55 protein-coding genes and 1 riboswitch (2 of these 56 cut by a window edge) are annotated in these 55,981 nt (G+C 62.4%); of the genes, 21 read left to right on the top strand and 34 right to left on the bottom strand.

Annotated elements, in window-relative coordinates:
* Together ptsP and AC1DD7_RS14090 are read left to right on the top strand one after the other, a co-directional pair.
* Window positions 1–364, top strand: the end of a protein-coding gene (gene ptsP / locus AC1DD7_RS14095; protein ID WP_477515469.1) for a phosphoenolpyruvate--protein phosphotransferase. 1,337 nt of this gene lie to the left of the window's left edge; 364 of the gene's 1,701 nt are visible here — the last part of the coding sequence; its start codon lies off the left edge, out of view; its stop codon occupies window positions 362–364.
* Window positions 365–393: 29 nt separating this feature from the next.
* Complete coding sequence (locus tag AC1DD7_RS14090; protein WP_216926282.1) at window positions 394–672, top strand: HPr family phosphocarrier protein; 279 nt, start codon at window positions 394–396, stop codon at window positions 670–672.
* A gap of 137 nt (window positions 673–809) precedes the next feature.
* Here AC1DD7_RS14090 and AC1DD7_RS14085 read toward each other — a convergent pair whose 3' ends face one another.
* From AC1DD7_RS14085 to AC1DD7_RS14050, 8 genes are all read right to left on the bottom strand, one after another.
* The gene (locus AC1DD7_RS14085) at window positions 810–4,487 is read right to left on the bottom strand and encodes a glycoside hydrolase family 32 protein (RefSeq protein ID WP_477515468.1); all 3,678 of its coding nucleotides are present in this window, start codon (window positions 4,485–4,487) and stop codon (window positions 810–812) included.
* 127 nt (window positions 4,488–4,614) lie between these two features.
* Window positions 4,615–6,162, bottom strand: coding sequence for a glycoside hydrolase family 32 protein (locus AC1DD7_RS14080; protein WP_477515467.1), 1,548 nt, complete (start codon window positions 6,160–6,162; stop codon window positions 4,615–4,617).
* Complete coding sequence (locus AC1DD7_RS14075; RefSeq protein WP_477515466.1) at window positions 6,159–7,319, bottom strand: ATP-binding cassette domain-containing protein; 1,161 nt, start codon at window positions 7,317–7,319, stop codon at window positions 6,159–6,161. Before AC1DD7_RS14075 ends, AC1DD7_RS14080 begins: the two co-directional genes overlap by 4 nt.
* Entirely contained in the window at window positions 7,316–8,296 is a 981-nt protein-coding gene (locus tag AC1DD7_RS14070) for an ABC transporter ATP-binding protein (RefSeq protein ID WP_477515465.1), read from the bottom strand. The genes AC1DD7_RS14075 and AC1DD7_RS14070 overlap by 4 nt, the downstream gene beginning before the upstream one ends.
* Window positions 8,293–9,228, bottom strand: a complete 936-nt coding sequence (locus AC1DD7_RS14065) for an ABC transporter permease (protein WP_477515464.1) — start codon at window positions 9,226–9,228, stop codon at window positions 8,293–8,295. The genes AC1DD7_RS14070 and AC1DD7_RS14065 overlap by 4 nt, the downstream gene beginning before the upstream one ends.
* Window positions 9,229–9,238: 10 nt before the next feature.
* The gene (locus AC1DD7_RS14060) at window positions 9,239–10,216 is read right to left on the bottom strand and encodes an ABC transporter permease (protein ID WP_224165690.1); all 978 of its coding nucleotides are present in this window, start codon (window positions 10,214–10,216) and stop codon (window positions 9,239–9,241) included.
* Between the two features lie 133 nt (window positions 10,217–10,349).
* The gene (locus AC1DD7_RS14055; protein WP_442019148.1) at window positions 10,350–12,026 is read right to left on the bottom strand and encodes an ABC transporter substrate-binding protein; all 1,677 of its coding nucleotides are present in this window, start codon (window positions 12,024–12,026) and stop codon (window positions 10,350–10,352) included.
* A gap of 80 nt (window positions 12,027–12,106) precedes the next feature.
* Window positions 12,107–13,177, bottom strand: coding sequence for a LacI family DNA-binding transcriptional regulator (locus AC1DD7_RS14050; RefSeq protein ID WP_477515463.1), 1,071 nt, complete (start codon window positions 13,175–13,177; stop codon window positions 12,107–12,109).
* 272 nt (window positions 13,178–13,449) lie between these two features.
* Between AC1DD7_RS14050 and AC1DD7_RS14045 the strand changes: the two genes are divergently transcribed.
* The 4 genes from AC1DD7_RS14045 to AC1DD7_RS14030 all read left to right on the top strand — a co-directional run bounded on the left by AC1DD7_RS14045 (window position 13,450) and on the right by AC1DD7_RS14030 (window position 15,767).
* Window positions 13,450–13,857, top strand: a complete 408-nt coding sequence (locus AC1DD7_RS14045; RefSeq protein ID WP_477515462.1) for a helix-turn-helix domain-containing protein — start codon at window positions 13,450–13,452, stop codon at window positions 13,855–13,857.
* Between the two features lie 80 nt (window positions 13,858–13,937).
* Window positions 13,938–14,189 (top strand): hypothetical protein, encoded by a 252-nt coding sequence (locus AC1DD7_RS14040; RefSeq protein ID WP_442004468.1) that lies wholly within the window; start codon window positions 13,938–13,940, stop codon window positions 14,187–14,189.
* A 353-nt stretch (window positions 14,190–14,542) separates the two neighbouring features.
* The gene (locus AC1DD7_RS14035) at window positions 14,543–15,361 is read left to right on the top strand and encodes an alpha/beta fold hydrolase (protein WP_477515560.1); all 819 of its coding nucleotides are present in this window, start codon (window positions 14,543–14,545) and stop codon (window positions 15,359–15,361) included.
* A gap of 130 nt (window positions 15,362–15,491) precedes the next feature.
* Entirely contained in the window at window positions 15,492–15,767 is a 276-nt protein-coding gene (locus tag AC1DD7_RS14030; RefSeq protein ID WP_477515461.1) for a DUF6480 family protein, read from the top strand.
* 124 nt (window positions 15,768–15,891) lie between these two features.
* Here the strand turns inward: AC1DD7_RS14030 and AC1DD7_RS14025 are convergent, their stop codons facing one another.
* Entirely contained in the window at window positions 15,892–16,959 is a 1,068-nt protein-coding gene (locus AC1DD7_RS14025) for an ATP-dependent DNA ligase (RefSeq protein WP_477515460.1), read from the bottom strand.
* A gap of 47 nt (window positions 16,960–17,006) precedes the next feature.
* On the opposite strand from AC1DD7_RS14025, the gene AC1DD7_RS14020 reads away from it, so the two are divergent.
* Together AC1DD7_RS14020 and AC1DD7_RS14015 are read left to right on the top strand one after the other, a co-directional pair.
* Window positions 17,007–17,240: a hypothetical protein gene (locus AC1DD7_RS14020; RefSeq protein WP_477515459.1), complete on the top strand. Its 234-nt coding sequence runs from the start codon at window positions 17,007–17,009 to the stop codon at window positions 17,238–17,240.
* Window positions 17,241–17,369: 129 nt separating this feature from the next.
* A riboswitch (cyclic di-AMP (ydaO/yuaA leader) is annotated at window positions 17,370–17,520 on the top strand.
* A gap of 2 nt (window positions 17,521–17,522) precedes the next feature.
* A complete protein-coding gene (locus AC1DD7_RS14015) occupies window positions 17,523–18,851 on the top strand; it encodes a hypothetical protein (protein ID WP_477515458.1) in 1,329 nt (442 codons plus the stop codon).
* Between the two features lie 244 nt (window positions 18,852–19,095).
* Here AC1DD7_RS14015 and AC1DD7_RS14010 read toward each other — a convergent pair whose 3' ends face one another.
* Together AC1DD7_RS14010 and AC1DD7_RS14005 are read right to left on the bottom strand one after the other, a co-directional pair.
* Window positions 19,096–20,016 carry an AEC family transporter gene (locus AC1DD7_RS14010; RefSeq protein ID WP_477515457.1) on the bottom strand — a complete coding sequence of 307 codons (921 nt, stop codon included), beginning with the start codon at window positions 20,014–20,016 and terminating at the stop codon, window positions 19,096–19,098.
* Between the two features lie 123 nt (window positions 20,017–20,139).
* Window positions 20,140–21,354: a PucR family transcriptional regulator gene (locus tag AC1DD7_RS14005; protein WP_431117066.1), complete on the bottom strand. Its 1,215-nt coding sequence runs from the start codon at window positions 21,352–21,354 to the stop codon at window positions 20,140–20,142.
* Window positions 21,355–21,562: 208 nt separating this feature from the next.
* Here AC1DD7_RS14005 and ald point away from each other — a divergent pair, with 208 nt between their 5' ends.
* On the top strand, window positions 21,563–22,681 hold the full coding sequence (gene ald / locus AC1DD7_RS14000) for an alanine dehydrogenase (RefSeq protein WP_431117067.1): 1,119 nt from the start codon (window positions 21,563–21,565) through the stop codon (window positions 22,679–22,681).
* 101 nt (window positions 22,682–22,782) lie between these two features.
* On the opposite strand, the gene AC1DD7_RS13995 is transcribed toward ald, so the two are convergent.
* The 3 genes from AC1DD7_RS13995 to AC1DD7_RS13985 all read right to left on the bottom strand — a co-directional run bounded on the left by AC1DD7_RS13995 (window position 22,783) and on the right by AC1DD7_RS13985 (window position 25,116).
* Entirely contained in the window at window positions 22,783–23,685 is a 903-nt protein-coding gene (locus tag AC1DD7_RS13995; RefSeq protein ID WP_477515456.1) for a hypothetical protein, read from the bottom strand.
* Window positions 23,682–24,230 (bottom strand): RNA polymerase sigma factor, encoded by a 549-nt coding sequence (locus AC1DD7_RS13990; RefSeq protein ID WP_477515455.1) that lies wholly within the window; start codon window positions 24,228–24,230, stop codon window positions 23,682–23,684. The genes AC1DD7_RS13995 and AC1DD7_RS13990 overlap by 4 nt, the downstream gene beginning before the upstream one ends.
* 181 nt (window positions 24,231–24,411) lie before the next feature.
* Entirely contained in the window at window positions 24,412–25,116 is a 705-nt protein-coding gene (locus AC1DD7_RS13985; RefSeq protein WP_477515454.1) for a hypothetical protein, read from the bottom strand.
* Window positions 25,117–25,391: 275 nt separating this feature from the next.
* Here AC1DD7_RS13985 and AC1DD7_RS13980 point away from each other — a divergent pair, with 275 nt between their 5' ends.
* Window positions 25,392–26,603 (top strand): WXG100 family type VII secretion target, encoded by a 1,212-nt coding sequence (locus AC1DD7_RS13980; protein WP_477515453.1) that lies wholly within the window; start codon window positions 25,392–25,394, stop codon window positions 26,601–26,603.
* A gap of 51 nt (window positions 26,604–26,654) precedes the next feature.
* The gene (locus tag AC1DD7_RS13975) at window positions 26,655–27,140 is read left to right on the top strand and encodes a hypothetical protein (RefSeq protein WP_431117072.1); all 486 of its coding nucleotides are present in this window, start codon (window positions 26,655–26,657) and stop codon (window positions 27,138–27,140) included.
* A 12-nt stretch (window positions 27,141–27,152) separates the two neighbouring features.
* On the opposite strand, the gene AC1DD7_RS13970 is transcribed toward AC1DD7_RS13975, so the two are convergent.
* The 8 genes from AC1DD7_RS13970 to AC1DD7_RS13935 all read right to left on the bottom strand — a co-directional run bounded on the left by AC1DD7_RS13970 (window position 27,153) and on the right by AC1DD7_RS13935 (window position 35,806).
* Entirely contained in the window at window positions 27,153–28,202 is a 1,050-nt protein-coding gene (locus tag AC1DD7_RS13970; RefSeq protein WP_477515452.1) for a Gfo/Idh/MocA family protein, read from the bottom strand.
* Window positions 28,203–28,216: 14 nt separating this feature from the next.
* Window positions 28,217–28,306, bottom strand: coding sequence for a type II toxin-antitoxin system RelE family toxin (locus AC1DD7_RS13965; RefSeq protein WP_477515559.1), 90 nt, complete (start codon window positions 28,304–28,306; stop codon window positions 28,217–28,219).
* Window positions 28,307–28,470: 164 nt separating this feature from the next.
* Window positions 28,471–28,740, bottom strand: coding sequence for a type II toxin-antitoxin system Phd/YefM family antitoxin (locus tag AC1DD7_RS13960; protein ID WP_477515451.1), 270 nt, complete (start codon window positions 28,738–28,740; stop codon window positions 28,471–28,473).
* A 227-nt stretch (window positions 28,741–28,967) separates the two neighbouring features.
* Entirely contained in the window at window positions 28,968–30,695 is a 1,728-nt protein-coding gene (locus AC1DD7_RS13955) for an ABC transporter family substrate-binding protein (RefSeq protein WP_477515450.1), read from the bottom strand.
* A 74-nt stretch (window positions 30,696–30,769) separates the two neighbouring features.
* Entirely contained in the window at window positions 30,770–32,917 is a 2,148-nt protein-coding gene (locus tag AC1DD7_RS13950) for an ABC transporter ATP-binding protein (RefSeq protein ID WP_477515449.1), read from the bottom strand.
* Window positions 32,914–33,876 carry an ABC transporter permease gene (locus AC1DD7_RS13945; RefSeq protein ID WP_477515448.1) on the bottom strand — a complete coding sequence of 321 codons (963 nt, stop codon included), beginning with the start codon at window positions 33,874–33,876 and terminating at the stop codon, window positions 32,914–32,916. Before AC1DD7_RS13945 ends, AC1DD7_RS13950 begins: the two co-directional genes overlap by 4 nt.
* Window positions 33,876–34,859 (bottom strand): ABC transporter permease, encoded by a 984-nt coding sequence (locus tag AC1DD7_RS13940; RefSeq protein WP_477515447.1) that lies wholly within the window; start codon window positions 34,857–34,859, stop codon window positions 33,876–33,878. Before AC1DD7_RS13940 ends, AC1DD7_RS13945 begins: the two co-directional genes overlap by 1 nt.
* Window positions 34,860–35,200: 341 nt before the next feature.
* Complete coding sequence (locus tag AC1DD7_RS13935) at window positions 35,201–35,806, bottom strand: TetR/AcrR family transcriptional regulator (protein ID WP_477515446.1); 606 nt, start codon at window positions 35,804–35,806, stop codon at window positions 35,201–35,203.
* A gap of 86 nt (window positions 35,807–35,892) precedes the next feature.
* Here AC1DD7_RS13935 and AC1DD7_RS13930 point away from each other — a divergent pair, with 86 nt between their 5' ends.
* Both AC1DD7_RS13930 and AC1DD7_RS13925 read left to right on the top strand, forming a co-directional pair.
* Window positions 35,893–36,459, top strand: a complete 567-nt coding sequence (locus tag AC1DD7_RS13930; RefSeq protein WP_477515445.1) for an NAD(P)H-dependent oxidoreductase — start codon at window positions 35,893–35,895, stop codon at window positions 36,457–36,459.
* A 532-nt stretch (window positions 36,460–36,991) separates the two neighbouring features.
* Window positions 36,992–37,510, top strand: a complete 519-nt coding sequence (locus AC1DD7_RS13925) for a GerMN domain-containing protein (RefSeq protein ID WP_477515444.1) — start codon at window positions 36,992–36,994, stop codon at window positions 37,508–37,510.
* Between the two features lie 105 nt (window positions 37,511–37,615).
* Here the strand turns inward: AC1DD7_RS13925 and AC1DD7_RS13920 are convergent, their stop codons facing one another.
* The 3 genes from AC1DD7_RS13920 to AC1DD7_RS13910 form a co-directional block, all read right to left on the bottom strand.
* Window positions 37,616–38,155, bottom strand: coding sequence for a hypothetical protein (locus tag AC1DD7_RS13920; RefSeq protein WP_431117083.1), 540 nt, complete (start codon window positions 38,153–38,155; stop codon window positions 37,616–37,618).
* Entirely contained in the window at window positions 38,136–39,206 is a 1,071-nt protein-coding gene (locus AC1DD7_RS13915) for a hypothetical protein (RefSeq protein WP_477515443.1), read from the bottom strand. The genes AC1DD7_RS13920 and AC1DD7_RS13915 overlap by 20 nt, the downstream gene beginning before the upstream one ends.
* 130 nt (window positions 39,207–39,336) lie before the next feature.
* Entirely contained in the window at window positions 39,337–40,185 is an 849-nt protein-coding gene (locus AC1DD7_RS13910; RefSeq protein ID WP_477515442.1) for an isocitrate lyase/PEP mutase family protein, read from the bottom strand.
* Between the two features lie 110 nt (window positions 40,186–40,295).
* Here AC1DD7_RS13910 and AC1DD7_RS13905 point away from each other — a divergent pair, with 110 nt between their 5' ends.
* From AC1DD7_RS13905 to AC1DD7_RS13895, 3 genes are all read left to right on the top strand, one after another.
* The gene (locus AC1DD7_RS13905) at window positions 40,296–41,606 is read left to right on the top strand and encodes an aminotransferase-like domain-containing protein (RefSeq protein WP_477515441.1); all 1,311 of its coding nucleotides are present in this window, start codon (window positions 40,296–40,298) and stop codon (window positions 41,604–41,606) included.
* Window positions 41,603–42,031, top strand: a complete 429-nt coding sequence (locus tag AC1DD7_RS13900; protein ID WP_431117086.1) for a universal stress protein — start codon at window positions 41,603–41,605, stop codon at window positions 42,029–42,031. Before AC1DD7_RS13905 ends, AC1DD7_RS13900 begins: the two co-directional genes overlap by 4 nt.
* Window positions 42,032–42,202: 171 nt before the next feature.
* Complete coding sequence (locus AC1DD7_RS13895; RefSeq protein ID WP_477515558.1) at window positions 42,203–42,514, top strand: hypothetical protein; 312 nt, start codon at window positions 42,203–42,205, stop codon at window positions 42,512–42,514.
* Between the two features lie 58 nt (window positions 42,515–42,572).
* On the opposite strand, the gene AC1DD7_RS13890 is transcribed toward AC1DD7_RS13895, so the two are convergent.
* From AC1DD7_RS13890 to AC1DD7_RS13870, 5 genes are all read right to left on the bottom strand, one after another.
* Entirely contained in the window at window positions 42,573–43,169 is a 597-nt protein-coding gene (locus tag AC1DD7_RS13890) for a phosphatase PAP2 family protein (RefSeq protein WP_477515557.1), read from the bottom strand.
* Between the two features lie 100 nt (window positions 43,170–43,269).
* On the bottom strand, window positions 43,270–44,871 hold the full coding sequence (locus AC1DD7_RS13885; RefSeq protein ID WP_477515440.1) for a dihydrolipoamide acetyltransferase family protein: 1,602 nt from the start codon (window positions 44,869–44,871) through the stop codon (window positions 43,270–43,272).
* 55 nt (window positions 44,872–44,926) lie between these two features.
* Window positions 44,927–45,907 (bottom strand): alpha-ketoacid dehydrogenase subunit beta, encoded by a 981-nt coding sequence (locus tag AC1DD7_RS13880; RefSeq protein WP_477515439.1) that lies wholly within the window; start codon window positions 45,905–45,907, stop codon window positions 44,927–44,929.
* Complete coding sequence (gene pdhA / locus AC1DD7_RS13875) at window positions 45,907–47,100, bottom strand: pyruvate dehydrogenase (acetyl-transferring) E1 component subunit alpha (RefSeq protein ID WP_477515438.1); 1,194 nt, start codon at window positions 47,098–47,100, stop codon at window positions 45,907–45,909. Before pdhA ends, AC1DD7_RS13880 begins: the two co-directional genes overlap by 1 nt.
* Before the next feature lie 149 nt (window positions 47,101–47,249).
* On the bottom strand, window positions 47,250–48,368 hold the full coding sequence (locus AC1DD7_RS13870) for a histidinol-phosphate transaminase (protein ID WP_477515437.1): 1,119 nt from the start codon (window positions 48,366–48,368) through the stop codon (window positions 47,250–47,252).
* 126 nt (window positions 48,369–48,494) lie between these two features.
* On the opposite strand from AC1DD7_RS13870, the gene AC1DD7_RS13865 reads away from it, so the two are divergent.
* Window positions 48,495–48,923: a phage holin family protein gene (locus AC1DD7_RS13865; protein WP_431117092.1), complete on the top strand. Its 429-nt coding sequence runs from the start codon at window positions 48,495–48,497 to the stop codon at window positions 48,921–48,923.
* A gap of 63 nt (window positions 48,924–48,986) precedes the next feature.
* On the opposite strand, the gene AC1DD7_RS13860 is transcribed toward AC1DD7_RS13865, so the two are convergent.
* Both AC1DD7_RS13860 and AC1DD7_RS13855 read right to left on the bottom strand, forming a co-directional pair.
* Complete coding sequence (locus AC1DD7_RS13860; RefSeq protein WP_477515436.1) at window positions 48,987–50,327, bottom strand: hypothetical protein; 1,341 nt, start codon at window positions 50,325–50,327, stop codon at window positions 48,987–48,989.
* Window positions 50,327–50,638, bottom strand: a complete 312-nt coding sequence (locus tag AC1DD7_RS13855; RefSeq protein WP_431117094.1) for a hypothetical protein — start codon at window positions 50,636–50,638, stop codon at window positions 50,327–50,329. The genes AC1DD7_RS13860 and AC1DD7_RS13855 overlap by 1 nt, the downstream gene beginning before the upstream one ends.
* Window positions 50,639–50,804: 166 nt before the next feature.
* Here AC1DD7_RS13855 and purB point away from each other — a divergent pair, with 166 nt between their 5' ends.
* The 4 genes from purB (at window position 50,805) to AC1DD7_RS13835 (ending at window position 54,274) form a co-directional block, all read left to right on the top strand.
* Entirely contained in the window at window positions 50,805–52,211 is a 1,407-nt protein-coding gene (purB, locus tag AC1DD7_RS13850; protein ID WP_477515435.1) for an adenylosuccinate lyase, read from the top strand.
* Window positions 52,212–52,433: 222 nt separating this feature from the next.
* Entirely contained in the window at window positions 52,434–53,090 is a 657-nt protein-coding gene (locus tag AC1DD7_RS13845) for a histidine phosphatase family protein (protein ID WP_477515434.1), read from the top strand.
* A 170-nt stretch (window positions 53,091–53,260) separates the two neighbouring features.
* Entirely contained in the window at window positions 53,261–53,764 is a 504-nt protein-coding gene (locus AC1DD7_RS13840) for a GNAT family N-acetyltransferase (RefSeq protein ID WP_431117097.1), read from the top strand.
* Window positions 53,765–53,839: 75 nt separating this feature from the next.
* Window positions 53,840–54,274: an acyl-CoA thioesterase gene (locus tag AC1DD7_RS13835; RefSeq protein WP_224093181.1), complete on the top strand. Its 435-nt coding sequence runs from the start codon at window positions 53,840–53,842 to the stop codon at window positions 54,272–54,274.
* 113 nt (window positions 54,275–54,387) lie between these two features.
* Here the strand turns inward: AC1DD7_RS13835 and AC1DD7_RS13830 are convergent, their stop codons facing one another.
* Together AC1DD7_RS13830 and AC1DD7_RS13825 are read right to left on the bottom strand one after the other, a co-directional pair.
* Window positions 54,388–55,137 carry an SDR family oxidoreductase gene (locus AC1DD7_RS13830; protein WP_477515433.1) on the bottom strand — a complete coding sequence of 250 codons (750 nt, stop codon included), beginning with the start codon at window positions 55,135–55,137 and terminating at the stop codon, window positions 54,388–54,390.
* A gap of 78 nt (window positions 55,138–55,215) precedes the next feature.
* Window positions 55,216–55,981, bottom strand: the 3' portion of a protein-coding gene (locus tag AC1DD7_RS13825; RefSeq protein WP_477515432.1) for an MFS transporter. Its footprint extends 575 nt past the window's final position; the window shows 766 of its 1,341 coding nt (coding positions 576–1,341); its start codon lies off the right edge, out of view; it ends in the stop codon at window positions 55,216–55,218.

The raw sequence follows: 55,981 nt of genomic DNA, 5'->3' as shown, positions 1-55,981 counted from the left end.
CCGCCAACTCGGGCCCCTCGCGGAACTGAACACTCCGTGGCAGCCCGCCGTCCTGAGGCTGGTGCAGCTCACAGTGGAAGGTGCAGGGCAGGAAGCGTCCGGCCGGGAAGGCGACAGCAAACCCGTGGGCGTCTGTGGCGAGGCAGCCGCGGACCCGGCCCTCGCCGTCGTACTTACCGGACTCGGCGTCAGCACACTGTCCATGACCGCGCGCTCGCTGGCCGCCGTCGGGACTGTGCTGAAGACCGTCACCCTGGAGCAGGCACAGGAACTCGCCCGGCTGGCCCTCACTGCGCCGAGCGCCACCGAGGCCCGCGAATGGGTCCGGGCCAAGCTCCCTGTGCTCGAAGAGCTCGGCCTTTAATTTTCACTTCCGACCTTTAGGAGAAACCCATGCCCGAACGCACAGCCACCATCGCCAGCCGCTCCGGCCTGCACGCCCGGCCCGCCGCCTTGTTCGCCGAAGCGGCAGGTGAGCAGCCGGTGGAAGTCACCATTGCCATGCAGGGCGAACCCGCCGACGAAGCCCTCGACGCCGCCAGCATCCTTTCGCTCATGACGCTCGGTGCCGCTAAGGGCGACGTCGTCGTGCTGCGGGCCGAGGGCGACGGCGCCGACGCTGCCCTGGACGCGCTGGTGGCGTTGCTGGAGACGGATCTGGACGCGGTGTAGTTCTTCGTTGGCGGGCCTGGCTGGGCGGCTTGCCTGCCCTGGTTGCCCGATTCGATGACGCGCTGCGGACCATGCCGTGCGCACGGCACGGTCTGCAGCGAGTCATCGAATCGGACTCGCCGGTCTGAGCGCCAGGCCTACGGCAGCGCTGTCAGCAGCACGTCCTGGTAGGCAGCACGTCCATCGAACACGTTGACCCCCACCCTGCCGGAGGCCAGCGCGGAGTCCGTCACGTCAATCAGCTCGGCCCCATCCACGGACACCGTGATCCTGTTGCCAACAGCTGACGTGTCCAGGGCATAGCTCACCCCGTGGCTCAAGGCCGCCGGAACGCTCGCGAGCACCGTAAACAGGCCGTTGTTCAGCGAGAACACCCGCGCCACACGGAGATTCGGGTCCAGATTCACGTAATAGGCGCTGGACCAATCGGCAGAGGATCTCAGCAACACCGAGCCCGCGCCGCCATAGCCCTTTTCCGGAGCAAGGTCCCGGTTCAGCATCCCGCCTGCAAAGGCCTCACCGCCGAATCGCACCGTTGCTTGCACCCGCACATTGGTGAACGCGGCTGCGCTCATGGCCGTCGAATCTCTGTCGAACGTACCTGCCAGGCCTGCGCCTGTGCCCTCCCACTTGCCGCCCGGGACCACTGAATATGTGCCGAGGTTGTGGCGAGCCGTCCCGCCCGCAGCGGACAAAACGTTCGACGGCGGCGCAGTAGTCAGGCGGGCCGTGTCGCTGAGCTGGTGTACTTTGACGGACACCAGCCGGGCATTCCCTCCGGTGGCTGTGAAGGACAGGCCTGTGGAGGAAGGGTCAGGAAAGATCAGCGAAGTGATGGCCGCTGTACCGTCCCCACCGAAGACTTCCACCGAGGATGCGTCCACCAGAATTCGGAGCTTCACGCGTCGCTCGGATCCCACCAGTATGGAACTCCACGGTGCTGTCGAATTGTCGGTCGCCGAGGACGCGAAGTACCGGGTGAAGTCCTCCCGTCCGGCAGTACCGCGGTCCACGGTGAGTGCGGCAGCGCCGGCGTCGAACTTTACTGTTGTCTCTTGGGCGGGTGCCTCCTGAGCGCCAGTTGATCCGGTCCCTTTCCGCAGCCCGAACGCGAAGGAAGTGGCACCTCCGGAAGAAGGAATCCCAACCTCCGCCTCGAGCTCGAAAGATCCGCCCGAAGCATCAGCGAGCGCGTTCGCGGAGCTCGTCGTCACAGTGACGTCGGAGGCCTGCCAGGTTGACGTCCGCAGGGACTCTTCCTCCACAACCGGAGCCTGCGTCAGCCGGAGCCCGGTGCCGGGAATGTCAGCGAGTTTGAGCTCGCGCGGGATGGACAATTGCCCGTTCCAGCGGCCTGTGGGCGGGCTGAACGCGTAGTCCCAGTTGCTCATCCAACCCATCATGATGCGTCGGCCATCGGGCGCGCCGAAGAAGCTCATCGCTGCGTAGTAGTCCCTGCCGTGGTCAGCCTGCAATACCTGCGAAGCGGGAGTGTCGGGGGTAAATGCAGTACCGTTCCACGTGCCACTCACGTATTGCGCCGCGGAGCCGTTGGTAGAGCGGACCGCTCCAGTACTCCACCACAGCACCCAGCGCTTAACGCCGGACTGTCCCTCCACAGGCATTTCGAAGAAGTCCGGGCATTCCCACACTCCCCCGCGGACCCACTCGCCGTAGCCGAAGGTGCTGGAGAACGTCCAATGGATGAGATCTGTGGAGGAGTAGAAGCGGATGTGGTCGCCCGCCGCCACCACCATCACCCATTTACTGGAGGCCGCATCCCAGGTGACCTTCGGATCCCTGAAGTCCCACCCGCCGTCGGGTCCTCCCGGGTTTTCCACCACCGGAGCGGCTTGCACTGTCTGCCAGGTGCGCCCTTTGTCCTTGCTATAGGCGGCGCGGACGGACTGGTTTCCATTCCACGCATCGTGGTTGAAGCTGGTGTAGTAGGCGATGAGCCCGGATCCGCCGTCGAACAGGCCGCTGGAATCGGAGGCGTCCACCACCGCCGAGCCAGACCACGACTCCCCCGCCGCCATGTGCGGCAGGGCGATGGGCAGTTGCTTCCAGTGCATCAGGTCTGTGCTGACGGCATGCGCCCAGCGTCCTCGGTCTTGGTGGAAGAGATGAAATTCGCCATCAAAAAAGACCAGTCCGTTGGGGTCGGAGCTGTTCCCGGAGTTCTGACTGTAGTGGTAGCCGGGCTGGTAGAGGCCGTTCATATACTGATCTACATCGTCTGCACGGACGTTCTGGAACCAAGCCGTTCCGGTGGTCAGCAGGGCGAAACCTTCCCCGGATGAGGTAGGAACCGCTCCATTTAGCACGGGCGTGCCATTAATCACCACAGACGCTTCGCTGCCCTGGACAGTGAGCTGGACGCGGTTGAGTTGACCGGCTTTGAAGCTTGTGGAGGGAAGGTTGCCAGAATGCAGCAACGCCGAGGGTGCCCGGTTGTACAGCTTCGCCGTTCCCGCCCCGGGATCGATCCGGAGTTCGATGCCGCCGGTGCCGTCGGCAGCGCTGCGGACCACCACTGACGCGGTGGCCGGGGAGGTGACAGTCAGGTCCAACGAGGCAACGACGTCGGACGCCACCGCCGGGATGAACCGCGCAGCGGTGCCGCTCGCCGCGAAACCGCGGAGTCCCTTGGCATCGGGCTCCCACGAGCCGGAGCCAACGCGCCAACCCTGCAATGAAGTCTCAAGTCCTCGAAGCGTCATGCTCTGGAACACCGCGGTGCCATTGAAGGAACCCAGCCCGACATGACCGGAAGCGTGGGCGGAATCCGTGGCGGTAATAGCCGGGTTGGCGCCGTTCGGGTCCAGGAAGTCGGTCTGCCAGTAGACGGCCAACTGGTTACCGAGCGCGGTGACCCGAAGACGATAGACCTGGCCGACTGTGATGGTAGTGGTGAACGTCCCCAGCGTGGCGTTGTCCGAGACCCTGTAGAGGCGCAAACGTCCGGCGTTCGGGTCCACCTCGGCCGCGTAACCCGATGAGCCCGAGGCGTTGGTGCGGAACAGTGCCGTCCCCACGCCGTATTGTGAGGCGACCTGAATGTCTGTGGAAAAGTCGACGTCGGTTGGTGACTGCCCCGTCGCGATGGCCCGGATGTTGCTGTTCGACGGCGCGACACCGCGGAAGCCGGTGGCCGAGGCCTGCCAGCCCGTGCCCGTTACGGCCCAGCCGCTGACGTTGGTATCAATCGTCCGCACGCCGGGAGTGCCGAAAGATACAGTCCCGTTGAACGCGTGCAGGCCCACCCGGCCCGACTCGTAGCGGTAGTCCGTGGCGTCAATCCTGCTGATGCCATCGATCGCCACATAGATTCGCGGGCCGTCCACATGGACATCCACCGTGTAGGCCTGCCCTGAATTCAGTGGCAGGGACACCGGCGCAACCACGTCCTGTCCGGTTGCGAGGTCGAACAACCTCACGCGGTCCAGGTTGGGGTCGATCGCCGCGGCGTAACCCGCACCGGCGTCGGGAGTTGCGCGGAAGACAAGCGCCCCCACACCGTAGGGACTCCCGGCGTCGACCTTCACCGAGGCCGTATACCGGGCGGTTCCTGCAACCACTTGCTCGCTGGTGGCCGCCGCATTCTGGCCGGAAGGCGCGACGGCGGTGTACCCGCCCTGCACTGTCCGGGTCCACGAACCGCTGACTCCGACGACATCCGGAATGGGGCTCGTGGTGCTGTTGAGGGTGACCGGCGCGGGGTCGAGGGCCACCGCCGGAGCAGTGACCCCCGTCCCGGCCAAGCCAACACCAAGGACCGCGGCCGTGAGGCCGGCAACTATTCTCTTATTCATTCAGATCGCCTTTGATCTCAGGGGTGAGAGAGCGTTCGCCAAAACCTCCCATGACGTGAGAGAAGATCGGCGGAAAACGCTCGGGATGTGAGAGAGGGATGGTTGGGCGGCGGTGCTAGGGGAAGAGTTACGGGAACAGCGGGCGCGGGCCTCCCCAGGAGTCGGCCATGGTCCAGGCGTCGAAGCTCGCCAAGTTGACGGTGCCCTCTGCGGCTGTCAGGGTCACGCGTTCGCCGCCCAGAGTCGGATATACCCGGGCCGTGAGCGGCTTGCCATTCGCGAAAATCTCGACGGCGGAGCGGTCCACCAGGACGCGAAGGCGCACGCGTCCGTCGGGCATCGGGACGGGGCCGGACTTGTCCTCCACATCCACCTCCGAGTCAAGGCTGCTCCGGGTGCGATCGAGTCGGAGGGTGCCGTTTTCGCCCTCAAGAGAGCGGCTGAGTTCGATGACCGTCTCCTCAGCACCATCCACCGACCCCAGGACGCCCAGTCGCAACGCCGCTCCCGGAGCCAGCTGCACGTCCAACTCAAGGTCCAGCTGGTTCCCGGACACCCCGGTATCCACAAGCGCACCGCCCCCGACGAGCACCTTGCCCGCTACGCTCACGTGGTTCCGCCGGAGCTTCTCAACCTCAGGAACCGGCGCAAAGTCCAGGGTTCCGTCATCGGCCAAAGTGGCAACGCGCGGTAGGCTCATCACGCCCGACCACCCTGCCTCCACCATGGCGGCATCGCTGCGGCCTTCCTGCATCCAACCGAACATGATGCGGCAGCCGGATTCATCCTCGAACGATTGAGGGGCGTAGAAGAACCGCCCCCCGTAGTCGAGCCGGTGCAGGGCAGCGGGCTCGAAGGTGTCCCCTGAGTAGCGCCCAGTCCAGTACAACGGGTGGCGGGTCTCGCCGTCGTCCCAGGCAGAGAAAACCAGCACATCAGGATGGGTTCCCTCAGCAAGGCCGGTAACAGAACCCAAAGCACCCTCACCCGCCCTGAACAGGTCCACGCATTCCCACATGGTCCCGGTCCAGTCGGTATCTGCGGGATCGCCCTGGGATGCGTCGCCAATGAACAAAGGACCCACATAGGTCCACGAACGAAGATCCGAGGATTCATACAAGAACGCCGTCCCACCGCGCCCCCGAATGCCCGAGCCAACCAGCTGCCGCCAGGTGGTGCCCTCGCGCCACACGCAGTGATCCCGGTAGGCAGTAATATCAACACCGGCCGGAGGGGCGGCGATCACCGGGTTTTCGGGCACTTTAGTCCACGTCATGAGGTCAGCAGAGCCCACGGCAACGCAGGCCAGCTCACGCTCGTCAGCTCGTCCGGAGTACACCAACGTGGGAGTACCGCCGTCGTTCACCAACACACCTGACCAGCAACCGTCCGCATCCGGACCGGCCGACGGCTCCAAAGCAATTGGCTGGTCCGTCCACGTGACGAGGTCCGTGCTGGTGGCGTGGCCCCACTGGATGCGGTTGTGGAAGGCGCCCTCCGGGTTGTACTGATAGAAGAGGTGGTAGACGCCGTTCCACTGGCTCACGCCGTTGGGGTCGTTGAGCCAGCCCGCCGGGGAAACGAAGTGGAATCGCGGCCGCAGGGGATCGGCTTCCGCGCGGGCAACCAGCTCGTCACGCGGAACGGTGGCGAGCGGGTGGGTCAGTTCAGTCATGCGGAAGCCTTCTTGTCAGTCTTTTCAATCGTCAGGGGTTCAGTCGCCAGGGGTTCAGTCGTTGCAGCCGATACAGCCTCGGCCGGTTCAGTAGCCAGCGCGTGTCCGCCCGCTCCTGCCCGCGGCCGGTAGAGGTGGCAGCGCACCCAGTGGCGGTTTTCGGGATCGCCCACCTGATGGCGTACAGGTTCCTCCGCGGAGCAGGCCTGGTGGGGATCGCCGTCGAAAGCGCAAACCGTGGAAGCCATGACGGCCTGCCGCAGTTCAGCGCGACGGACAGGATCGTAGGAGCCTGCGCGCGCCGGGTCCGGAACGGCTGACACCAGGAGTTGCGTGTAGGGGTGGGCCGGGTTGGCCAGCAGGTCCAGGGACTCCCCTTCCTCCACGAGCTCCCCGGCAAACATCACAGCGGTGCGGTCGGCCAGGTAGCGTGCCGAGGCGAGGTCGTGGGTGATGTAGAGCATGGAGATGCCTTGCTCGTCGCGGAGTTTGCGCATCAAATTCAGCACGCCGATCCGCACTGACACATCCAACATGGAGGTGGGCTCGTCAGCCAGGATGACCTCCGGCTCCACGGCGAGCGCACGGGCGATCGCGACGCGCTGCCGCTGCCCACCCGAGAGTTCATGTGGGTAGGAGTTGAGCATGTCGGCCTGCAGGCCAACGGTGGTCATGAGTTCCTCAAGGCGGCGCTGGGTGTCAGACTCCGAACCGCCCTTCCCGTGGATGGCCAGCGACCTCCGCAGGAAGTGCTCGATCCTGTGGGCCGGATTCAGCGACCCGAAGGGGTCTTGGAAGACCATCTGCAGTTGGGACCGGAAGGCACGGGACGCTTGGAATCGGTCGCGCTTGAGGACGTCGACGCCGTCAACCAGGATCGCGCCGGAGCTCGGCTTCTCGAGCCGGGCAACACAGCGGGCCAGGGTGCTCTTGCCGGAACCGGACTCTCCCACGAGTGCCACGATTTCGCCGCGGCCAATGGTGAGGTCTACGCCGTGCAAGGCCCGGACTGATTGCCGGGAGAACAGGCCGCCGATGGGGAACGATTTGCCCAAACCGCGGACTTCGAGGGCGGGTGTTTCGGAAGCAGCGGCCTGGCGGGCCAAACCTTCGATCGCAGGGGACAGCGACGTAGGGGACAGTGCAGAGTGGCTCATCGCGCGACTCCTTCCAGGATTGCGGGATCAACCGTTGAAGCGCCGGGCACCGTCAAGGCGTCCGTACTAAAAGGTGCCACCAGATGGCCGGGCGCCACCTCCGTGAGGTCCGGGATGTTCCGGAACTTCACGCCGTCGGGCAGTCCTGTGAGCGGAACGCGAGGACCGGTGAGTGGCGGGAACGCGCCCATGAGCGCCTGTGTATAGGGGTGACGCGGGTTGGCGTAGACGTCCTGCGCCTTGGCAGTTTCCACGATCCGGCCGCCGTACATGACGGCCATGCGGTGGGAGAGCTCCACCATGAGGGACATGTCGTGCGTAATGAAGAGGACGGAGAACCCGAGTTCGCGCTGGAGTTCCTTGATTTGGGCCATGATCTCCTGCTGCACCACAACGTCCAGTGCAGTAGTTGGTTCGTCCAGGATCAGCAGGGACGGCTTGAGGGCAACGGCCATGGCTATCACTGCGCGCTGCCGCATGCCGCCCGAGAGCTGGTGCGGGTAGGACTTAAGGCGCGCGGGGTCGATCCTCACGAGCTCCAGCAGATCGCCCGCCCGGCGGAGGGACTCCTTGCGCGAGTAGCCGGCGTGGGTGGTGAAGATGTCCACGATCTGCTCGCCGATGGTCAGCACCGGGTTGAGCGAATTCATGGCCGACTGGAACACCATGGCCACGTCCTGCCACCGGAAGCGCCGCAGTTCCTCCGGGCTCATGGCCAGGACGTCCTTGCCGCCAAAGGAGATGCTGCCCCCGGCGATCTTCGCGGGATCCTTCAGGAGCCGCATGATCGAGTTGGCGATGGTCGACTTCCCACAACCCGATTCACCAGCCAGCCCGAACACCTCACCGGTGCCGATGCTGAAGGAAACGCGATCGACGGCGGTGGTTGAGCGGGTATCGCCCACGTACTTTACGGTGAGGTTCTTGACGTCCAGGACGGGCTCGTGGGAGCCGAAGGAGACTTGGGAGACAGTCACTTGGCGGCGCTCCTTTCGGTGGTTGCGGGGGTCTTGGGTGTTTTGATCTTCCGCAGCCGGGGGTTCGTAACCTCGTCCACGGCGTAGTTGATAAGTGCCAGCGCGAAGGCGACCAAAGCGATGCAGACACCTGAGGGAACGAACACCCACCAGCTACCGGTCAGCAAGGCGCCCTCATTGCCGGCCCAGAAGAGGTTGTTGCCCCAGGAGACCGTGCTGACGTCGCCCAGGCCGAGGAACTCCAGACCGGCCTGGGCACCGATGCCGTAAATGACGCAAGCCAGCAGCGTGCCCATGACGATCGAGGCCATGTTCGGCAGGATTTCGCGGAACATGATCCGGCCCGCCCGTTCGCCGGACACCACCGCCGCAGCCACGAAGTCCTTGGAACGGATGGACAGTGCCTGCGAGCGCAGCACGCGTGCCGAACCGGCCCATCCCGTGACCACGAGGACCAGGATCACTGTGCCAAGGCCCGGTGGCAGGAATGCGGCCAGGATGACCAGCAACGGCAGGCCGGGAAGGAGGAGGAAGACGTTGGTCACCAAAGAGAGTGCTTCGTCGATGAACTTGCCGAAGTACGCCGAAGCAAGGCCCACCAGGATGCCGACGAACGTGGACGCGAAGCCTACGGTCAGGCCGACGAAGAGGGAACTCCGCGAGCCGTGGACGGTCAGCGCGAGCACGTCCTGTCCCTTGGCGGTGGTGCCCAGCCAGTGCTCTGGGGAGGGTTCCAGGGAGGCCATCCCGGTGATGCGCGAGGGGTCACCAGGGAACAGCACGGGCGCCAGCAACGCAAGTGCGATGAACACGAACATCACGGCCATGCCCAGCATGGCCTTCTTGTTGGTGAGGAGTCCGTGGACGAAGCTGCGGTTGGGCTTGCGGACAGCTGCGGTTGGAGTTGGCTGCTTCAGAAGTGCGGTTGTCATGATCAGTCCTCTAGTTGCTGCGCACGCGCGGGTCGAGGCGGACGTAGAGGATGTCCACCAGGAAGTTTGCCAGCAGCACGGCGGCGGTGATGGTCAGGAACAGGCCCTGCATGAGGGGGTAGTCCAGGCCTTGGACGGCGTTGAGGAGTTGGTAGCCCACACCGGGATACGCGAACACCACCTCGGTGAGCAGCGCACCTCCCACCACGAAACCCAGACCCATGCCGAAGCTCGTGACGGACGGCAGCATCGCATTCCGGGCTGCGTACCTGAGCATGATGCGGCCCGGACGCAGCCCCTTGGCCTCGGCCATGGTGATGTAGTCCTCCGAGTTCGTGGCGATCATGGTGTTACGCATGCCCAACATCCAGCCACCAATGGAAACCAGCACGATCGTCAGCGCCGGCAGCACCAGGTGCGCACCGACGTCGCCGATGAACTCCCACGTAAACCCGGGTTCCAGACCATCCGTGAACGCATGGCGGATCGGGAACCAACCCAGCACCACGCCAAACAGGTACAGCGCACCCATCGCGAGCCAGAAGTACGGGAACGAGCCGATGAACACAAGCACTGGCGGCAGTGCCGAGTCGATCGCGCCGCCACGCCGCCAAGCGGCCAGGATGCCCAGCAGGTTACCCACGACGGCGGCAATCACCAGCGCGGTTCCGCCCAGCAGGAGGGTCCAACCGATCTGGGAGGAGATAACCTCTGTGACCGGTGTTGGAAAACGGGAGATGGAGACGCCCATCTGGCCCGTGAAGATGTTGTGCATGTAATCGACGTATTGCTCCCAAATGGGCCGATCGTCCACGCCAAGAAGCTTGCGCAGGGCCTCGATCTGTTCGGGCTGCATTCTGTCCTGGGAGCGGGCAAACATGCGGGAGACGGGGTCGCCGGGCATGAAGCGCGGGAGCAGGAAATTCAGGGTGATGGATGCCCAGAAGGCGATCAGGTAGAAACCCAGGCGGCGCAGGATAAAGCGCACGGTTTCCCTCCATTCGGGAATTACGGAAAGTTTGGGGCACGCCCGGCGGGGCTTTCAAGTGGCGGTTGCCGGTTGGCGGCTCGCCGCCGGGCGTGCGGTGTCAGGCCCGTTGGGGCCTACATTCAGGCGAAGGTCACTTACGCGGTTCCAGCGTGGTCAGCACCAGGACTGTGGTGGGTGACCGCACCGAGAGGGTTGCGTACGGGTTGCCCTCGGTGGGCCAGCCGGTGAAGCGGGTGTCATTGAAGGCACCCCATTCCGGGCCCGAGAACAGCGGCACCAGCGGTGCGACGTCGTTGTACTCTTCCTGTAGCTTGTTGGCGATGTCCTTCTGCTTGGACTCGTCGGCCTCTGCTGCGAAGTCGGCCAGCAGGGCATCAGCCTTGGTGTCACCGAAGCGGTGGTAGTTATCGAACGTCTTGGTTCCCACCGGCTTCACAGTTGCCGTGCCCATGGAGGTGTTGAAGTACTTGTACGGGCTGGGGTCGTTGGCGCTCCACACGATGCCGGAATCGAAATCGCCCGTCTCGTAACCCGCAACCACGGCAGCCCAGTCCGGGGAGTCAACCTTTGCCGTGACGCCAACCTCGGCGAGGTTCTGCGAAATCACGTTGGCTACCGAAAGCCAGTCGGAAGACGATGCGCCCACGGAGATCTTGAACTCGAACGGCGAGCCGTCCTTCAGCTTGCGCTTGCCATCAGCACCCTTGGCGTAGCCGGCCTTGTCCAGCAGCTCGTTGGCCTTCTGTACATCCAGCTTGGTCCAGGTGCAGTTGTCCTTGACCTCGGAGTTCTTCCACTTCTCGTAGTTGCCGGAAAGGCCGGTGCAGTCCGCGGGCTTGGCGTAGCCGCTCATGCCGATCTTAGTGACTTGGTCGCGGTCAACGGCCATGCTCAGTGCCTTGCGAACATCAACATCGTTGAAGGGAGCCTTGGCGGTGTTGAGCTGCCAGTTGATCATGGCGCCCGTTGCCGGGAACCAGTACTGGCGGTGTTCCTTGTCCTTGGAAACGAACGTCTTTTCGATGTTCGGGATGTACTGCGGGGCCCAGTCCACGTCCCCGTTCGCAGCGGCGAGGTTGGCGCCGTCGTTCCCTGCAAAAGCGAGCATCTTGATGCCGGCGATCTTCTGCTTTTCCGGCTGCCAGTAGTTGGGGTTCTTCTTGAGCACGAAGGACTGGGCCTGGAAGCTGTCCACTTCCGTGTAGGGGCCCGTGCCCACGGGCTTGGCGTTGGCGTCCTTCTCCGGGTCGGCCAACGCGGACCAGATGTGCTTGGGCAGGATGCTGAGCTGTCCGACGTCGTAAAGCGCCGGCGACCATGGCTTGTTGAAGTTGAACGTGACCTTGTTGGTTCCCTCGGCGGTCACGGAATCCAGGTACTCATAGCCACCCTTGATCTTCTTCTGAAGCTCGAACGTGTAAGCCACATCGTCAGCCACGAAGGGCTGGCCGTCGGACCACTTCACGCCGTCACGCAACGTGAAAGTGATCGATTTGCCGTCGTCGGCTGCCTTCCACTCAGTTGCCAGCCACGGCACCGTGTCGCCCTTTGCCGGGTTGAAGATCAGCAATGACTCGTAAATGGACTGCTGGACCATCGGGTTGACGGTGGGCGCGAACGGGTTGAAGTTCTGCACGAACGTTCCCATGTCCTCACGCGGGATCGTGAGGAACGCGCTCGCGTTTGCTGCGGCGTCGGTGCCGGCGGTCTTGTTGACGGTGGCGGCACAGCCGGTCAGCAGCATCGCGCCCACCGCCAGTCCGGCCGCCGTGATGCGGGCAGACCTCAGGAATCGGGGTTGTGTCATGATGGTTATCTCTTTCCTATCTTCATCGTCCAAGGTGAAGGGGTGGGTAAGGGGTTTGCTCTTCGAGGTTGATTTCGCGGTCAGACCGAAGAGCGTTCTAGCAGCGGACAGTCGACCAATTGCTGGTCGGCAATGATCGGCTGTCCTGCTGTAAGAGCGGCGAGCGTCTGGACTCCCAGGGCTCCCATTTTTTGGAACGGCAAGGCAACGGTGGTCAGTTTTGGCCTCAGGTAGGCCGCAATCAGTTCCTGGTTGTCGAAGCCGATCACAGCGATGTCTCCGGGGATGGTCAGCCCCCGTTCTTTGATGGCGTCGTACGCGCCCATCGCCATGCGGTCGTTGAGGCAGAACAGCGCGGTTGGCCTGTCTTTTTCCGGATAGCGGTCCAGGATTTCGCAGGCAGCTTCGTAACCGCCGTCGGCCGTTGCGTATCCGGACACCACCAGTTCCGGGTCCAACTCCAGTCCGGCGACGGCCAGTGCTTCGCGGGCACCGGCCAATCGTCCGACTGCTGCAGGAATGACCGGGTCAAGGTTGATGATTCCGATCCGGGTGTGGCCGGCTTGAAGCAAACGCTCGACGGCGACCCTGCCACCCGCACGCTCGTCAGGGACGATCGAGGGCAGCTTTCCGTCCGCATCGAAGCAGTTGATCAAGACGGTTGGTACTTCGTTGGCACTCTGCGGAACGTGCACGCCCCGGTGAAAGGTGGCTGCGTAGAGAAGTCCTTCCACTCGTTGTTCCAGCAGCTTGTCGATGGCGGCATCTTCCAAGCCCTTGTTGGGTCCTACGGCATCGGCCTGGTCGGAGGGCGCGATGAGCAGGAACCGACGGTCAAGCCAGGCTTGGTCCTGCGCACCTTTGATGATGTCGACGGCGAACGGTGCCGTCACGATCTCGGTGACAAGCCCGTACCAATCGCTGCGCTGGGATGCCAGGGCCCGTGCTCCGGCGTTCGGGCGGTAGCCCAGTGCCTGCACGGCATCGTTGATACGGGTGCGGGTTTCCTCGGAGATGCTGGCATTTTCGCGGTTGCTCAGCACGAACGAGACTGCGGTCCGGGAGACGCCGGCGTGCTTGGCGACGTCATTCATGGTGACTCCCCGCTGCCGCACAGCCGCGGCGTTGTTGGGGGTGGTGCTTTTCGCCATTGAATGCTCCGGGTGTTGGTTCGGGTTGGTTCTGGTTGGTAATGCATTGGTTTGGTAACGCGCGTTACTTGGAACGTGTGATTTAGGTTACGCGCGTTACCTGTTTCCTGTCAACGTATTCTTTTCGCCTAACCCCGCCCGCCCGCGCCCCGACTCGACGACGCGCTGCGCACAAGACGACTCCTACCGTCTTGCACGCAGCGAACCATCGAACCGGGCCATCTCCCCTTGTCCAGCGCAGACACCAGCCACCACCGCGCTAGGCTTCTGCCATGGCATTGATAGCTCCCCGCGTTACAGCCGGCCTCCCCGCCGACGACGCCCGGAATCTGGCGCGCTCCCTCCAGGACAGCGACGACATCACCGTGTTCGTCGATGGCACGGTCCACCGCCTGCCCGATCAGGCGAGGGACGCCGTCGTCGATCTTCTCGAAAGGCTGAGCCGCGGCGAAACCATCACGGTCAGCAGCGTGGAGGAAATGCTCACGACGTCCCAGGCCGCGGAGCTCGCAGGCATCTCACACACCTACCTGCGCAATATGACCGACCGCGGAGAAATCCCCGTGGAGTACCGCGGCACGCATCGGCGAATCCGCCAAGCGGCGATCATGGAGTGGCTGGAAACCCAGAAGCGGAAGCAGGCCGAGACCTCCGTGGGAAATGACGCTCGCAACGACTAAAAGCGTCGGAGTGATAAGGATCAAGCAACGATCCCAGCCAACGGGCCAGCACCTGATTAGCCCGGGGTTACGCTTGTTCGGTGGGCAATTTCAAAGGGTGGCATATCGTGGCCGGGGTGGCCGCAATGGCCCTTGCCGCACCCTTGGGATCGGCCATGGGATTGAACTTCGTAGCTACCTTCATGTTTGCTTGCGTCGTGTTCGTCGCGGTCGCCATGTGGACAGAATCCAAGATCGCCCGACGCCGGGACGCGGCTGATGCTGCGGCCGCCCCAGACGCTTCGCGCGCGGCCGGCGACCCCGCCGAATCCGACGACGCCACCCGGGACTAGGTTCCGGGGCGGGTGGACAGCGGCAAATCGTTGGCCAAGTCCTCATGCTCCTTGCTAGGCTGAGTGCGAAGTCCCCGGACCCGCCTCTCTGGACCAGAGCCATGATGCGGCCGGGGTTATTTCTTTGAATTGCCAGTCTAAGCACGTGATTTGCCTGGCCTTCCTCAGATCCGGGTTTATCCACAGGAGGGCTACCGCGGCGCTGTGTATGATCTGCAACCGCGCCGCGAATTTGCCATCTGCCAGCTCCTCCCTTACAGGAAGCCTCGGACGCTATTCTCAACAAACAGGCACGAAGAGCTATGGAGTCGCAGGGCTATCCAAAGCACAATTGAGAACCGGAGGTTCGGGAGCTGACGACGCTACTATCTGCCGACGTCGAGGCCTGCGGGCTGACCGGCCGGATTCTTTGGACGGATGGAACGGCACCGCCGCGGCCGGGCAGCCATGCCAACCCCGAGCCTGCCAAATCCGGGGATCAGAGGGAGCCTGCTTACATCCTCATCCACGGCATCGGCGTTTCGCACCGCTACCTCGCCAGGCTTCATGCCGTCCTTGCTGCGAGCGCCCCCACCTACTCGCTGGACCTTCCAGGCTTTGCCGGGACGCCAAAACCCGGCCGGCAACTTTCCGTTGAGGACTATGGCGCGTTCATTGCCGAGGCACTTAAGGCGTGCGGCCTTGATTCGTACATCCTGGTGGGTCACTCGATGGGCGTGCAATTCGCCATCGAAGCCGCCCTCCGCGAGCCTGAGCGCGCGATGCACCTGGTCCTCATGGGCCCTGTGGTGGACTCCCGGCACAAGAATGTGACGCGGCAGTCGGTGGCCCTGTTCCTGGATGGCCTTCTCCGCGAAAGCCCATCGTCCAACTGGATTGTGATCACCGACTACCTGAAATGTGGGCCGCGCTGGTACCTCACGGAGCTGCCCGTGATGATGAAATACTCGACCGAGAAGCAGTTGGCCAAAGTCCGAACTCCCGTGCTGGTGCTCCGAGGGAGCCGCGATCATGTGGCCGGGCCGGAATGGGCGCTTCGCCTCTCGCGGGCAATCCCGGAAGGGCGGCTGGTGGAAATCCCCGGCGTGGGCCACGTTGCACAGCACATGCGCCCCAAAGCCGTAGCAGACGCTATCAGGAGCTTTGTGGCGGCGACATCCCGCCAGAGTTAGGCATCCCGCCAGAGTTAGGCACTAATGCACGACGGCGGATCCCGGCGTGGGTGCCCCTTGTTGGGTTTGCGATCTGGAGACTAGGCTGGCCGGGCAAGCACAATAGTAAGTTTGCTTAGGAAGGGCGACCATGACCAGCTATGACCCTGAGGACGATCCCCGGACCTTCGGCGCCTCTGGCGCAGCCGAGCCAGGCGACACGGCGGGCGACACCGCTGGCGACCCGGACGATGTCCACACAGATCCAGACATGCGCCAGGACGAAGACAACGATCCTGCAGCTTCCGCCAACCCCGATCCCCTGGACGGCAACGTCACGGGACTGGAGCCTGGTGGTGGCGTACCCCCCGGCGAAACCCCGCCTGCAGAGGACAGCATGAGCAGCGACCAGGGGCACGAAGAGTAGCTCGTCCCGAAGCCGCTAATACGTTGCCAAGCCGCTAATAAGTGGTTGGGCAACAACTTAACAGCGGTCCAACAACGTAACAGCGGCTCAACAACGTAGAACCACATCTGAGGAGCAACAAAGGCTACGGCAGCCTCAGGATCTCCCCCAGGTCATAATCAGCTGGCTCCTCCAGTTGCGAGTAGGTGCAACTCTCCGGAGTCCGGTCCGGCCGCCACCGACGAAACTGGGTGGTGTGCCGGAACCGCTCGCCTTCCATGTAGTCATAGGCAACCTCGATGACGAGCTCCGGCCGGAGGGGAACAAAGGAGAAGTCCTTGCCTGCGCTCCACCGGCTCTGCGCACCCGGCATTCGGGAACCCGTAGCTGCGGCATCTCCTTGGTCGGCCCACTGACCCCAAGGATGTTCGCTGAATTCCGTCTGGTACGGCTCAAGTTCGGCCACCAAGCTTTCGCGCTTGGCCATGGAAAATGAGGCCACCACCCCCACGTGCTGCAGCTGACCGGCGTCGTTATACAGCCCAAGCAGCATCGACCCGACAACCTTTCCCGTCTTGTGCCAGCGGAATCCAGCTACCACGCAGTCCGCGGTCCGTTCGTGCTTGGTTTTGAACATAACCCGCTTGTTCGGCTGGTACGTCCCCCCGAGTGGTTTGGAAAGTATGCCGTCGAGCCCAGCGCCTTCCAGCTGCACGAACCACTCTTGTGCTTGGTCGAGTTCGGTCACCGCCGGCGTTACGTAAACAGGCGCCTCAGCCTTGGCCAGTGCCTTCTCCAAGGCGGCTCGACGCTCGGAAAACGGCTTGTCCATGAGGTTCTCCCCGCCCAGGCCGAGGATGTCGAATCCGATGAAGGAGGACGGGGTGCTCTCGGCAAGCATCCGCACCCGGCTATCGGCAGGATGGATGCGCTGTTGAAGGCCCTCGAAGTCGAGCCTGTTGTCAGCTATGAGGACGATCTCGCCGTCGATCACGCATTTGTCCGGGAGGTTCTTCTTCAGGGCTTCCACCAGTTCAGGGAAATACCGTGTCATGGGACGTTCGTTGCGGCTGCCCAGGATGATCTCATCCCCGTCTTTGAAAACGATGGTCCTGAACCCGTCCCACTTGGGCTCAAAGTGGCCCACATCAGGGATCGAAGGAACGGACTTGGCAAGCATGGGCGAAATGGGCGGCATCACTGGGAGGTCCATACGACTATGTTCTACCTGCCGCTCGCGGCGGAAGCTAGTCTTGGGCGATGGATATCTTGGCCGTTCTAGTGGCGGTACTGGCAGCGCCTGCCCTCATTGCGGCCCTTTGGTTCTGGGTCTCCCGCCAGAACGGCAAGGGGAGAGTCCGGCGCGGCGCCACGGGTGGGATGCTGGGTGTGGCGGACGAAATTTTCCGACCCGAGACCCATTACGCACACCAAGTCCAAAGGATCCAGCACGAGCTGCCAGCTCCGGCTCCGGCCCCGGAGCCTAAGTCCTAACGGACCTTCGCGCCGGAAGGCGTCCCGCCCGTTACATTAATGTGACTTTACTATGGCGCTCATGTACGGTCTAAGAGCGACCCGTATCTCCGCTGGGCCGCTTCCGGGTTGACGCCGAGCTCTGCCGCAAACCGGGATCCGCCAGACTCGCGGCAGAGACGGGGGACCCAGAGTTCCCGGGCCTGATTTTTCATGGGCCCTTGGGGTGAAGCCGCCATGTGCGGCCGGACGGCCTCGTCCGAACCCGACAGCTAACCTCGCAGGCGTTGAGAGGCAACCACCATGTCCCCAACCATGGATCAGCCGCGCCGCGCCCAAATAGCGCGCGAGCGTACCCAGCCAACCGGACGCCGTCGGGCCCAACCCAGCGGATCCTCCATCAGCACGCCAGAAGCAGAAGCAGGTTTAACAGGCACGACGCCGGAACCCGCCACTGCTTCCACTCCCGCCCCTGCGGCACCCACCACGCGCGCGGCCGCTCGCGCGGCAGAGCGTGAACGGGCAGCCCAGGCAGTTATTTCTGCTGAGACAGCTCCCGCTAAAACTGCTCCAGCAGAAACAGCACCGGCGGACTCTGCTCCGGCGGATTCTGCTGCGGTAGTTTCTGCTCCTCTGGAGCCGGCAACTGCTGCGATTCCAACTGTTCAGGCGCCCGAACCGGTCACTCCCGAATCGGCTACGAATCCAGAGCCCGCTACCGCCGCCATCCCGATCGTTCAGGCGCCCACGCCCGCTGCTGCACCCACCCCCGCCGCGCACGAACCGGAACCCGCCACGGCTGCCATCCCGATCGTTCAGGCGAAGAGCCCTGCCCAGCTCGCCGCGGCCGCGACCGCCTCCGCTGGCCTCGCAAGCCGGAAAGCCATGCGCGCCCAAGAATCGGAGAGCGGAACAGCCCCTTCCGTGACAACGGCCGTCCAGTCCTCGGCAGGCGTCGCCCCTGCTTTCGGAGCGTCGTCCTTCAGCCACGAACCACACGCCGTCCTCACAAAGGCCGCCTCGGTCAAGACAATGGGCCAGCGCATGGCAGTCGTCGCTGGAGCATTGGGCTTGGTATTGACCGTTGGCACCATGAGCCAGGCCTTCGAGCTTCCCTTCTTTGGGAAGGAAACACCGACCCAGGAAGCCAGTGACGCAAAGTCAGGTGGCGACAGCAGGCAGTCAACTTCGGCCGCCCCTGCGCCCAGCTCGTCCAACTCCACTGCATCCGCTTCGTCGGCCACCAGCGCGGCCGGACAGCCGGCAACTGTTGCAACGCAGTCGTCGGAAGAGGCACCGGCTCAGGGGTCGTCGTCGTCACTTCCGACTCCGCAAGTTTCACTCGCGGATCCTGTTTGGGTCCCTTCGTCAGCCCCGTCGGCCGTTGTTCCTGTTCCGGGCGTGACAACTCCTGTCCCAACCCAGCCGGCCCCGAGCCCGGTTCCGTCGGACACGGTTACCACCCCACCTGCCACGACGACGCCGACGCCCACCGTCACTCCGGCGCCTACTCCAACACAGACTCCGGCGCCAAAGCCAAAGCCGACCGGGAGCCCCAGCACCACGCCGTCCAACGGTTCAGCACTGGATCTGGACGGCATACTCGACGGCGCCACAGGGATCTTGAAGTGAGCACGCAACTTCCCAGGACCAGCAAGCATGTCGGATGGCACGGCCGGTACTGCAGCAGCAGCCGCACTGCCACCTTCCGTCATCGGATAGGCCGCTGGAGCTGCCAGCGGCTGCGACGAGCCTAGGGAATCACGGCATCAAGAATCACTGCAGCGAGAAATCACTGCAACGAGATGAGGCAGGCACCTACCGGGTGCCTGCCTCTTCTGTTCCGCGCGTCGCTTGTTCCTGGTATGAATCGCTTCTACCCAAGCAGCCACGCCACCACAACCAACGCCACTATGCAAAGCACGGTTGTGCACAGGATGACGTCCCTGGCCATTGTCATTCCGCGTCCGTAGGGGGAAGCGAAAAGGAAGACGTTCTGGGCGGTTGGAAGTGCGGCCATGATGACGCTGGCCAAGAGGTGTTGCCCCTCCAGGCCGAACACAAAGCGCCCCAGCACCCAGACCACCACGGGCATGCCCGCCACCTTCAAAGTGGTTGCCACCACGGTCCCCACGCGGCCATCGCCTTTTTGGAGGGGCGCCTTGCCTGCCAGCGACATGCCAAAAGCCAGCAGAACCATGGGGACGGCAGCGCCGGCCAGCATATCAATGGGTTTCTGGACGAGCTCCGGCGCATCCCACCCCGTCAGAGCCATCACCACCCCCAGGCCCGAGGCGATAATCATGGGATTGGAGAAGGGCTGCAAAAGCATCCGTTTCCACGAGATTTTTGTGCCGCCTGCCACGCCCAGGACGCTGAGGTAGAAGGGTGCCATGATCAGGAGTTGAACCAGAAGGACCGGAGCAACGTGCTGCGCCGTGCCCACTGCATACAACGAGACAGGAATGCCAATGTTGTTCGCGTTGGCGTAACTACTGGCCATGGCACCAACTGCCGTTTCGGCGACCGGCCGCCGGAAGAACACGAAGCTCAACAAACAATAGAGAAGGCCTATAACGGCTGCTGACAGGAGTGCCAGAGGGGCGTCGACCCCCAGCGCGGCACGGATATCGCTTCCACCTACCACCGTGAAGAGCAGCGCAGGATTGGTGATGTAAAAGGCCGTTCGTGTCAGTGCGCTTTGGACATCAGGGGCCAGCACTTTGTAGCGGGCGGCAAAATAGCCCACTGCAATGACGGAAGCGACGATGAGGATCCCCGAGACAACGCCGCCCACCGTGCTCCTAAGAATTGTTGAGAAACCGCTTTCTCAGCGTAGGGGACGTCTGAGCGACTGTCCACTTTGCCCGTTCCCCACACGCTTTCCATGGCACCTGGCGACTCGCCGGCACGGCACCCGCTAGATCCGGGGCCGCGAGGCCCACCGCTGGGCCTTCAGTGCAGCATGCAACTCAAGCCGGATGCCACCGCTCAACGGATCAGCTCCGATGAGTTGGCGGATCCGGCCGAGGCGGTTGTAGATGCTGCTCCTGTGCAGATGAAGTTTCGCTGCCACATCCTGCACTGAGCTGTCGTTGTCATAGAGCAGTTCCAGCACAGGCAGGAGTTCGCCGTTCTTATCCTGGTCCTCCAAGGTGCGGAAATGAACCGAGCCCGTATCATCCCAGCCGCCCGGCGCCTGAAGACGATCGAAGAGTTGATAAACGCCCACCGCCCGGCTCTCCACCAGTTCCCCGAGGGGCGGATCCACGGCTGCGGCCTGTGCTGCCACTTTCGATTGCCTGTAGGCGCCTGCCAATTGCCGTATGACCTGGAACGGCTCGCTGATGCCCAGGATCACCCGGTCCACCGTGCGGCCCGCCCGCTTGGCGAGCTCCAATTGATAGTGCACCAGGACCTGGGCGTGATCCGCCCGGCCACCGGATTCCCGGAACAGGACAACGGAATGAGTCTCCGTGCCAGCACTGAATAACGCGGCGTTGACACCAATGGTGGACTGCAACGCTGCTGTCCGGTGGGTTAGCGTTGCAGCAATGGGGTCGACGTCGGTCCCGCCACCATCCGCGTCCAGGATAGTCACCAGTTGCCACGGACCGCGGCCTTGGATCTCTTTCCAACCGGCCACCGCTGCCACCGCGTTGGACTCGCCGGCACAGGCGGCCAGGAACTCCTGCTCCCGCCTCCTTCGGAACTCTGATTCGGCTGTGTTGGAATCGAGCAACAAACCAGCCAACAGGTCCAGTTCGTCACGCACGCCGGGCAATTCGGCGAGTATCGCCGTCGCGGTTTGCTCCTCAAGATCCTGCTGCACCCACAAATAGCCCACCCGAAAACCGCGCACCAACAGCGGGACGCAAACGCGGCCGAGCATGCCTAGCTCGTCGTTCGCCGGAACAACAACTGGCCGCACTGCCGTCGAGATACCGTGGGAGAGCTGCCAAGCACTGACGTCGCTCGGCACGCGTTTGCTCAGGAGGAAGTTCACCCGGACGCGGTCGGCGTGGGATTGGTTGGAACTGTAGGCGAGGAGGACGCCGTCGAGGTCCTCCAGGGACAGCCCCCTGCCAAGCTTGAGCGCCACGCGTTCAACGATCTCCTCGACGTCCTGCTGCATCCAGAAAGCGTACCAACATCAGGCGACACCTGACGCCCTAGCCCTCGACAAATGTCGAGCTCGTTTGAAGAAGATCCTTGAATTTACGGGGTTTTCGCTTCCGCTGGCCTGGAGGTCCATGTCGCCTGCCTCACAGCCGGATTTATTCTGGAATCACAGCCCTCAGCAAATATCCGGCCGAAAAAGCCGCTAACGATGGAGCCAGCAAATGATCATCGGCGTCCCCAAAGAAATCAAGAACAACGAGTTCCGCGTAGCCATCACGGCCGCCGGTGTCCACGAGTTCCGCACTCACGGACACACCGTTCTGGTTGAGCGGGGTGCGGGCCTGGGCTCTGGCATCACGGACGAGGAATACTCGATCGCAGGCGCCGAAATCGTTGCCGACGCCGACGACGTCTGGGGCCGGGCTGACATGGTCATGAAGGTCAAGGAACCCATCAAGGCCGAGTACCACCGCTTCCGCAAGGGCCTCATCCTCTTCACCTACCTGCACCTCGCCGCCGAGCCTGAACTCACCGCCGAGCTCATCAACTCCGGCGTCACGGCCATCGCCTACGAAACAGTTCAGGAGGGACGCACGCTCCCGCTGCTCGCCCCGATGTCCGAAGTTGCAGGGCGCCTGTCCGTTGTGGTCGGCGCTTCCTCGCTGATGGCTCCGGCTGGCGGCAAGGGCATCCTCCTTGGCGGCGTACCGGGTGTCCGTCCCGCCAAAGTTGTTGTCCTCGGTGCCGGTGTTGCCGGAACCAACGCCGCCGCCATGGCACTGGGCCTCGGTGCTGATGTCACCATCATGGACATCAACATCAACCGCCTACGGGAACTCGACGCCCTCTACCAGGGCCGCTTGAAGACCGTGGCATCCAACGCCTACGAGATCGAGAAGTCAGTTGTCGACGCAGATCTCGTGATCGGCTCCGTCCTGATCCCCGGCGCCAAGGCGCCCAAGCTCGTCACCAACGAACTCGTGTCCCGCATGAAGCCCGGCTCCGTCCTGGTGGACATCGCCGTGGACCAGGGCGGCTGCTTCGAGGACACACACCCCACCACCCACCAGGAACCGACGTACAAGGTCCACAACTCGATCTTCTACTGCGTTGCCAACATGCCTGGCGCTGTTCCGAACACGTCCACGTACGCACTGACCAACGTCACCCTGCGCTACGCCGTGGCACTGGCCAACCTGGGCGTCAAGGCCGCATTCGACCGCGACCCCGCCCTGGCCGCAGGCCTCAACATCGCTGCAGGCCACGTGGCACACCACTCGGTTTCCGAGGCGCACAACCTGCCCCTCGTCGCCGACTGGCACAGCTTGGTTACCGCGTAGGCTTTGCGCTTGCGGCGGTGACACGTCGCTGGCCCGCTGTTCTGTTGCTGCCCAGCAACGGAACAGCGGGCTTTGCACGTGCTGGGCGTCAAACCCGTGCTCTAGCCGTTGCCGGGGGTGACTGGTTCCTCAGGGACAACGTGAGTGGGAACCGGCACGGGGATATCTGATTGCCGAAGGGTGGGCGGGGTTACGTTGGGCGCCTCGATGCCCGGCGGCGTGATGGGTGCCGCGGGAGTCGGGATGCTGATGTTGCCCGGCTGACCATTCCCGGGGATCTTGGGTGTTTGGGGCGTTCCCCCATTGGGAGCCTTGGGCGAATTGGAATGTCCCGACGCGCCATTAGTGCCGCCTTGGGGCTCCTGGCCCGGGTTGGCGCCATTTCCCGAGGTGGCATTGCCGGCCGGATTGCGGCCGGACGGGTATGGGGTCGCCGGAGTCACAGAGCGGCCGCGCTCCTGTTCGGAGGGAGAGCCGGGATTCTGCCGCGATCCATTGCCTGATCCTGGCGTCAACTGCGAAACTACTGAGCCGATTGTGGAGCCCAGGTGTTGGAAAGCGCCCGGGATGCCACCCTCGGAAGCGGCCGCGGCCGTAGCACCGCCTGCCAATGACACTGCCACAGCGAGCCCGGCGATCGCAGTGCGGCGCTTACGACGACGGCGGGCCGCGAGTTCGTCTGTAGGGGTTGGGTCGGTGGGGGTTGAGTCAGTGGATCCTTGGACCGACGTGAGTACCGCCGTCGGTGCACCTGCCACGGCCGAGGCGACCTCCGCCGTCGTGCTTCTGCTGCTGGCAGCCCGGTCACTGATCATCAACGCACGGACGGCCGCAGAGGGCGGCGGAGCGGTGCTGGCGAGGGAGCGCAGTTCAAGAAGTTCGGCACGGATGTCGCGGGCGTCGTCGAGTCCGGAATCGGCCAACAGGCGGTCAACGGCCTGCTCGCCTGTATAACCGTCAGTGCGACTGCTCCGCCGTCCGGCCGGGGTGATGTGTTCACTCATGGTGTGCCATTCCTTCGTAGTGCACTTTTCCTCAGTGCACTCAATGCCCTGCGCTGCAGTTGTTTTATCGCCCCTTGGGATTTGCCCATGATGGCCGCCGTTTCTTCTACGGAGAGGTCAGCCACCACCCTCAATGCCAGGACCTCGCGATAATCCGTGGCGAGGTCCTCCAGAAGTTCCGTGACACCCAGACTGCCGCGGCCAAAGGCCTGGTCCTCTGCCGAGGGCGCCCGCCGCGCGTCCAACTCAGCCTCGTACGGAGCTGAATCCGGGGTCCGTTCACGCTTGCGATAATGGTCCACCATGCGCGCGTGGGCGATCGAGAACAGCAGGGTCCTGGCCCCTTGGAGGCCACCCTGCAGGTCCGGCAGCTTCGGATACAGCGCAAGGAAGACGTCCTGCGTCACGGCTTCGGGATCGTCCACACCGCGGGCGCGGAGGTAACCGAAAACCGGCCCGGAGAACTGGTTGTAGGCATCGGTGAAGAGCAGAGCGGGATCGTCCTCGTCCGTCTGCACATATTCATCAGCTAATGGGTTTAGCACCCGTGGATGCCTCCATCCCGCCCAGCGCAGCGGCCTCCCTGGAACACCCTCCCCGGTTGTTTCCCGGGCTCAGGACATCCGTTGCCACTGCCGTCTGTTACGTACGCCACCGTCCGTAAAGTGGTGGGGCTCCCCGTTCTAAACGAAGGAGCCCCACCCTTAAACCGTAACCGCTGGGTGCTTAGCGGACCGAATCGAGGCCTGCACCGGGAGCGGCAGGAACATCGGTGGGCACCTGCGTCGGCAGTGCGGGGGCGGCCGGTGTTGCAGGGACAGCGGGGACAGCCGGGGCACTTTCCGTTCCCGGAACAGCCGGAACAGCAGGAACAGCCGGCACCTTGGCTGCAACGGAAGCGTCAGTGCTTGCGGAACCGTCAGCGTTTGCGGAACCGTCAGCCTTCAGACCGGCAGCCTTGCCGGCGTCGACTACGGCCTGGCAGTGCGATTCAACATTGGCTTCGCCGCCGGCGGCCACCACGATGGACTGGAAACCCGGCACCTTGGTGTCAGCCTTGAGTCCACCATGGATGAAGGCGGTGCAGAGACCGAATGCTTCAGGCGTTGTAGCGAGGGTGTCTTCGGCCTTGGACTTCGCAGCGTCAACAGCGTCCGTTGCCTTGTCTTCGCCAGTCTTGGCAGCGTCAGTTGCCTTTGCCTGTGCGGCCTCGACGGCGTCAGTCGCCTTGGCCTGGCCGGCCTCGGCCGCGTCAGCTGCCTTCGTGGCGAGCGGAGCAGGAGCGCCGACGAGGTCGTGTGCGCTCTGCTGGATTTCGGTGGGAAGCGCGCCATTGAAGGCAGCGACACCGGTTCCGCCGGCAGCTACAGCTCCGGCAGCCAGGACGCCGGCGGCGACTTTGCTGGTGGCAAGGACAGTGAACAAGGACATAAAAGCCTCCGACAAACGATGTGGGGATTGCCCCGGCAGCGTTTGGGTCGCTGCCGGATGATCAGCGTGCGGACGTGGCCCGCACACCCTCTACATCGTTCCGGGCACGGTTGAGGTTACGCCGTCGTTGAAATTTTTTCCGGTTCGCAGGTTTCCACAGCCGATAGTTCTCCCCATCGCACCTTCATCGGCGGGCGATTATGCTCATGAGATGCCCGGCGCAGCACTTCATGCCCGTCGGCGATCGACACGCCACGGCGTACAGGGGGAGCGTTATGGGACAGGGACTGGTCGGCGCCGACGTCGAAGACCTCCGGCGGCTTTCGGCCGTCATGGACTCCGAGGCAGAGAAGATCACCAATCTTCAGCGGCAACTCAGCACGATGATTCAGAACGGCCACTACTGGCGGGGAAACGATGCTGAGCAGTTCCGTAGCCAATGGAACAGTGACCTCCATGGACGGCTCGCAGCAGCAGCACTGTGCTTGAAGACCAACGCGCGCGCCCTTCTCCTCAACGCGGAGCAGCAGGAACAGGCGTCCCTTGGTCTCCCCGGGGGCGGGAGTGTTTCAGGTGTTTCAGGTGCTGCAGAGGGCAAAGACCCGTCTGGACTACCCGGTTTCACGATGAGCCCAAGGACCTATGGGCCCATAACTGTCGAGGGCAGCGGCACCGTCGGAACTGAAGGCACAGCAGAGGCCCATGCATCGGTGGGTCCCGGCGGAATCAGCCTTGACGCTTCGGGAGAGGTATCGTCCGGAGCTAAAGTCACGTTCACTGCCGAAGGGGAAAGGGGGCCCGTCAAGACCACCGTAACCAACGAGACGTTCGCTGGCTGGCGGGCAGATGGCAAGCTTGACGGAAAAATTCCTTTTGGCTTTGGCCCGGTAAAACTTGAAGCAAACGGTGATGCATTCGTCGGCGTGGAAAACACCACCACCACGAAGAGCGACTTCTTCGATGGCTGGATCAACAACACCGTCACTGCCAGGGTCATGACTGGTGCGGAAGCAAGCGCACACATCACCGGACAAAGCCCGTTCCTCTTCTCCCCCGGCGGCGAAGCGTTTGCAGGCCAGAAAATGACCGTCGGCAACGAGACAGAAATCGCCGGCGGCCTGTTCGGATTTGGGCAGGGTACGGAACTCCGTGGCGGCGCATGGGCAAGCGCCGGAGAAGGCGAACTCAACGTCAACAAAGCCGGTGATGTAACGGGTGCAGCCGCCAGCGCAGGTGTTGGCGTCGAACTGACGGCATCCCAATACGTTGAAGTCCTCGGCCAAAAACTCTCGACGTCTGAAACAGTTGCCGCGGGTGCGGGCGAGGGACACTTTTTCAACGCGTCCTTGGATGAGGACGGCCTCACCTTGGGCGTTGGTGCCAAGATCACCGCGGAGTTAGGACTTGGCGCTGGCGCGCAGGTCACGCTCAGCCCATCCGGATTTATGGATTCCGTCACAGGCTTTGTCGATTTTCTCAACAAATAAGCAATCCCATTTCCTGAACTTCCCTCAAACAGCGCCGGAAGGGCTCTCACGATGACCTCACAGCAAGTCTTCCCGTCAAAGGCATTTCCCGCCTACCCCACTATCAGCGTCAACCCGCCCGCAGGTTGGACGGAGCAGGTGGTCCCTGACGCGGTGGGTGCACTGATGGGTCCCGCTTCCGAGGGCAGCTACACGCCGAATGTGGTCATCTCCGTATCCCGTCGCGTGCCGGGGTATCAGCTGCAGGACATCGCTGCTTCCGTGGACGCTTTCTTGGCTGACCTGCCCGACGCTGTGCTGCTAGGCACCGAACCTGTGGTCATCAATGGCCGGCAATGGCATGTGCGGGAGGCCAGGTATACGCACCCTCAGGCGGGCTCCCTGGCCCAATTCACGGCCGTGACGGTGTTCCACCACGAAGTAGCGGCCGACGTCGTGCAGTTAACCGGTAGCTGCCAGCCGCTCGAGGGAAACCAGGACCTGAAAGCGATCTATTCCGTGGTGGCGAGTGCAGACGTCAGTGCCGGACCTGCCTAAAAAGATCCGCACTTAGGAGCACAGGGCACGCGCCTGTTCGATCAGCTCCAGCACTTCCACCGAGTCAGCCGGATCCACAGGTGCGGGACGCGCGGAGGCCGCACCGCCGTCGTCGATCTTTTCGGCGAGGAGGCGATAGAACTCCGGGTAGGCTCCGCGCTCGGTGGGGATGGTTCGGCGCTGGCCGTCCGACTCAAGGGACCCGTAATTTTCGGCAGGTTCGACGCCGTACTCACCATCCGTCGGCAGTCCACCGCCCAGAACAAAGGGTTCCTGCGGATCGGTGCCGAACTTTACAAAACCACCCTTGGTGCCCAGCACGCGGAAACGCGGTCCGTGGAGGTGGCTGTTGAGGTTCAGGGTCACGTGGCTGACGACGCCGGATTGGTGCTGGAGCGCGATGAAGACGTCGTCGTCGGCCTTCTCCTGCGGACGGCGGCCCGTGATCTCGGCGTAGGTGACGTACGCGGGTCCGAAGAACTGGACGGCCAAGTCCAGCACGTGCGCACCAAGGTCGAACAAGACCCCACCGCCGTCCTCGGCAGTAGCGCTTGCTTTCCACGCTTTGGCGATCTCCGGTGCCCAGCGCTCCATCCCCGCTTCAAACCTGGTCACCGTACCCAGCGTCCCGGCGTCGAGCAGTTTCTTCAGGGTGAGCGCGTCTCCGTCCCAGCGGCGGTTTTGGTAAACAGTGAGGACGCGGCCCGCTTGCGCGGCGAGTTGGATCAGTTCCTCACCTTGCGCGCTGTGGACAACAAACGGCTTGTCGACGACGACGTCGAGCCCGGCTTCCAGCGCGGCTTTCGCCAGCGGATAGTGGGTCGCAGGAGGTGTGCCAAGGATAACGAGATCCAGTTCGTCGGCTAGCGCCAGGATGGCCTGCGGCGTGTTGACCATCTTTGCCTGCGGGTATCGTTCAGCCGCTTTGGCCTGCCTTTGGGCGTCCGATGTGGCAATGACGGCAAGCTCATACGAATTGTTGCTTGCAATGAAGGGCGCATGGAACACGCTGCCCGATAACCCAAAACCTGCGATAGCGGTGCGAATCGGTCTGGAAGTCATGCCCCAAGGCTAATTCAGTAAACCTCCCGCCGGTGCGCGCTGCGGAAGATCAGGACGACGAGTTCGTCCTCGTGAATCTCGTAGAGCACCCGGTAGTCGCCTATTCGAATCCGTCAAGCATTTGATGTGCCATTGAGTTTCTTCACCCCGTCGGGTCGAGGGTTGCTTTCCAGATCGGCGATCGCCAGAAGCAATCTTCGCCGGATTGGAACGTCGAACTTCCGTAGCTGCTTTGTGGCTCCGCTGGTGAACTCCACACGATACGAACTCAACGGTTGATGCCGTTCTCCTTCAGGAGTTCTTCAAGGCCTACTCGTGTACCGTCGTCTTCTGCTTTGGCTTCCGTCAGTGCCCTAACGTCCGCTTCGTCTTCCAGACGCTCGAAACGCTCAAGATCCTCGGCGCTGATCAACACCGCCGCAACCTTGCCCCGCCGGGTGATGCCGATCCTCTCATGGCCGTATGCGGCGCGATTGATCGTATCCGAGAGGTTGACTCTCAGGTCAGCAACACTTACGAAGTAGTCGGCAGCACCCATGCGTCCCATCCTAGCGCTGGTTGTACTTTATGTACATAAGGACCAAAACGTACATCAGGACGTGAGAGAACGTTTCGCGAAAGGCCGCAGGACGTGAGAGAGGGATCGGGAAAAGGCAGCAGGATGTGAGAGAAGGATGGCAAGGGGAAGGCCGGGAGCCGCCCCGAACCGATGAACAGGTTCAGGGAAGCTCCCGGCCTTCTTGTATTTAGACCCAGAGCAGAGCGTTACTTCTTGGCGCCCTTTTCCCAGCCGAGAGTGGTCCAGTCCGGAACGTTGGACAGGCTCTTGAACAGGGACGGGCCGTAGTTGGCCAGGCCCGAGCGCACAAACTGGATCTCCGGGCCGTTGAGGACGGTGCCCATGGAGAAGTACTTCTCCATGTGCTTCTTCTCAACGTCCATGGCGGCCTTGTTGCGCTCGGTGTCATCAGCAATGGTCGCAAGACGCTTGATTTCGGCGTCGAGCTCGGCATCGCCCAGGCCGTTTTCGTTGGTCGCCGAATCGTAGAACTGCTTCACGGCGTCCGTGGCATCCGCGCCCACGGTGTAACCGGAAATGGTCACATCGAATTCGCGGCCACCGATGACCTTCCCGAAGTCGGCGTCACCGCGCTGGTCGATGGTGACATCCATGCCGGCAGCCTTGAGCTGGTTTTGCAGCGTCTGCGAGGTTGCGGCCGTGGTGGGGTCGTCGCCGAAGTTGGTGATCTTGAAGGCCACGGGGACCCCGTCCTTCGCCATGATGCCCTTGTCGTTCGGGGCATAGCCAGCATCGGTCAGGACTTTCTTGGCCTGCTCAGCGCCGGTGTCCTTCACAGGGTAGTTGTCCTGGTAGTACTCGGAGAACGGCATGAGCATCATGGAGCCCGAGCTTTCCTCGGACCAGTTCAGGCCGTTGAAGCGGACATCGCGGATGGCCTTGCGGTCCACTGCGGTGAAGATCGCCTTGCGCACGGCAACGTCAGTAAGGGCCGGCCGCTTGGCATTCAGGTTCAGGCCACCTGCGAACAGGCGCTGGCCACGACGAACGTCGGCGTCTTTGGTACCTTCGAGCTGCTTGTAACGGCCGAGCGTACGGCCGTTGGCCGCGTCGATTTCACCGTTTTTGAAGGCAGCAATCGTAGCGCTGGGTTCCATTTGGCGCCAGACGACCTTGTCGAGGACGGGCTTCTGGCCCCACCACTTGTCGTTGGGGACCATGGTTACCGTTTTTGCGGTGGTGTCGTAGTTTTCAACCTTGAACGGGCCAGCCATCCACTCGGGGTGCATGTTGCCGGCGAAGCCCGTATTGAAGATTTCCGGTGTGTTGATCGCGGGGTGGATCAGTCCGAAGAAGAGACCTTCCAGCGGGAAGACCGGCTGGGTGGTGGTAACAATGACTTCTTTGTCGTTGGCGCCGGCCTTGACCGAGTCCACGAAAGCGTAGGCGCCGGCGGAAACGATGTCGATTGACTTGTCGTCGCCCTTCAGCATCTTCCACGTGTTCTCGAAGGTTTTGACGTCAATCGGCGTTCCATCGTTCCAGGTCGCCTTGTCGTTGACCTTGATGGTGATGGTCTGCTTGCCATCCTTGACTTCGCTCTTGACGTCTTCGCAGAAGTCCTTGTTCGGCTCAGCTTTGCCGTTGAAGTCCAACTTCCAGCAGCCGCCGATGCCGCCGCTGTTGATGGAAGCCGTATTAACCGGGGTCATCAGCGCCGAGTTGTCTGCGCTGTTGCCCACATTGGAGAAGCCGTTAAAGTCGGGGCCAATGCTGCCCACAGCAAGGGTGACGGTGCCGCCCTGCTCCAGGTCTTTGGCTTCCTTGGCATTAACGCTTATGAGCTTACTGATGTCGCCGCCAGCTTCTTCGGCCTTCTGGGAGGCCGGACCCGACGGCGTTCCCCCGCCGCAAGCGGTCAGCATCAGTGCAACTGCAACTGCTACGCCGCCGATCGTCGTGTACTTCTTCATGGTTTGCCCTTCATGTTTACGACTGGAAATCTTTACGAATTGAATACAGGGTTCAATCAATGAGTCATTTGTCGTCAGGCATGCACCACCAGCATGTCGGCATCTATTTCCCCGTCCGGGAAGAAGCATGCAAACTCCTGTTGACCTTCTGAAGCAAGTGGCGGCTCCAGAGTAAGGCACTTCTCCTGCTTGGCGGCAGGTAGTGCGGCGAATACGGGGCAACGCGTTGCGAAATTGCAACCCTTTGGCGCATCAAGCGGGCTGGGCAGATCGCCCTGCAGGATGATGCGTTCACGTGTGCGTTCCAGATGGGGATCAGGTACCGGGATCGCAGAGAGAAGCGCCCTGGTGTAAGGATGCCGCGGATTGTCGAAGACTTCGTCCACATCGCCGGTTTCCACAATCTTGCCCAGGTACATCACGGCCACGCGGTCCGAGATGTGGCGGACCACTGAGAGATCGTGGGCCACCATCAGGTAGCTCAGGCCCAGTTCGGCGCGAAGCTGGTCCAGGAGGTTGATAACGCCGGCCTGGACGGAGACGTCCAAGGCGGAAACGGGTTCATCCAGGACCACGAGTTCCGGATTCACTGCGAGCGCCCGGGCGATGCCGATGCGCTGGCGCTGGCCTCCGGAGAACTGGTTGGGGAAGCGGTTGACATGGTCCGCCTGCAGGCCCACGAGCCGCATGAGTTCCATAATGCGCTTCCGGACAGCGGCCTTGGGCATGCCCAGGTTTTCCAGCGGTTCGGCCAGGACTTCGTACACCGTAAAGCGCGGATCCAGTGCCCCGGTGGGGTCCTGGAACACCATCTGCATTTCCTTGCGCATGGCCATCTTGGTCTTGGAGTCGGTGGCTACCTTGTTGCTCACGCCGCCAATCACCACTTCGCCCACTTGGTCGGGGTGGAACTCCATGATCTCCAGCAACGTGGTGGTCTTGCCACAACCGGACTCGCCAACGATTGAGAGGCACTCGCCTTCGCGGATGTCGAAACTCAGCCCGTCAACGGCCTTGACCGTGCCGATCCGGCGCTTGATCAGCGCGCCCTTTAGCAGTGGGAAGTGTTTCTTCACGTCCTTGAGCTCAAGGACCTTGTCGCGCTCAAGGCGGGCAACGCCGTCGAACTTTGACACGGGCTTGGGCGGCGCCTGGAAAATCTGGTGCGCGTCCGCCTCACCGGACAACTCGTCGGTTTTGATGCAGGCGGCCCTGTGGCCTTCGGAACCGGGGACCGAAAAGAGCTCGGGCTCACCGTGCAGGCAGGCATCGCTGGCGAGCGGGCAGCGCGGCGCAAACGAGCAGCCTGTTACGGGCAGGGTCAGGTTGGGCGGCGTGCCTTCGATCGGAACCAGTGACTGCTTGTTGGCAGTGTCAACGCGCGGGACGGCGCCGAGGAGACCCATCGTGTACGGCATGCGGGGGTTGTAATAGATGTCCTCCACCGTCCCGGTTTCCACGGGCTTACCTGCGTACATGACCATGATGTCGTCGGCCATGCCCGCTACGACGCCGAGGTCGTGGGTGATCATGACGACGGCGGCGCCGGTCTCCTCTTGCGCTGTGTGCAGGACTTCCAACACCTGCGCCTGGATGGTGACGTCCAACGCCGTCGTGGGTTCATCCGCGATGAGTACCCGCGGATCGTTGGCGATAGCAATGGCGATCATCACGCGCTGGCGCATTCCGCCGGAGAATTCGTGCGGGAAGGCCTTCAGCCGGTCCTTGGGGCTCGGGATGCCCACCATCCGCAAAAGTTCGACGGCGCGGGCTTCTTTAGCCTGCTTGCTCATGGTGGGGTTGTGGACCGTCAGGGCCTCAATGATCTGGTTTCCCACGGTGTAAACGGGGGTCAGCGACGATAGCGGGTCCTGGAACACCATGGCGATATCGCTGCCACGGTGCTTGCACATCGCTTTGTCGCTCAGGCCAAGGAGTTCCTTGCCCTTGTAGCGCACCGAACCGGAGATGTCCGCGGTCTCCGGGAGGAGTCCCATGATGGCCATGGACGTCACGGACTTTCCTGAGCCTGATTCGCCCACGATGCCCAGGGTTTTTCCGGGCATGAGGTCGAAGTCCACACCGCGCACAGCGTGGACAACGCCGTTTTCAGAATTGAAGCGGACGTTGAGGTCCCGGACGCTCAGGACGGCGTCGCCGGGGGCGTAGAGCCCGGCATCACGAAGTCGCTCTGCGGGCGTGTGGGAGATGTTAGTGCTCATTTGCTGGTCTTCTTTGCGGTCTTGGTCTTCGCGCGGCCGATGGAACTTGAGCTGGGGTCGAAGGCGTCGCGGAGGCCGTCGTTCATCATGGCCAGCGAACCAGTCAGGAGGAACATGACGGTCAGCGGTACCCAGAACATCCACGGGAACGAGGACACCTGGCCGGTGGCCTGGCCGATGAGGACTCCCAGGCTGACATCGGGGAGCTTGATGCCGATGCCGATGAAGGAGAACGCCACTTCGGCCAGCACGGCACCGGTAATACCGCGGGTGAAATCGAGAACCAACAGTGAGCCGATGTTGGGGACGAGGTGACGCCATACGATCTTGCGGGAGGGAACACCCATGTACTTGGCGGCTTTGACGTAGTCCCGCTGCATGAGGGACATCGACAATGAGCGCACCAGGCGGGCGGTGCCCATCCAGCTGAAGAACAGCAGCACGATGATCAGCAGGAGCCAGCTGGGGAGGTCCTTGAGTCCGCCGCCCCCGCTGGTGGCCACTGCGACCACCAGAATGGCCGGCATCATGATGAGGGCTTCAAGGATGAACAACATGACGGCGTCCACCTTGCCCCCGAAGAACGCCATGGTGCAGCCGTAGACGGCGGAAATCAGGACTGATACGCCGCCCACGATCAGGCCGATGAAGATCGAGATCCGTGTGCCTTCAACGATGAGCGCCATAAGGTCAATACCGGCCTGCGACGTACCCAGGAAGTGATCCGGTGATGGTCCCATGCCGATGTTGAGGGGATCGATCGTGTCCTTGTCCCAGGGCGTCAGGAATCCGCCGAACAAGGAGAAGAGGAACAGCGCCAGGAAAATGAACAAGCCGGCGACGGCGGTACGGTTCCGCATGAATCGACGGAAAATAATGCGGGACTTCCCAATCACGACGTCCTGGTCGGCAACCCTTGACTCGTCGATTTCCGCAATGGGATCAATGATGTTTGTCATTACTGGACCCTCACTCGCGGATCGACCAGCGTCGTCGCGAAGTCGGCAAGGATGGCGCCGATCGCGAAGATCACCGAGCCGTAGGCCAGCGTAGCCGTGGCGACGTTGACGTCCTGAAGCCCGATCGACTGGATACTCCACAGGCCAATGCCGGGCCAGGCGAAGATCGCCTCCGCAAAGAAGCCGCCGGTAAAGATCGCGGGAATGGTGAAGGCAATGCTCTGCGCCACGGGAATGAAGGACACCCGCAGGGCATGCCTGCGGATGGCTTGGTTGCGCGTAAGCCCTTTTGCCCTGGCGGTGCGGACGAAGTCGGCATTCACATTGTCCAGGAGATACTGCCGCTGTGCGATCTGGTAACCGGCCCAACCGAAGATGGTCATCGCGAAGGTGGGCACGGCGTAGTGGGCCACAAGGTCAACGAAAGCAGGCCACCCCGGGTCGATCCCCGGCGTCGAGATTCCAGTGACAAAAAAGATGCGCTGGCCTACGGTTTCGTTGACGCTGATGGCGCCCAACTGGACCAGGAAGTAGGCGATCGGTGCGGGAAGGATGTGCACCAGATAGCTGTAGGACGTGATGACGCGATCCTGGTACTTGTATTGCCGCGCTGCTGAATAAACCCCGAGCGCTACGCCGATGATCAGCGTCAGAATGATGGAGGCGATAAAGAGCCTTGTGGAAACAAGTACCCGGTCAGCGAATTCGGCGTTGACGAATGCCCCGTTTGGGCTGCGCCCCCAGTCCCAGCGCGTGACGATGCCGCCGAGCCAGCCGACATAGCGTTCCCATGGATTGGCGTTGGGGTCCAGGCCGAGTCCACGGAAGGACGCGGCTACTTGTTCCGGGGTTGGCCGCGGGATCTTCTCCTGTTCCAGGACCGCGGGTTTGAGCGTTGATACTGCCAGGAAATAGCCCGCGCTCGTGGTCAGGAAGATCATGATCAGGTAGATGCCCGACCGCTTCGTCAGATATTTCAGCATGTCGGGCGGCTGCCCTGGATCGTGGCAAAGCTCAATGCTCGTCCTTCCGCGGTTCCCGGCTGTGGCCGGCGTCAGCTACGAATTGGCATGAGGGGTGATGGCCCCCCAAGACCCCTCCAGTGATCGCCGCCCTTGTATGGCATGGGTCACATTCAAGAGGAAACTACCACAATAACTGCTTCACGTTTCGCTCAATCAGGCCCGGTTTCTTGCCTGCAGCCAGATTGTTATCTGGATTTGCGTCACGATTTCGACGGCGGTGGCACTGTGGCGCTTACAGCCCGACTCACGTTGTACCTAGGCGGGGACTTCGAAAGCTCGAACGACGGGGAACTTCGGGCTTACGAAGATCCCATGAGGCGCGCCACGAGTTCGCGCCAGGAGTCAGTGAGCCGCTTCGGCGAGATGCCGTGGACGCGGACGTCGTTGACGATTCGTTCGGGGTCCAGCGCGGAAAGCAGTGACATCGCCATGACCCACGGATCCGCGATGCCGGCCTCCCGCAGCAGGACCTCGATATGTCGATGCGCAAGGACAGTAGCCGGCACGTCAAAGCGATTGCGGGCATTGGTTGCGGCCGCTTTCAGGAGCTCGCCGTTTTCCAGGACGAAGTAGATGCGGCCCTCGCCGTAGGCCATCAGCCGTTCGCTGGGTGGCGCACCCGGGCCCAAGGGTGGCGGACCAAACATAAAGCCGCGCTGGAATTCAGATTCAGAGTCACTGAGAAGGGTCATCATGAGGCCGGCCCTGCTACCGAAGCGACGGAATACGGTTCCCTTGCCAACCTGGGCCTTGCAGGCGAGCGCGTCCATGGTGAGTGCTTCCACGCCGAACTCGTCAACCAACTCGCGGGCAGCGCACAGGAGCCGCTCGCGATTCCGGGCGGCGTCGCTGCGCTCATGCGGCGGACCGAAGGGCACGTCCGGCTGGATTGGGATCGAGCTCACAAAAAACATTCTAGACCCGGGAATAGAAACCGGACCGCAGTCCGTTTAGTATCAGTGAAGGTCCAAACGCTTACAAAGGAGACACCATGTCAAAGAGCACCGTTCTTACCCTCGTCGGCAGCCTCCGCGCTGATTCCCACAACAAGAAGCTCGCCGAAGCCATCCAGCTGAACGCACCGGAGAACGTAGACGTCCAGATCCACGACTCCCTGGGCACCATCCCGTTCTACAACGAAGACATCGACGTCGAAGGCCAGGTTCCCGCAGAAGCTGCGGCCCTGCGCGCTGCTGCCGCCAACGCCGACACCCTTCTCCTCGTCACCCCCGAGCACAACGGCACCATGCCCGCCTCGCTGAAGAACGCCATTGACTGGCTGTCCCGCCCCTACGGCGCCGGCGCCCTCACCGGCAAGCCGACCGCCGTCGTCGGAACCGCTTTCGGCCAGTTCGGCGGAGTCTGGGCACAGGACGAGGCCCGCAAGGCTGTTGGGATCGCCGGCGCCAAGGTCCTTGACGAGGTCAAGCTGGCCGTCCCGGGTTCCATGATCCGCTTTGCTGAACTGCACCCGAAGGACGACGCCGAGGTTGTTGAGCAGATCAAGGCTATCTTCGAACCCCTGACTGCCGTTCAGGAAGAAGAAGCAGCAGCCTAGTCTTTTTCGCTTTCCGTGCCCCCGCTCCGATCCCTGCGAACCGCGCAGGACGGAGTGGGGGCATTTGCGTTTCCGGCGTCTACTGGATGGAGCGTGATCAACTCTTGTCCGAACCGTCACCGTAGCGGCATTTTGCTGCAAGTCACACGGGCCTAACGTTGAACTACAGGTGGACGGACAGGAGCGTGGGGCTGTCATGCGTGCCGGGCGGAGACCAACAAGTACGACGGCGATCCCGGCTGCCTGCCTCGTGCTGGGCCTGCTGCTGGCTGGCTGTACTTCGGTCCCAGGGACCCTGCCCTCCGCCGGGGATACTTCGTCTGCTCCTGGGGTGGGCCCATCGGCTTCGGTGCGTGATACTGCGGCGGACGGGGCTTCCAACGCTCCGTCTGTGCCATCCCCGGCGACGGGGAGCGGCACTGCGAATCGTCCTGATGGTCTCGCCACTCCCTCAACCATTCCGGGCTCCGATGGTGCTGGGGCTGATTCTGGCTCTGGCCCTGGCTCTGGCTCTAGTGACGGCGGCAGTGGAGTGGCCCCAACGCCTGGGCCGAGTGCCGACGTCGCACCTTCACCCGTCGCTACGCCAAGCCCTTCACCGACGGCTGTTGCTCCCGTTGCCCGGGCTGCGACCGTGCCTCAGGACCTGAACTTGGGGCCGGCCGTCTATTACGTTGCCGTTGACGACGGGGGCGCAAGAGGTGTTCGCTTCGGATGCAACGACAGCCTGGTGCCTGTCCGCGGTGCCCTGGCGCCCGGTGACCCTTTGACGCTGGCGCTGAACCGCCTGCTGGAAGCCGGCATGCCCTTGGACACCGGCGCCGGCCTCTACGATTCGCTGGCCAATTCCTCGTTGTACTTCGTGTCCGGCTACGTCAGCGGAACAACGGTGGTGGTGAACCTGGGGGGAACGCTGCAGCCCGGTGGAGTGTGCGACATCCCGCGTATCGAGGCGCAGTTGACGCACACCATCGTCTCCGCCAGCGGGGCATCCCGAGCCGAAATCTATGTCAACGGCAAGACTTTGGCTGAGGCGCTGAGCCTGCGTTAGCGTGCTTCAGGCCTCCCGCGACGCACCTACGTTGTGAACCCGCTGTTTCGTCGCCGGCCAGCAACGGAAAAGCGGGTCAGGAACTTAGTTGGGGTTATGGAGGCATCAAGCCGTCGCGATGGCCAGCACCCGCCGTAGTGCCCACGCCACACGGAGCAGTGCCAACACAGATGCGAAGGTGAGAACGAAGACAACCGCTTCCGGAATCCAGAGCCCCCTGGGACCATCGCCCTCCAGGACCACGGCGACAAGGGCGGCCACCACCAGCAGGCCAAGCCCCGGGATGGCGAACAGGAACACTTCTCCGATTTGGCGACGATGCACGGCGCTGAGCTTCTCCAGGGGAAGCTCACGCTGCCCGGGCGCCGCCTTTTTGCCGAGTACGTTGATCAGCATGGAGACGCTGGTGAGCGTGAGGCCAGCGGTAGCTCCAGCCAACGTAGCGAGGGTCTGGAACAGGGTTCGACGGGCACCTGAATCGACGCCCTCCAGCATCAACGGCTGCTTCAAGAGCCACGCCAAGCCAAGCCACATCAGCACAGCCAAAACGGCCCACCCATAGTCTGCTGGCGGATGCAGCAGAAACCACCGCCAGACGGTCCGACGGCGCCCTCCGTGCTCGACGTCAACCTCGTACAAGCTCATGGTCCGCGCTGCCTTCTGATGCTTCGGCTGGCTTCCCGCCCGCAGGTTTCACCTTGGCGGCCTCCTCCTTCGTGACGGCCGCAGCCAGAGCTTCCCGCACTGCCGCCATTCCACCTGCGACGATGTCCGGCACAGGAACCGAATCTGCGGATCCTCTGATGTCCGGCAGTGTGCGGGCGAAGAATGCTTCGTTATCCCTGGCCTGTTTGCTGAGGATGGCAATGGCCTCGGCAGTGGACTTCCGGGGATCGTTGAACACATCCGGGTCCACTTCAATGTGGGAAATGAAACGCTCCTTCAGGAGATCGACCACCTCGCGGTCGCCGGTCAGGGAGTCCTTGCCCTCGGCTACGACGTAGTCGAAGTGCTCGACGGAGCCTGCCCTGCGGAAGAGATCAATGAGCTGCTGGATGCGATCCCGGATCCGCTGCTTGTCCTCAGCCCTTCCCGAACGGCCAACACTGAGGGAAATCCTGAACGTTCCCTCATTCATCAGGCGCGAGGCACTGTCCAGAACATCAGCCCATTCACCCTCCATCAACTTTCCGGAGAGGCGTTCAGCAGGAAGTGCGAACTCGAAGCGACTCACCTCAAGCCTGCTGAGGATCTCCTCGATATCCTCACGGACCACCGGGACCAATCCAAGTTCAAGGCCCAACATGCCTTCGAGGTACTCGCCCATCCTGGAAGCCCGCGGGCCATTGCCGCTGGTCAACACGGCCATGACGTTCCGCTTCAGGAAGGCAAAGTAGGTGGTTTCCAGGAGATGGTCGCCCGGCGCCAAGGGGAGGGGCTTGCGGCGTCCAAGTGCATCCCCCACGCTGGGCAGGTTGGTCTCGCGGACCCGATCCAGGAGGATCACTGGATGCGGTGAGAATGATGCGGTTTGAGCAAGCAAAACGGTGCCGTCCACGCCGATGAAATGCCGGTCTGTCCCAGCCTCTTGGGCCTTCTTGAGTGCCCCGGCCACGCGGCGTGCCGGAAACGGAGCGCGCAGATCATCGCCATTCAGTTGGTCAATGCGCCAGAACTGCACACTGCGTCTTGCCATCCGCCCCTCCCCTACCTGTCGTCTTTGCTGCTGATTCCAAGCTAATGGCGGGGTCAGACATTAAAGCCAGGTTCCGCCGTCGTGCGCTTTCCTCTGCCGCGAACCGCGCCACTTACGGCCTGTACGCTACTTACGGCCTGTACTTGGGTCCTCGGGCGAAGAGCGCATCCATCTCGTCGTGGCTGCGGGTGCCTGCCAATCCTGCCCAGTTACCGTCTCCCAGAATCTCCTTCGCCACCCGTGCGACTTTTGCGTAGGCAGCTTTAGCCGTATTTCCGCCGATGCTGACCCGCCGTATGCCGGCGTCGTGAAGTTCCATCGGCGATGGCGCACCTACTCCCGCAAGTGCATTGAGGGGCGCGGGGATCTTGCTGGAGAGTTCGTGCAGGACGTGAAGGTCCACGACTCCGGGAACGAAGATGCCGTCCGCACCCGCCGTAAGGTAGGACTCAGCGCGGCGAAGGGTCTCGTCGTAAACGTTGTCCGGATACTGTCCGGAGAGGTATGTGTCCGTTCGGGCATTGATGAACAACGGGATTCCGCGCTCGTCCGCTACGGCACGGATCAAAGCGATGCGCCGCGATTGTTCGTTGATGTCCGTCAGTGGCTCCGCAGCCGAGTCCTCAATGTTGATGCCGACGGCGCCCGCATCCAGCACCCCGTGCACGGTGGCCCGCAGTTCGTCGTCTGTGCGCCCGTATCCAGTTTCGATGTCGGCAGTAACCGGCAGTTTGGTTGCCCCTACCACCCGTCCCAGCGCCCCCATCGCCAACCCCCAAGGCACGTGGTCGCCGTCCCGGAAGCCCAGGCTCCAGGAAACCGCCGAACTTGAGGTGGCTATCGCGGTCGCCCCAGCTTCCTGCACCACGCGGGCGGAAGCCGCATCCCAAACGTTCACCAGGACCAATGGCGTGGGCCCGGCGTCGTGAAGCTTGTGGAAGAGTTCGGCTTTGGTCACGGATCCCCGGTGCAGTGTCATAGCTACATTCCAGCCCCTGACGTTCCCGGCGTAAAGCAAACCCCGCAAACCGGCGCGTTCTTGAAAACAGATGTTGCCTAATTAGCAACCTTCAGGAGTATCCTGTCACTGTGACCCACGAAACATTGGATGCCGGCACCAAGCTGCCCGCTGAAGCCATCGACGCCATTGAGCGCGCCGCCACGGCCGCCGCCCACCCGCACGAGGAACTGTTCTCCGCGCGGGCCGCCAACATCAAGCAGTCCGCTGTCCGCGACGTCTTCGATATCTCCATGCGGCCCGGCCTTGTCTCGCTCGCAGGCGGCAACCCGTATCTGCAATCGCTGCCGCTCGAAAAGCTTGGCCAGACCGCCGCCAGGATCATTGCCGAAGACGGGATGACCGCCCTGCAATACGGCGGTGGCCAAGGAACCGCGGAATTGCGCCAACAAGTCTGCGCGATCATGGCTGCAGAAGGCATCATGGACGCACAGCCTGAGAACATCGTGATTACTGCAGGCTCCCAGTCAGCGCAGGATGTGGCCACCAAGGTCTTCTGCAATCCCGGCGACGTGGTCCTGGTCGAAAATCCCACTTACGTTGGGGCCCTGAATACTTTCGAGGCTTACCAAGTGCAGGTGGAGCCAATCGAAATGGACGACGACGGGTTGGTACCTGAACTGCTTGAAGCCAGGATCGCCGCGCTCCAGTCAGAGGGCAAGAGCATCAAGTTCCTCTATACAATTCCCAACTTCAACAATCCCTCGGGCATCACCTTGGCGGAAGAGCGAAGGCAGCGGATCGTAGATATATGCCGCAAGGCGAATATTATCGTTCTGGAGGACAACCCCTACGGCCTGCTGCGGTTTGACGGTCACCCGATCGCACCGATGCGGGCTGCAAATCCAGACGACGTCATCTACTTGGGGTCCTTCTCCAAGATCTTCGCGCCGGGTCTTCGCATTGGCTGGGCCTTGGTGCCCGCCCACCTGCAGCGTCGCTTCTACCTGGCCTCCGAAGCAGTCACGCTTTGCCCGCCGCCCCTGAACCAAATGCTTGTATCCGCATATTTGCGTGATTACGACTGGTGGGGGCAAATCGAAACCTACCGCGGCCTGTACGCGGAACGCTGCAAAGCCCTACTTAGCGCCCTGGACGAATACATGCCGGCCGGACTCTCGTGGACACGCCCCGACGGTGGATTCTTCGTCTGGGTTACGTTGCCTCAAGGCGTGGACACCTACCCTTTGTTGAAGAAGGCCATCGATGCGGGGGTTGTCTTTATTCCCGGCGCAGCTTTCTCGCCGGCAGATGGCCCCTCCAACAAGCTCCGTCTGGCGTTCAGCGCTGTACCGCCGGATACGATTGCCGAAGGCGTACGTCGTCTGGCCCCTGTTCTCGCAGAGGCCATTAAAGCCACCACTGAAGGAGCATCACTATGACCGGGGTTGTCATTGTAGGAGTAGACGGTAGCGAGACGGCGATGAGGGCGGCCAAGGCTGCCCAGCAACTGGCCATCGGGATTGGCGCCAGTCTTCGCGTGGTGAGCGCTTTCGACAGCAACAAGACTGAGGTAGTTGAGATCGGGACGGACAAGTGGATCGTATCCGACGCTGCCGAAGCCGAAGCCGTCGCCCGCACCGTGGCGGAGCGCCTGTCTGACGACCGCCTTGAGGTCACGTACTCGGCAGCCCGCGGCAAGCCCGGTGAAGCCCTGGTCAAAGAAGCAGAAATGCTCGAAGCACGGTTGATCGTGGTGGGCAACCGGCGCATGCAAGGCCTTGGTCGTGTCCTTGGCAGCGTAGCCAACACCGTGGCCCACAATGCTCCTTGCGATGTGTACATCGCCAAGACCGACCAACCGTAAGCGACCTGAATCACGCCGCCGGGTGGGGAGCCTCACCCGGCTTTTGGCGTGATTTCGGCCTGCCCCCAGAAGTCATCGTTATAAAATTGAGATGCCCCCAATGGCGTGAGCCATCCTCCATCAACTGACTTCAGGGGACTTCACTTGCTTACTTTGCAGCCGCGCCAGCGCGTGGGACACGACATCCTGCTTGCCCGCCACGGCAACAGCATCAGCACGATGCGTTTTGACCGCGCGAATGACCGCATCATCGCGATGCTCGACGACGGCTCCTGGGACAGCGCCCCCAACATGATCTCCCCCAGCCTGAACATGCCGGAAACTTTCGGCAGCATCATGCGCAAGGACTGGCGGTTCCTCTCCCTTGCCTGCGTCGCAATGATCACCTTCGCGGCCATGGCTATGGGCATCAGCGTGGAGATGGCAAACCACATGTCCACCACGGAACTTCAGGCGTTGCTGGTCAACTACCCCGCGTTCTAAAGCAGAGCCGCCCTTACATCAGGCCTCGGAGGCTTGCCCCGCCGCCCGCGGCCCGCTATCAGAGCATCCAGTCCTGCAGCAGCCACCACAATCCTGCGATGACGATGGCGCCGAACAAAGAACCGGCGACGACTTGCCCGAGCGTATGGGCGCGCAGCACCACCCGCGACCACCCAACGGCCGGCACTATGACCAACAGGGGCAGCCAGCCGGGTCCGAACATCATCACCACAATGACAGCAGCGGCGGCGATGGCCGAAGCGTGTCCACTCATCTTCCAAAAAGCGCTCACCACCGCCAGAATGGCAATGCCTCCGATCAGGGCGATAATCATCAGTGAAACACTCACCGGACCCCTAATCACCTGCAGCACAACAAGGCCCGCAAGCACGGAGATCAAAGCAAGCAGCAGCAATGCGGGCCGTTGCCGACGGTCGCTGACATGATGGTCCGTGACCCTGCCCAGCTTGATCAGCACCAGCACGTACGCCAGCGGCAGGATACAGACGAACAGGGCCCCGAGTAGCCCGAAGCCCATGGTTCCGGGAAACCCGGGTTCGATAGCAGGACTGATCAACAGTAGGGCCGTCACTACAATGGGCGGCTGGAAAACTTCCGTCAGAACCCGGGCAACAGTGCGCCAGGGCTCTGACAGCGACTGGTGTCCTGACAGCAACTGGGCAGGCACATGACCAGCCTCGCCAGCGGCCACAGCGCTTTTCGGCCCTGCAGCCGCGTTGGTGGCGGCCGGGCGATCAGTCAAGCAACAATGCCGGTTCTTCAAGAATGGCAGCTACATCGGCCATAAAGCGGGCCGAGAGGTCGCCGTCCACCACCCGGTGGTCAAAGGACCCACCCAGCGTGGTGATCCACCGCGGAATCACTTCCCCGTCCAGGACCCACGGCTTCTGCTTGATGGTTCCGAACGCAATGATGGCAACCTCGCCCGGGTTGATGATGGGTGTTCCCGTATCGATGCCAAGCGCACCGATGTTGGTGATGGTCAGGGTACCGCCCTGCATCTCGGCAGGCTGCGTCTTGCCGCCCCGGGCCTTCGTGGCGAGATCGTTAAGGGCGAGGGCCAACTCCTTCAGGGAGAGATCCTGGGCGTCCTTGATATTGGGCACCATCAAGCCACGCGGTGTTGCAGCTGCAATACCCAGGTTCATGAAGTGCTTGACCTGGATCTCCGCACCCCCGTTGCCATCAGCGTTATCTACCCAGGTGGCGTTGACACTGGGGTTCCGCGCGGCGGCCCAAATGACTGCCTTGGCCAAAATAAGCAGCGGGGATACCTTGATGCCCTCGAAGTCCCGCGAAACCTTGAGGCGCTTGACGAACTCCATGGTCCGGCTCGCGTCGACGTCAACAAAGATGCTGACGTGCGGTGCCGTGAACGCGGACTCCACCATGGCCTTGGCGGTCGCCTTACGCACACCCTTCACGGGAACGCGCTCGATCCTCTGGTCCTGCGGCTTCTTGGAAGCACCCCAGAACGACTCCGCCTGATCAAGCTCAGCGTCACGCTGCGCCTGATAGCTGACCAGGTCCTCGCGGGTCACCTCGCCGCGCTGTCCTGTGGCTACGACGTCTGCAAGGTCAATGCCGAGATCGCGGGCGAACTTGCGCACCGGCGGCTTCGCCAGGACCTTGTTGACGAGCCCGCTGATGGTACCGCTGATGGCGGCGCCGCGTGATGCTGCGGTCTGGGGCGTTGACACTCCCGGAGCGGAAGCTCCTGGCGCTGTTACTTCTGACGCTTGGGTGACGGGCGATTGGGCAACCGGCGATTGGGTGACCGGCGCGACGGCGGCGCGTGCCGACGTCGGGCGTTGAGGCACCGGCGTCTGGGCTGCTTGGGCTGCCAGAACCGCTTGGTGGTCCTGGACTGTACCTTCGGCATTTTCGGCGACCGTAGTTGCCTCTCCAGTACCGGCTGGACGCTTGCGCGCACGGCGCTTCACGGAGTCGGCCTTGGGGCCGGAACCCACCAGCGGTCCGCCTGCCGGGCCGTTTTCGCCATTGTCGGTATCAGCGGGAAGCTTGCCGTAGAGAGGGGCATCGACGGCGGGAGCCGCCGCCGGAGCCTGGGTCACCGGCGCTGCATCCCCGGGCTGGTTGTCCGAAACCGCGATGATTGCCGTGCCGACCTCCACCGTGATGCCTTCCTCGACCAACAACTCGGTGACCGTTCCGGCGAAAGGCGAAGGGAGCTCAACGAGCGACTTCGCTGTCTCGATCTCGCACAGGACATCGTTGATGGCAACGGTGTCGCCGGGCTTGACCTTCCAAGCCACTACCTCAGCCTCTGTCAGGCCTTCGCCGACGTCCGGCAGGTTGAATTTCTTTACAGTCACGGTGGTCCTCGATTTCCGTCTGCCCGGCTGTGAAGCCGGACTGGATCAGGGCGGTTTAGTAAGCCAGGGAGCGGTCGAGCGCTTCGAGGATTTTGTCGATGTCCGGCAAGTAGTCCTCTTCAACCTTGGCCACGGGATACGGCATGTGGAAACCGCCAACGCGGATCACAGGGGCTTCAAGGTGCAGGAACGCCCGTTCGCTGATGCGGGCGGCAATCTCTCCACCGATGCCACCGAACGTGGGGGCTTCGTGGGCGACGATCAGCCGGCCGGTCTTCTTGACCGACGCCTCAACGGTGTCGAAGTCCACAGGCGAGATGGAGCGGAGGTCGATGACCTCAATGCTGCGTCCATCCTCAATTGCAGCGTTTGCTGCAGCGAGGGCAACCGGAACCAAAGGCCCGTAAGCCACAATCGTGGCGTCCGTACCTTCGCGGACCACGTGTGCTTTGAACGGGTCTTCGGACGGGCCGGCATTCTCAACATCCACCTCGCCCTTGAGCCAGTAGCGGCGCTTGGGCTCGAAGAAGATCACAGGGTCCTGGCACTCAACGGCTTTCTGGATCATCCAGTAAGCGTCGTGGGCGTTGGACGGCGAAATGATACGGAGGCCGGCAGTGTGGGCGAACAACGCTTCCGGGGATTCGGAGTGGTGCTCGATGGAACCGATGCCACCACCGTAAGGGATTCGAATGACCACAGGAACAGTCAGGCGGCCATGGCTGCGGGCATGGATCTTGGCCAACTGCGTGGTGATCTGGTTGAAGGCAGGATAGACGAAGCCATCGAACTGGATTTCGCACACCGGCAAGTAGCCACGCAAAGCGAGGCCAATCGCGGTACCAACAATGCCGGACTCTGCCAGAGGGCTATCGACGACGCGGTCCGCCCCGAATTCCTTGATCAGGCCATCCGTCACCCGATAAACGCCACCGAGGTGCCCGATGTCCTCGCCCATCAACAGGGACTTGGGGTTGCTCTTCAGCGTTGCGCGGAGACCTTCGTTGATGGCCTTTGCAATGGTCATGGTTGCCATCAGTTAGCTGCCTCCTGGTCGGTTTCAAGGCCTGCCGAGTATTCCTCGAACCATGCCTGTTCCTCTGCAATCAACGGGTGCGCTTCGACATAGACATTGGCGAAGGAATCGCGGATGTCCGGCACCTCAAGGCCATGCGTGGTGCTGCGGACATACTTGGCCAGCTCATCACCGTCGGCTTGCACCTGCTCGAAGAAGGCTTCATCGGCGAGCCCTTCCGTCCGCAGGTATTTCTCCAAACGGTCCAGCGGATCCTTCTCACGCCACGCGGCCTCTTCGGCCAGTTCGCGGTACTTGGTGGGGTCGTCAGCTGTGGTGTGTGCGCCAACCCGGTAGGTGTAAGCCTCGATGAGCACAGGGCCCCGGCCTTCACGGGCATGCTCCAGGGCCCATTCAGTGACGGCGTGGACCGCAATGACGTCGTTGCCATCAACCCGGATTCCCGGGAAGCCGTAGCCCTTGGCACGGTTGGCCAACGGGACCTTGGTCTGGACTTCGGTGGGCACGGAGATGGCCCAGTGATTGTTCTGGCAGAAAAAGACAACCGGGGCATCGTACGAAGCAGCGAAAACCATTGACTCGTGGACGTCGCCTTCAGAGCTGGCGCCGTCACCGAAGTAGGCAATCACCGCAGCCTTGGGATCATTGGAATCACCGGCAACCGCGAGCTTCTGGTCCCGCTGGATGCCCATGGCGTAGCCCACAGCGTGTAGCGTTTGGGCGGCCAGGACCAGGGTGTAGAGGTGGAAGTTGTTCCCGCGCGGGTCCCAGCCTCCGTTGGAGACACCGCGGAACTGCTTCAACAATTCAGCGAGGTCCACGTTGCGCACCAGTGCGACACCGTGTTCACGGTAAGTGGGGAAAATGTAGTCCTGGGGCTGGCTGGCGTGGGCCGAGCCGATTTGGGCGGCCTCTTGACCGGTCAGCGGCACCCACAACGCGAGTTCGCCTTGCCGCTGCAGCGCGGTGGCCTCCTGGTCAAAACGGCGGATCCTGGCCATGTCGGCATAAAAGACGCGGAGCTTTTCGGGGTCGATCCGCTTGGCATAGTCAGAGAAGACGGGATCGGTGCCTAGCTTTCCGTCAGGGCCGAGCAACTGGACCATCTCTACGGGTTCACCCGAGGCAGCTACAGCCGCTGAGGTTGCCGCCAGAGTTTCATCGGTCCCGGGGGGCAGTTGTGTCGAGCCCATTCCGTCTCCTTGCTTGCCGCAGCTAGTGCCGGGCAATGTCTGTCGCTGGGATATATGCCCATTCCGGAATGCATTCCGGAATGGGCATATATTTTGGCTTTCGTCCTTACTTTATCGGCAGTAAGTAGCGTAGGCGCATTTGTTAACCGCTAGGAACTGTGCGGAGCCTTTGTATAACCTGCACAGAGTTTCAGGAACCTTGTATTGGCTTCCACTTCGCCAATGCTGACCCGGACTCCCTCATTACCGAAGGCCCGGACAGACAAGGCCTGCTCAGCCGCCAACGCCGCAAACTCGCCGCTGTTCTCGCCCAAGTTCAACCAAACGAAGTTCCCCTGGGCCTCCGGCACGAACCATCCGAGAGCGCGGAGACCCGAAGTGACGCGGTCCCTCTCCTCCACCAGGCTTTGTACCCTTTCGACAACCTGGTCGAAATTCTCGAGGGATGTAATCGCGGCGCGTTCTGCAATTTGCGAGACGGCGAAGGGTGTAGCCGTGACGCGAAGGTGCTGGGTGAGCTGCGGGCCGGAAACACTGTAGCCAACGCGCAGTCCTGCCAACCCGTGGGCTTTGGAGAAAGTCCTCAGCACCACAACATTGGGGTATTTCCGGTAAAGCTTGATCCCGTCTACGGCAGCCTGGTCGCGGACGAATTCCTGGTAGGCCTCATCAATGACCACCACCACGTTGGGCGGCACTGACTTGATGAAGCGCTCCGTTTCCTCAGCCGTGAGGATGGGCCCGGTGGGGTTGTTCGGAGTGCAGAGCAAGATCACTTTGGTGCGCACCGTAACCGCTGCGGCCATCGTTTCGAGATCGTGACGGCCATCCGGAAGCAACGGGATCTGCACGCTGGCCGCCCCGGTGAGGCCCACACAAATGGGGTAAGCCTCGAAGGAGCGCCAGGCGTAGATCACCTCGTCCGACTTGCCGTCATCATTCTGGCCCGCAAACGTGGCAAGAATCTGGTTGAGTGCGCCGAGGCTTCCTGCACCGGTGACGACGTCGTCAGCAGGAACATCCAGGAAGCCGGCCAAAGCAATGCGCAATTTGGTTGCCAAGGGGTCCGGGTAGCGGTTGATGTCAGTCTGGTCTGCGATGGCCTGCAACACTGCAGGGATCGGAGGCAGCGGGTTTTCATTGGACGACAATTTGTAGCTGGTGAGGCCCTCGATCGCAGCGGGGGGTTTACCAGCCGCGTACTTGGGGAGCCTGTCCACGACCGGTCGAGGGAGTACGCCCTCCGGTGCGTTGTCAGTAGTAGTCATGGATTCAAGCCTACTTGCACCCCTGCGGCCTTTGGGGTGTTCGGCCGCCAACGTTCATCCTCATAAAGCTACCTCTCACTAGTGAAGTCCCAGCCGAGCCACAGACGAGTGTGAAAGCATGGGCGCATGGGTTCATTCATCGTTCGCGTCCTGATCAACGGCCTGGCTCTCTGGATCGCCAGCTGGCTGTTGGAGGGACTGGAGATCTCTTCCTCTGCCACCGCAAGGGCGGCAGCCAACGCGGGGATCACTGAAGGCGCGGACGCAGCAGGCATCGTCTTGGCCTATCTCTTCATCGGTCTGATTTTTGGAGTGGTCAACGCGTTCGTGCGCCCACTTGTGAAGATTCTGTCCCTCCCCGTGACGATCCTGACACTGGGGTTGTTTACGATCATCATCAATGCGGCAATGCTTTACCTGACGGCGTGGCTGAGCAGCTTTACGCCTGTGCACCTCACCATTGACTCGTTCTTCTGGACAGCCATCCTCGCCTCGATCATCATCAGCATCATCAGCCTGGTTGCCGGCCTGATCCCGGGGGCCCGGAAACGCTAGATGCAGTTCCCGCCGCTGGCGCTGTTCTCACTGTTGGCGCTGCAGGCGCCGTAAACGCTTCACTTAACGCGCTCCGGCCACGGATCTTGTCTCTGGAAGATTGGGGTTGTGCAGGCTCGGCCTCTTGTCCGGCAAGGGTGACCGTTCCAGTTTGAAGTGAGTCACCTTCGCCATGCCTCCCACACCAACAACACCCGCGAACACTGCTGTAGAAGCTGCAAGGGAGGCATCCTTACTCGCCGTCACCAATTCGGCGCCCGCGGCGTAGTTGTCCAGTCGGTGACCGGGACCCAGGCCGTGGTCTTCCCCCTCTGGCGTTTTGACTTCATTGTTCAGCGTTACCGTAACCCTGTCCTTGGTATCCGGGTTCACCCCGCCATCCGCACCCGCGACGGCGTCCTGGATGTGCTCCAGGTGCAACGCAGCAATTCCGGGTTCGGAGCTAATACCGCCAACTGGAGCCCCAGCCGTCAGGACATACCTGAGGTCGAATTCGCTGAGGAATGCCTTGTTCTGGCTGAGGTTCATGGCGTGCGCGCCACCTTGGCTGTGCCCGACTGCTACCACCTCGTCACCGGCTTCAGCGCCGGCTTCCCTCAACGCCTGACGAATGGCTGGCACGACTTCTTCAGAGTCGTAACCGATCGCTTCACCAACACCCGGTATGTCGAAGGGATTTGTAACCGGTGCTTTGGGTTGTGTTCCCGGAATCAACACCATCCACGACGACGAGCCATCGTGGTCGAGCTGGATAATCTCAATTTCTCCATCGTCCCGGGCATGGAGTTTCTCGAGCCGCCGGATGCTCTGTGCCATGGATGGGTCCACTTGCTCGATCGACTCGTCCATCTTCTCGATGTTCACCGGGCGCGGCCTCAGTGCTGGAACCAGGGGTGATTCCAGCAGTCCCCGCATGATGTCCCGCGCCTCCATACCTGGCGGAATGATGGTTGTGACCACATTGTGCATCATGTCCCGGCCAGGTACCCAGGGGATACCTGACATCTTCATCTCTTCAAACCTCAACATCCGCGGGAATTGGTTTTTGGCCTCTGTTTGCAGGTAATCGTGATGACTGGAGCGCACACTGGCGCTGACACCAACCAATTCCTGACGCACCCTGCCTACGTCTTGACCGCTTTCAGCCACCGCATCGATTGCGGCACACCCCGAGGCGTACGAGTCGAAGAGGTAGGGCCCCAAATCAGCCTGCACCCGACGGGTTACTTCTTCCACACCAATCAACTGCTGGACCAAGTCATCAAGGAGTGCGGCTCCACGCAGGAGCTCTTCCAACTGGCAGGACATTCCGCCCACTCCCCCACGGATGCTGAGGATCCCATCCGGGGCCGGGGCCTTAGGTTGAGGGGCTGACCCCGCACCAACAGGAGCAACATCAGCCATCAGTGCCCCCTCCCATCGGAGACGGCGACGTTCTGCGAATGACGGAGAACCGAGGCGGCTGCATCTTCCAGCGATTCCCGTGCCCGCATTAACGCCGATGCGTGAAGGGCAATAGTTGTCCTGTAAGCACTTCCGGCCGGAGACTGCCACTCTTCCAACTGGGTCCGCCGCAAGGATGCCAGCACAGCATCCGTCTGATCCACGGAGGCCTTAATTCGCCAAGCGAGCCTCTGGACTTCGTGGCTGCGCGAGGCGCACTCCAGGGGATCGAAGGTGGGTGGGTTGGCTGCAGGCATCAAGCCGACGCTCATGTCCGTGTACTCCATTGATTGTTCTGCTGATCGGTAGGTACGACGCTACGGAGCCGGGGAACCGGGCGGAAGCGCCGCCGTCGGCTATGTGGATAACGCGGGCGGCTGTCCACATAGCCACGTCACCAACTCGGGCGCCTCCGCGGAACATGAAAGAATAGGCCCCATGGCTGAATCCCCTCGCGTGTCCCTCGCTTCCGAACCCCTCGCCCTCGGCGCCCTCGATGGCCGGTACCGTGCCGCCGTCGCGCCCCTCGTTGACTACTTGTCCGAGGCTGCATTGAACCGCGATCGCGTTCACGTTGAGGTTGAGTGGCTGATCCACCTGACCAGCCAGTCGGTGCTGCCCGGCGCGGGTCCCCTGACGGACGAGCAGGTTTCGCAGCTCCGTGCCATCGTCACCGAATTCAACGCCGCATCGGTCAACGAACTCGCCGAGATCGAGGCCGTCACCGTCCACGACGTCAAGGCAGTGGAGTACTACATCGGCCGCCGCCTGCCCGCAATTGGCATCGAAAACCTGACAGCCATGGTCCACTTCGGCTGCACGTCAGAGGACATCAACAACCTCTCTTACGCCGTTGGTATCAAGGGCGCCGTAGAGGACGTGTGGCTCCCCAACGCCACCGCACTGGTCCAGCAGATCGAGGCCATGGCCGAAGCCAACCGCTCCGTGCCCATGCTGTCCCGCACCCACGGCCAGCCCGCCACGCCCACCACACTCGGCAAGGAACTGGCGGTCATCGCGCACCGCCTGAACCGCCAGCTGGCGCGGATCGCCAAGACTGAATACCTCGGCAAGATCAACGGTGCCACGGGCACCTACGCGGCACACGTTGCTTCCGTCCCGAGTGCCGACTGGGAAGCTGTTGCCAAGACCTTCGTCGAAGGACTGGGCCTCACCTGGAACCCGCTCACCACGCAGATCGAAAGCCATGATTGGCAGGCAGAGCTCTACGCCGATATTGCCCGCTTCAACCGCATCCTGCACAACGTCTGCACGGACATCTGGAGCTACATCTCCATCGGCTACTTCCGCCAGATTCCCGTTGCTGGTGCCACCGGATCCTCCACCATGCCGCACAAGGTCAATCCGATCCGCTTCGAAAACGCCGAGGCCAACCTGGAAATCTCCAACGGCCTGCTGGACACCCTTGGCGCAACGCTGGTTACTTCCCGCTGGCAGCGCGACCTCACGGACTCCTCCTCACAGCGCAACATCGGCGTCGCCTTTGGTCACTCCCTGCTGGCAATCTCCAATGTCGCCAAGGGCCTTAAGGCCCTCGACGTCGCCGAGGAAGTCCTCGCGGGCGACCTCGACACCAACTGGGAAGTCCTGGGCGAAGCCATCCAGATGGTCATGCGAGCCGAAGCCATTGCCGGCGTGGAAGGCATGGAAAACCCCTACGAGCGCCTGAAGGACCTCACCCGGGGCCAGCGCGTAGATGGCGCCCGGATGCAGGAGTTCGTGCAGGGGCTCGGCCTCTCCGCCGACGCCGAAGCCCGCCTGCTCGCCCTCACCCCGGGCAAGTACACCGGTATCGCTGACAAATTGGTGGACCACCTGAAGTAGCAACAAACGCTCGACGACGGCGGGCCGGGGCTTGGTGCCTCGGCCTGCCGTCGGCGTCTAACGGGCTGTCGTCTGCACAACCCACCGCCGTCATTCGCCCCGCGGCCCGTCCCTAACCCGCCGACGTCGACTAAATCAGCACAGGTAGTCAACACGGCCTTTAAGCTGATGAGACCGACCCAGCGGAATCAGAACAGCTACGACGTAAGGAGCGGAGCACCCATGAAGCTCCTACTGATCAGGCACGGACAGACCCCCGGCAACGTTGCGGGCCAACTGGATACGGCCTTTCCTGGCCCGGGATTGACGGAACTCGGCGAGCGGCAAGCAGCCGCCCTGCCAGAGGCTCTGGCAGACGAGTCCATTCAGGCGCTCTACACTTCCACGCTTCTCCGGACCCAGCGGACGGTGATACCGCTCGCCGCCGCCACGGGACTGGAACCGGAAATCCTGGACGGCGTCCACGAGATCGAGGCCGGTGCGCTGGAGAAGAAGACGGATCATGAGTCGCACCTGCGCTACATGGGCACGGTGTTCGCTTGGTCTGACGGCGATCTCGACGTTCGCATGCCGGGCGCCTTCAACGGCCATGACTTCTTTGCCCGCTTCGATGCCTCTGTGGAAAAGGTTGCGGCGGCAGGACATTCGACGGCGGCCATCGTCAGCCACGGTGCCGCAATCCGCTGCTGGGCGGGCCGCAGGGCAGAGGACATCGACACGCTCTTCGCTGAGACCCATCAATTGCCCAATACCGGAATCGTGGCGCTGGAAGGTGATCCCGAATCAGGATGGCGCGTGCTGCACTGGGACCAGATTCCCGTGGGTGGGCTCGCCTTGGCAGACCAGACGGCCGAGGACCCAACAGGCGAGGCGTTGTGACGCCTGCTTTGCGCGCCAAATTGCCGCGAGAACGCGCAGAGCAGGCCCCGCAACGCAGGAAATTCAGCAATTCTCCCGAAGCTTACGCGCAGGAAACACGGCGGTAACCGCAGCTTCCTAGGCTTAAGACGCATAAACACCTCAGCGAAACCAAGCGAAATGAGGCATCGATGCAGACCAACCCCCGGCTCAACATCCGGCAGGTCACCTGGGCGAACCCGGTAGGCGCTGACCTCCGCGCCGCGCAACAGGCTGAACTGGACGCACGGTTCGGGACCACGGATCACGAACCCGGTCCCCCGCCCACCGAAGCTGACACTGCGGTTTTCGTTGTGGCTTACGAGAAATCCTCCGGACAACCGCTCGGATGCGGCGGCCTGAGGATGTTGGACGAGAACACAGCTGAGATCAAGCGACTGTACGTGGTTCCCTACGCGCGGGGATCAGGAGTCGCGAGCTCCATCCTGGCTGCACTCGAAGCCCAGGCCCACTCCCACGGCTTCAGTGTGATCGCAGCTGAGGCAGGATCAGCGCAGTCTGATGGACGGAGCTTCTATGTAAGCGCCGGATTCGCCGAAATTCCCAATTTTGGACCGTACGTCGGCGTAAATGGGTCTTACTGCTACTCCAAGCGGATCAATTCCCACAGCGCCTCCCACACGGCGATGGCCTAACCAACCGACAAACAGCAGCACTCAACCGTCGCGCAACATCAAGCACACGCTGCGGTAGTCAGATAATCTCGGAAAATGGAAAAAGCAGACATCACCTTCCGCACGCGCAAATGGGTGCGGCCCGAGGACCTCAATGCCAACGGCACACTCTTCGGTGGAAGCCTGCTGAAGTGGATCGATGAAGAGGCAGCGATCTACGCCATCCTTCAATTGGGCAATGGCCGCGCGGTCACCAAGTACATCTCCGAAATCAACTTCGTGAGTTCAGCCGTTCAGGGCGACCTCATCGAAATGGGACTGACGGCCAAACGCTTTGGCCGCACGTCTTTGACCATGCGCGCCGAGGTCCGGAACATGATCACCCGGCAGAGCATCCTGACCATCGAGGAGATCGTGTTCGTGAACATGGGCGCTGATGGCCGCCCGCAGCCCCACGGCTACACGGAAATCACGTATGACCGGGACCGCATCCCCACCCACCACCTGACAGAAACCCTGCACGAGGACTGAACCACGCGCCGTCGGGCGTTACTGGTTAAACGGGTGCTGGCGGCCGCGAAAACGCGGCCGCCAGCTTGTATTTCCGGTGACGGGAGTGATGTCACCGGAATCTGGGGGGCGCTTTAGCGCCGGTCAAACGTGAGGCCGCCGGGCACCTGGAATGTGGGCATCAGTTCCAGCATGCCGACGTTCACATGTCGGGGCGTTTCGATAGCGTAGTCCAAGGCGTTCACGATGTCGTCCGTGGTCAGGGACTCGTAGCCCTCGTAGTACGTCTTCCAGGCTTCATCCATGGCCTCGGGGGTCCCGCCCATGTTGCGGCCGAAGATTTCTGTCTCCACCCGTCCCGGGCAGATCTCGGTGACCCGGATCCGCTTGCCCACCGTGTCGTTGCGAAGCTGCCGGGAGACCTGGTGCACAGCAGCCTTGGTCGCGTGGTAGACGGTGTGTCCATAGAAGTTGTAGGTGCCGGCGATCGAACTGATGTTGATAACGTGGCCGAGGTCCCGCTCCACCATTCCCGGCAGTACAAGGCGGGTGAGCTGAAGCAGGCCGCGGAGATTGACGTCCACCAGTTCGTCAATATCCTCTTCGGACGAGTCCAGGATGTTCCCCGGCCGGGAAACCCCGGCGCAGTTCACCAGGACGTCCACGTTGAGGCCATTCACGACGGCGGCCAGCGCGGCTGTGTCGGTCAGGTCCACTACGTGCGGGATCGCTCCGGTACGGTCGGCCAATTCGGCAAGGCGTTCCTCGTTGCGGGCCACAGCGTGAACAGTCAAGCCGCGCTTGGCAAGTCGTTCGGCAATGGCTGCACCCATTCCGGTTGACGCGCCGGTGACGAGAGCGGTGGTGTAGTCGGAAAAAGTCATTGGGTTCTCCAGGTGGGGAATCGGTGGCGCTTCTGCGTCCGGCCGGGCCGGACGCAGAAGCCCGAAGGTCAGTATTTGCTAAGCGTCGCGGAGCGGCTCGTGGGCGCGGTCCTTGACCGTGCTGACGGCGATGAGCGTCCCGAGTGCCGTGATTACTGCGTAGAAGGCCGGCATGTAGATGTTGCCCGTGCTGCTGATCAGCCAGGTCATGAGCAGCGGAGCCGTGCCGCCGAAGAGTGCCGACGAGATGTTGTAGCCCAGGCCGTATGCCGAATATCGGACCCGGGTGGGGAACAGTTCCACGATCAGGATGTGGATGACTGCGGTGTGTCCAGCGAAGACGATCGCCATAATGCAGGCTCCGAGGATGGCAAGGCCCATTTCACCGGTGGCTATGAGCGCGTACGACGGGATTCCGAGGGCTGCCATGGCGATTGCGGAACCGGCGATAACCTTCTTGCGTCCCACGCGGTCCGACAGCGCCCCCATGAACGGGATCGCGATGCAGATGACAACAAGGCTGCAGGCAGTCACCAGGAGCGCCCCGCCGATGGTGAAGTTCAGCTGCTTGCCCTTGAGGAACGTGGGCATGTAGGAGAACAGGACGTAGTAGCCGGAGCCGTTCATGAGCGGGATGAAGAGGGCCAGGAGCATGGCACGGCGGTGCTCGGCGGACTTGAAGGCTTCCTTCAGCGGGTTCTTGGAGAGTCCGCCCTCTTCCTTGAGCTTTACGAAGTTGGGGGTATCGGCAATGGCCTTGCGGATGTACCAGCCGATGATGCCCATGGGGATGGCGACGAGGAACGGGATGCGCCATGCGAAGGAGCCGAAGCCACCAGCGTCA

It is taken from the genome of Paenarthrobacter sp. 10L412, assembly GCF_056395565.1.
Note: the sequence above shows the minus strand (reverse complement) of the source record. Positions and strands in the feature narration are given on the sequence as shown.

What these genes read in the sequence shown, in the direction of transcription:
- AC1DD7_RS14090 (WP_216926282.1), top strand. Translation starts at nt 394, where the DNA reads ATGCCCGAACGCACAGCCACCATCGCCAGCCGCTCCGGCCTGCACGCC.
- AC1DD7_RS14085 (WP_477515468.1), bottom strand. Translation starts at nt 4,487, where the DNA reads ATGAATAAGAGAATAGTTGCCGGCCTCACGGCCGCGGTCCTTGGTGTT.
- AC1DD7_RS14080 (WP_477515467.1), bottom strand. Translation starts at nt 6,162, where the DNA reads ATGACTGAACTGACCCACCCGCTCGCCACCGTTCCGCGTGACGAGCTG.
- AC1DD7_RS14075 (WP_477515466.1), bottom strand. Translation starts at nt 7,319, where the DNA reads ATGAGCCACTCTGCACTGTCCCCTACGTCGCTGTCCCCTGCGATCGAA.
- AC1DD7_RS14065 (WP_477515464.1), bottom strand. Translation starts at nt 9,228, where the DNA reads ATGACAACCGCACTTCTGAAGCAGCCAACTCCAACCGCAGCTGTCCGC.
- AC1DD7_RS14055 (WP_442019148.1), bottom strand. Translation starts at nt 12,026, where the DNA reads ATGACACAACCCCGATTCCTGAGGTCTGCCCGCATCACGGCGGCCGGA.
- AC1DD7_RS14050 (WP_477515463.1), bottom strand. Translation starts at nt 13,177, where the DNA reads ATGGCGAAAAGCACCACCCCCAACAACGCCGCGGCTGTGCGGCAGCGG.
- AC1DD7_RS14045 (WP_477515462.1), top strand. Translation starts at nt 13,450, where the DNA reads ATGGCATTGATAGCTCCCCGCGTTACAGCCGGCCTCCCCGCCGACGAC.
- AC1DD7_RS14030 (WP_477515461.1), top strand. Translation starts at nt 15,492, where the DNA reads ATGACCAGCTATGACCCTGAGGACGATCCCCGGACCTTCGGCGCCTCT.
- AC1DD7_RS14025 (WP_477515460.1), bottom strand. Translation starts at nt 16,959, where the DNA reads ATGGACCTCCCAGTGATGCCGCCCATTTCGCCCATGCTTGCCAAGTCC.
- AC1DD7_RS14020 (WP_477515459.1), top strand. Translation starts at nt 17,007, where the DNA reads ATGGATATCTTGGCCGTTCTAGTGGCGGTACTGGCAGCGCCTGCCCTC.
- AC1DD7_RS14015 (WP_477515458.1), top strand. Translation starts at nt 17,523, where the DNA reads ATGTCCCCAACCATGGATCAGCCGCGCCGCGCCCAAATAGCGCGCGAG.
- AC1DD7_RS14005 (WP_431117066.1), bottom strand. Translation starts at nt 21,354, where the DNA reads ATGCAGCAGGACGTCGAGGAGATCGTTGAACGCGTGGCGCTCAAGCTT.
- ald (WP_431117067.1), top strand. Translation starts at nt 21,563, where the DNA reads ATGATCATCGGCGTCCCCAAAGAAATCAAGAACAACGAGTTCCGCGTA.
- AC1DD7_RS13995 (WP_477515456.1), bottom strand. Translation starts at nt 23,685, where the DNA reads ATGAGTGAACACATCACCCCGGCCGGACGGCGGAGCAGTCGCACTGAC.
- AC1DD7_RS13985 (WP_477515454.1), bottom strand. Translation starts at nt 25,116, where the DNA reads ATGTCCTTGTTCACTGTCCTTGCCACCAGCAAAGTCGCCGCCGGCGTC.
- AC1DD7_RS13980 (WP_477515453.1), top strand. Translation starts at nt 25,392, where the DNA reads ATGGGACAGGGACTGGTCGGCGCCGACGTCGAAGACCTCCGGCGGCTT.
- AC1DD7_RS13975 (WP_431117072.1), top strand. Translation starts at nt 26,655, where the DNA reads ATGACCTCACAGCAAGTCTTCCCGTCAAAGGCATTTCCCGCCTACCCC.
- AC1DD7_RS13970 (WP_477515452.1), bottom strand. Translation starts at nt 28,202, where the DNA reads ATGACTTCCAGACCGATTCGCACCGCTATCGCAGGTTTTGGGTTATCG.
- AC1DD7_RS13960 (WP_477515451.1), bottom strand. Translation starts at nt 28,740, where the DNA reads ATGGGTGCTGCCGACTACTTCGTAAGTGTTGCTGACCTGAGAGTCAAC.
- AC1DD7_RS13955 (WP_477515450.1), bottom strand. Translation starts at nt 30,695, where the DNA reads ATGAAGAAGTACACGACGATCGGCGGCGTAGCAGTTGCAGTTGCACTG.
- AC1DD7_RS13950 (WP_477515449.1), bottom strand. Translation starts at nt 32,917, where the DNA reads ATGAGCACTAACATCTCCCACACGCCCGCAGAGCGACTTCGTGATGCC.
- AC1DD7_RS13945 (WP_477515448.1), bottom strand. Translation starts at nt 33,876, where the DNA reads ATGACAAACATCATTGATCCCATTGCGGAAATCGACGAGTCAAGGGTT.
- AC1DD7_RS13940 (WP_477515447.1), bottom strand. Translation starts at nt 34,859, where the DNA reads ATGCTGAAATATCTGACGAAGCGGTCGGGCATCTACCTGATCATGATC.
- AC1DD7_RS13930 (WP_477515445.1), top strand. Translation starts at nt 35,893, where the DNA reads ATGTCAAAGAGCACCGTTCTTACCCTCGTCGGCAGCCTCCGCGCTGAT.
- AC1DD7_RS13920 (WP_431117083.1), bottom strand. Translation starts at nt 38,155, where the DNA reads ATGAGCTTGTACGAGGTTGACGTCGAGCACGGAGGGCGCCGTCGGACC.
- AC1DD7_RS13915 (WP_477515443.1), bottom strand. Translation starts at nt 39,206, where the DNA reads ATGGCAAGACGCAGTGTGCAGTTCTGGCGCATTGACCAACTGAATGGC.
- AC1DD7_RS13910 (WP_477515442.1), bottom strand. Translation starts at nt 40,185, where the DNA reads ATGACACTGCACCGGGGATCCGTGACCAAAGCCGAACTCTTCCACAAG.
- AC1DD7_RS13900 (WP_431117086.1), top strand. Translation starts at nt 41,603, where the DNA reads ATGACCGGGGTTGTCATTGTAGGAGTAGACGGTAGCGAGACGGCGATG.
- AC1DD7_RS13880 (WP_477515439.1), bottom strand. Translation starts at nt 45,907, where the DNA reads ATGGCAACCATGACCATTGCAAAGGCCATCAACGAAGGTCTCCGCGCA.
- pdhA (WP_477515438.1), bottom strand. Translation starts at nt 47,100, where the DNA reads ATGGGCTCGACACAACTGCCCCCCGGGACCGATGAAACTCTGGCGGCA.
- AC1DD7_RS13870 (WP_477515437.1), bottom strand. Translation starts at nt 48,368, where the DNA reads ATGACTACTACTGACAACGCACCGGAGGGCGTACTCCCTCGACCGGTC.
- AC1DD7_RS13865 (WP_431117092.1), top strand. Translation starts at nt 48,495, where the DNA reads ATGGGTTCATTCATCGTTCGCGTCCTGATCAACGGCCTGGCTCTCTGG.
- AC1DD7_RS13860 (WP_477515436.1), bottom strand. Translation starts at nt 50,327, where the DNA reads ATGGCTGATGTTGCTCCTGTTGGTGCGGGGTCAGCCCCTCAACCTAAG.
- AC1DD7_RS13855 (WP_431117094.1), bottom strand. Translation starts at nt 50,638, where the DNA reads ATGAGCGTCGGCTTGATGCCTGCAGCCAACCCACCCACCTTCGATCCC.
- purB (WP_477515435.1), top strand. Translation starts at nt 50,805, where the DNA reads ATGGCTGAATCCCCTCGCGTGTCCCTCGCTTCCGAACCCCTCGCCCTC.
- AC1DD7_RS13845 (WP_477515434.1), top strand. Translation starts at nt 52,434, where the DNA reads ATGAAGCTCCTACTGATCAGGCACGGACAGACCCCCGGCAACGTTGCG.
- AC1DD7_RS13840 (WP_431117097.1), top strand. Translation starts at nt 53,261, where the DNA reads ATGCAGACCAACCCCCGGCTCAACATCCGGCAGGTCACCTGGGCGAAC.
- AC1DD7_RS13835 (WP_224093181.1), top strand. Translation starts at nt 53,840, where the DNA reads ATGGAAAAAGCAGACATCACCTTCCGCACGCGCAAATGGGTGCGGCCC.
- AC1DD7_RS13830 (WP_477515433.1), bottom strand. Translation starts at nt 55,137, where the DNA reads ATGACTTTTTCCGACTACACCACCGCTCTCGTCACCGGCGCGTCAACC.